Origin of the sequence: Streptomyces omiyaensis (assembly GCF_014650895.1) — a bacterium.
Taxonomy (GTDB): Bacteria; Actinomycetota; Actinomycetes; order Streptomycetales; family Streptomycetaceae; genus Streptomyces; species Streptomyces omiyaensis.
Genome location: NZ_BMVV01000004.1, coordinates 1 through 57,671 on the forward strand (window position 1 = coordinate 1; position 57,671 = coordinate 57,671).

29 protein-coding genes (1 of these 29 running past the window's edge) are annotated in these 57,671 nt (G+C 76.0%); 6 read left to right on the forward strand and 23 right to left on the reverse strand.

What is annotated here, in order from left to right; genetic code table 11:
* The coding region (locus IE287_RS08165; RefSeq protein WP_506004966.1) for a histidine kinase at window positions 1-984 on the forward strand (984 nt) is incomplete at its 5' end.
* 52 nt (window positions 985-1,036) lie between these two features.
* Here the strand turns inward: IE287_RS08165 and IE287_RS08170 are convergent.
* Complete coding sequence (locus IE287_RS08170) at window positions 1,037-2,071, reverse strand: hypothetical protein (protein WP_189848250.1); 1,035 nt, start codon at window positions 2,069-2,071, stop codon at window positions 1,037-1,039.
* Between the two features lie 343 nt (window positions 2,072-2,414).
* Here IE287_RS08170 and IE287_RS39070 point away from each other — a divergent pair, with 343 nt between their 5' ends.
* Window positions 2,415-5,516: an AfsR/SARP family transcriptional regulator gene (locus tag IE287_RS39070; protein WP_189848251.1), complete on the forward strand. Its 3,102-nt coding sequence runs from the start codon at window positions 2,415-2,417 to the stop codon at window positions 5,514-5,516.
* A 71-nt stretch (window positions 5,517-5,587) separates the two neighbouring features.
* On the opposite strand, the gene IE287_RS08180 is transcribed toward IE287_RS39070, so the two are convergent.
* From IE287_RS08180 to IE287_RS08255, 16 genes are all read right to left on the reverse strand, one after another.
* Window positions 5,588-5,797 carry a hypothetical protein gene (locus IE287_RS08180; RefSeq protein ID WP_189848252.1) on the reverse strand — a complete coding sequence of 70 codons (210 nt, stop codon included), beginning with the start codon at window positions 5,795-5,797 and terminating at the stop codon, window positions 5,588-5,590.
* Window positions 5,798-6,149: 352 nt separating this feature from the next.
* Entirely contained in the window at window positions 6,150-6,962 is an 813-nt protein-coding gene (gene ddaH, locus IE287_RS08185; RefSeq protein WP_189848253.1) for a dimethylargininase, read from the reverse strand.
* 156 nt (window positions 6,963-7,118) lie between these two features.
* Window positions 7,119-8,414, reverse strand: a complete 1,296-nt coding sequence (locus IE287_RS08190) for an MFS transporter (protein ID WP_189848254.1) — start codon at window positions 8,412-8,414, stop codon at window positions 7,119-7,121.
* Window positions 8,415-8,419: 5 nt separating this feature from the next.
* Window positions 8,420-21,922 (reverse strand): non-ribosomal peptide synthetase, encoded by a 13,503-nt coding sequence (locus IE287_RS08195; RefSeq protein WP_189848255.1) that lies wholly within the window; start codon window positions 21,920-21,922, stop codon window positions 8,420-8,422.
* Window positions 21,923-21,969: 47 nt separating this feature from the next.
* Window positions 21,970-22,968: a TauD/TfdA family dioxygenase gene (locus tag IE287_RS08200; RefSeq protein ID WP_189848256.1), complete on the reverse strand. Its 999-nt coding sequence runs from the start codon at window positions 22,966-22,968 to the stop codon at window positions 21,970-21,972.
* An 8-nt stretch (window positions 22,969-22,976) separates the two neighbouring features.
* Window positions 22,977-23,189 (reverse strand): MbtH family protein, encoded by a 213-nt coding sequence (locus IE287_RS08205; protein ID WP_189848257.1) that lies wholly within the window; start codon window positions 23,187-23,189, stop codon window positions 22,977-22,979.
* A gap of 399 nt (window positions 23,190-23,588) precedes the next feature.
* Complete coding sequence (locus tag IE287_RS08210; protein WP_189848258.1) at window positions 23,589-24,776, reverse strand: cytochrome P450; 1,188 nt, start codon at window positions 24,774-24,776, stop codon at window positions 23,589-23,591.
* A complete protein-coding gene (locus tag IE287_RS08215) occupies window positions 24,776-25,681 on the reverse strand; it encodes a thioesterase II family protein (RefSeq protein ID WP_229883347.1) in 906 nt (301 codons plus the stop codon). The genes IE287_RS08210 and IE287_RS08215 overlap by 1 nt, the downstream gene beginning before the upstream one ends.
* A complete protein-coding gene (locus IE287_RS08220; protein WP_189848259.1) occupies window positions 25,678-27,495 on the reverse strand; it encodes a non-ribosomal peptide synthetase in 1,818 nt (605 codons plus the stop codon). The genes IE287_RS08215 and IE287_RS08220 overlap by 4 nt, the downstream gene beginning before the upstream one ends.
* 258 nt (window positions 27,496-27,753) lie before the next feature.
* Window positions 27,754-32,262: a non-ribosomal peptide synthetase gene (locus tag IE287_RS08225; protein ID WP_189848260.1), complete on the reverse strand. Its 4,509-nt coding sequence runs from the start codon at window positions 32,260-32,262 to the stop codon at window positions 27,754-27,756.
* Between the two features lie 58 nt (window positions 32,263-32,320).
* Window positions 32,321-37,102, reverse strand: a complete 4,782-nt coding sequence (locus tag IE287_RS08230) for a non-ribosomal peptide synthetase (protein WP_189848626.1) — start codon at window positions 37,100-37,102, stop codon at window positions 32,321-32,323.
* Window positions 37,103-37,424: 322 nt separating this feature from the next.
* A complete protein-coding gene (locus tag IE287_RS08235) occupies window positions 37,425-38,702 on the reverse strand; it encodes a glutamate synthase-related protein (RefSeq protein WP_189848261.1) in 1,278 nt (425 codons plus the stop codon).
* On the reverse strand, window positions 38,699-39,724 hold the full coding sequence (locus IE287_RS08240) for an asparagine synthetase A (protein ID WP_189848262.1): 1,026 nt from the start codon (window positions 39,722-39,724) through the stop codon (window positions 38,699-38,701). The genes IE287_RS08235 and IE287_RS08240 overlap by 4 nt, the downstream gene beginning before the upstream one ends.
* On the reverse strand, window positions 39,721-41,085 hold the full coding sequence (locus IE287_RS08245) for a methylaspartate mutase (RefSeq protein WP_229883378.1): 1,365 nt from the start codon (window positions 41,083-41,085) through the stop codon (window positions 39,721-39,723). Before IE287_RS08245 ends, IE287_RS08240 begins: the two co-directional genes overlap by 4 nt.
* Before the next feature lie 233 nt (window positions 41,086-41,318).
* Window positions 41,319-41,912 carry a cobalamin B12-binding domain-containing protein gene (locus IE287_RS38370; protein WP_308436857.1) on the reverse strand — a complete coding sequence of 198 codons (594 nt, stop codon included), beginning with the start codon at window positions 41,910-41,912 and terminating at the stop codon, window positions 41,319-41,321.
* A gap of 338 nt (window positions 41,913-42,250) precedes the next feature.
* A complete protein-coding gene (locus IE287_RS08255; RefSeq protein ID WP_189848264.1) occupies window positions 42,251-43,513 on the reverse strand; it encodes a helix-turn-helix domain-containing protein in 1,263 nt (420 codons plus the stop codon).
* A gap of 572 nt (window positions 43,514-44,085) precedes the next feature.
* Here IE287_RS08255 and IE287_RS08260 point away from each other — a divergent pair.
* Window positions 44,086-45,381 carry a cellulase family glycosylhydrolase gene (locus IE287_RS08260; RefSeq protein WP_189848265.1) on the forward strand — a complete coding sequence of 432 codons (1,296 nt, stop codon included), beginning with the start codon at window positions 44,086-44,088 and terminating at the stop codon, window positions 45,379-45,381.
* Between the two features lie 58 nt (window positions 45,382-45,439).
* On the opposite strand, the gene IE287_RS08265 is transcribed toward IE287_RS08260, so the two are convergent.
* Window positions 45,440-47,200 (reverse strand): ABC transporter ATP-binding protein, encoded by a 1,761-nt coding sequence (locus tag IE287_RS08265; protein ID WP_189848266.1) that lies wholly within the window; start codon window positions 47,198-47,200, stop codon window positions 45,440-45,442.
* 381 nt (window positions 47,201-47,581) lie between these two features.
* Between IE287_RS08265 and IE287_RS08270 the strand changes: the two genes are divergently transcribed.
* Window positions 47,582-48,598, forward strand: coding sequence for a LacI family DNA-binding transcriptional regulator (locus IE287_RS08270; protein WP_189848628.1), 1,017 nt, complete (start codon window positions 47,582-47,584; stop codon window positions 48,596-48,598).
* A 29-nt stretch (window positions 48,599-48,627) separates the two neighbouring features.
* Here the strand turns inward: IE287_RS08270 and IE287_RS08275 are convergent, their stop codons facing one another.
* The 3 genes from IE287_RS08275 to IE287_RS08285 form a co-directional block, all read right to left on the reverse strand.
* Window positions 48,628-49,506: a carbohydrate ABC transporter permease gene (locus IE287_RS08275; RefSeq protein WP_189848267.1), complete on the reverse strand. Its 879-nt coding sequence runs from the start codon at window positions 49,504-49,506 to the stop codon at window positions 48,628-48,630.
* The gene (locus IE287_RS08280) at window positions 49,503-50,513 is read right to left on the reverse strand and encodes a carbohydrate ABC transporter permease (RefSeq protein ID WP_373307819.1); all 1,011 of its coding nucleotides are present in this window, start codon (window positions 50,511-50,513) and stop codon (window positions 49,503-49,505) included. Before IE287_RS08280 ends, IE287_RS08275 begins: the two co-directional genes overlap by 4 nt.
* 79 nt (window positions 50,514-50,592) lie before the next feature.
* Window positions 50,593-51,918: an ABC transporter substrate-binding protein gene (locus IE287_RS08285; RefSeq protein WP_189848268.1), complete on the reverse strand. Its 1,326-nt coding sequence runs from the start codon at window positions 51,916-51,918 to the stop codon at window positions 50,593-50,595.
* A 275-nt stretch (window positions 51,919-52,193) separates the two neighbouring features.
* On the opposite strand from IE287_RS08285, the gene IE287_RS08290 reads away from it, so the two are divergent.
* Window positions 52,194-54,593 carry a glycoside hydrolase family 2 protein gene (locus IE287_RS08290; protein WP_189848269.1) on the forward strand — a complete coding sequence of 800 codons (2,400 nt, stop codon included), beginning with the start codon at window positions 52,194-52,196 and terminating at the stop codon, window positions 54,591-54,593.
* Window positions 54,590-55,636 carry a LacI family DNA-binding transcriptional regulator gene (locus tag IE287_RS08295; protein ID WP_189848270.1) on the forward strand — a complete coding sequence of 349 codons (1,047 nt, stop codon included), beginning with the start codon at window positions 54,590-54,592 and terminating at the stop codon, window positions 55,634-55,636. The genes IE287_RS08290 and IE287_RS08295 overlap by 4 nt, the downstream gene beginning before the upstream one ends.
* Window positions 55,637-55,863: 227 nt before the next feature.
* On the opposite strand, the gene manA is transcribed toward IE287_RS08295, so the two are convergent.
* Both manA and IE287_RS08305 read right to left on the reverse strand, forming a co-directional pair.
* Entirely contained in the window at window positions 55,864-57,141 is a 1,278-nt protein-coding gene (gene manA / locus IE287_RS08300) for a mannose-6-phosphate isomerase, class I (RefSeq protein ID WP_189848271.1), read from the reverse strand.
* A gap of 426 nt (window positions 57,142-57,567) precedes the next feature.
* Window positions 57,568-57,671 carry the 3' end of an ROK family protein gene (locus IE287_RS08305; RefSeq protein WP_189848272.1) on the reverse strand. Its footprint extends 856 nt past the window's final position, so the window shows 104 of its 960 coding nt (coding positions 857-960); the start codon falls outside the window, past its right edge; its stop codon occupies window positions 57,568-57,570.

A 57,671-nucleotide genomic window follows, 5' to 3' on the forward strand; every position in this document is an offset into this window, starting at 1 on the left:
CGCCGCCCCCACGAAGAGCTCGTCGAGAAGCACGCCGCCGAACTCGCCGACCGGGCCGAGCGGCACGCCGCCGAGCGCGAGGAGCAGGCGGAGCGGTACGCGGCGCTCGCCGCCCGCCACGCCCGGCTGACCGCCGCGCTCGCCGCGTCACGGCACGAGGCCCCGGAGCCGGCCGCCGCGGGCGACCCGGGGCCCCGGCCTCCGGAGCCGCTGCCCGCCCTCGCCCGGCACCCCACCACGCTGGGCACGCTCGTCAACTCCGGCATCGACAAGTCCGCCGCCCTCACCGGTCCGCACCGGACCCGGTTCGCCGTCCACGCGCCGCCCGTCGTCGTCACCCTCGACCCCGTCCGCGCCTCGACCGCCCTCGCCCACCTGATCGCCGACGCCTCCGGGGTCACCTCCTCGGGCGCGGCCCGCCCACACGGTCCGGCCGTGTCCCCGGCGGACACCACCGTCGTCATCACGGCGGCCGTGCGCGGCGCCGACCTGCGCATCGAGATCTGCGGCCCCCGGGCCGTCGACGACCCGGCCCACCTGGCGGTCGCGCGCGGGATCGTCGAGGCGCACGGCGGGGTCCTCACCTCGCGGGCGCACGCCGAGGGCGTCGGCCTCACCCACGTCGTCCGCATCCCGCACACCCCCGCCCCGGCGCCCGTCCCCGCCGCGCGCCGCGCCCCGGTCCCCCGGGAGTTCCGGGCCCCGGTCGCCGGTTCCTGGATCATCGGCGCGGCCGTCGAGGCCCGCCGCGACCGGGTGGCCGCCGTGCCCTCCTCCCTCCCCACACCGTCGGCCGGCCGCTCCCGGCCGTACGTCGTCCCGCTCCCGCACCCGCCCCTGGAGCCTCCGGTCCCCCGCCGGGAGCCGCTGCCCCCCTACCCGCTCGGCGGCGTGCGGCGGACGCCGGAACCCGCCCCCTCCGACGACGCCGCGCAGGAGCGCATCGTCCGCCTGCTGGCCAGGATCCGGCGCCACTCCGCCTGAGACGGGCCGGGCGCCGCCCCCGCGGGAGGGCCGGCCGGTGACGCGTGCCGGGTCAACAGAGCGTGTCCCAGTGGTGCAGGGCCCGGAGGGCCGTCGCCCGGGTGCGGGAGGTGGCCGGGGTCGGGGCGAGGAGGTAGTCGGCGACGGGCGTGAGGAGCAGCGCGGTCTCCGGGGTGGGCGTGAGGAGCCGCGCCTCGTCCCAGCTGTGGCGGATGACCGTGCGGCGGAGCAGGACCCCCCGGCGGACCGGGGGGCGGTGTGCGTCGGCGGCCCGGGCGCGGCGGCGGTGCTCCGGGGCCAGTTCGGGCGCGAGGGCGGTGCGGACCTCGGCGAGCCGGCCCAGCGGGAGGTGGCGGTCGGCGTGGTCGAGGAGCTCGGCGGCCTCGGGTGCGAGGCGGTAGGCGGCGAGCACCGCGGCCGTCTCGGCCGGTTCGAAGGAGCGGCCGGCGAGACCGGCGAGGTCGAGGACGGTGACGGGGCACGGGGTGCCCCGGGAGCCGTGGAGCCGGGTCTCGGCCAGCGCGATGAGGCACTCGACGGGTTCCTCGGCGACGAGGAACGGCCGGACCGGCACGGTGGCGCCGTCCCCGGGGAGCGCCGCGGTGGTGAGGTGGACCCGGAACCACGGGTCGGCGAGCGGGTCCTCGGCCGGCCAGCGCAGGGTGACGGCGGTGTGGTGGGGGTGGGTGCCGAAGAGCGAGACGTCGATCCGCTCCACGGGGTGGTCGGTGACGATCCGGACCACCGCCTGCCAGAGCGCCGCCTCGTCCGGGGCGACGAGGTCGAGGGTGTCGAGCGGCCGGAGCAGTCCGGAGGGGTAGTAACCGGCCAGCGGGAGGCCGCGGATGGCGCGGACGCCGGTGGAGACGGCGAGCTCCTCGGCGAGCCGGGCGTAGTGGGCGGCGCGGTCGTGGGCCCGGCGGAGTTCGGCCCGGGCGGGCCCGCCCATCCGGACGCCGTCCCGGTCGAGGGAGGACAGCACCAGGTGGGGCAGGTGCCGGGCGCCGCGGGCGCGGTGCAGCAGTTCAGCGGGCCCGGCGGCCGGATCGGTGCCGAGCAGCCGGTAGAGAAGTGCGGTGGTGTTCACGGGCGTCCGCCTCCGGTTCGCGTGGTCAGGCCCGGCTCCGCCGGCGGGCGAGGGACGGGCCGCGGGCGACGGGGCCGCTCCCCCCTGTCCGCGGCACGGAAATTGTCACCGGCCGGGTTCAACGCCTGATCACCACAGGCTCAACACGCTCTCGACACCGGGTGCGGCGCTGTGGTTAAAAGGGGCCACAGATTCCGACATGTGCGCCGAACGGGGCGGCTGCACTGTTCCGGGCCGGTTGGGGGAGCAGAACGTGGGCGATCTCCGTTTTTCGTTACTCGGTCTGATGCGGGCCCACCGGGGCCCGACCGCACTGAGGATGGGAAGTCCGCAGCAACAGGCGATGCTGGCCGTGCTCCTGCTGCGGCCGGGCTACGCGGCCAGCGCGACCGACCTGATCGCCGCGCTGTGGGGCGAGGAGCCGCCGAACGCGGCGATGACCACCGTCCGCACCTACGCGTGGCGCTGGCGCAAGGTGCTGGACGCGCCGGAGGACGGGGCCGGGGCGAAGCCGGCCGGCCGGCCCGTCCCGAGCGTCCTCGTGTCGATGGGCGACGGCTACCGTCTGGCGCTGCCGAAGCTGGCCGTGGACGCGGCGCAGGCGGAGGCGCTGGCCGCGGAGGCGGAGCGGACCGCGCGGGCCGATCCGCTGCGCGCCCGCGACCTGCTCAACCAGGCGCTGGAGCTGTGGCAGGGCGAACCGCTCGCGGGGATCCCCGGTCCGTTCGCCGAGCGGCACCGGCAGCGGCTCGAAGAGCTGCGGCTGACCCTCCTGGAGGAGCGGATCGGCCTCGACCTGACGCTGGGCCGGTACTCGCGCTGCATCCCCGAGCTGACCGCCCTCACCACCGAGCACCCCCTGCACGAGCGGGCGTACGGGCTGCTGATGCGGGCGCTGTACCAGGCGGGCCGGCAGGCCGACGCGCTGGCGGTCTTCCGGGGCGTGCGGCAGCTGTTCCTCGCGGAGCTGGGGGTGGCGCCGGGCAGCGAGCTGGAGGGGCTGCACCGCAGGATCCTGGAGGGCGACCCGGCGCTGGCCGCGCCGGCGACGGCGGAGCCGCGCGGTGCGGAGGAGCCCGCGGGGCGGCCCGCCGAGCCCTCCCCACCGCGGCAGGAGAGGCCCGCGGACGGGCCGGAGGCGGTCCGGGAGGCCCCCGCCGGCGACGGCGGTCCGGTCGCGGCCGACGACGCCGAACCCCGGCCGGGGCCGGAGCGCCCGGACCGGGAGAGACCCGCGGCCGCTCCCCCGCGGCCTGCGCAACTCCCTCCCGACGCGGCCGACTTCACAGGGCGTACGGCTCCGATGCGGGTGCTCGGCGAGGCGCTCGGGACGCCGTCGGCGACGGCCCTGGTGATCGCCTCCGTGGTGGGCATGGGCGGCGTGGGCAAGACCGCGCTGGCCCTGCACGTGGCGCACCGCGTGCGGGAGGCCTACCCGGACGGGCAGCTCTACGTGGACCTGCGCGGGTCCGACCCGGTGCCGGCCGATCCGGAGGCCGTGCTGAGCGGCTTCCTGGTCGCCCTGGGCGTACCGGGCGACGCGGTGCCCGACGGCCTGGACTCGCGCTCGGCGCTCTTCCGGTCGGTGGTGGACGGGCGGCGCCTGCTCCTGGTGCTGGACAACGCCAAGGACGCGGCGCAGATCCGGCCGCTGCTGCCCGGCTCGGCCGGGTGCGCGGTCCTCACCACCGGACGCACCCGGCCGGCCGGGCTGCCGGCCGCCGTCCAGGTCGACCTCGACGTCTTCCAGCCGGCCGAGGCGCTGGACCTGCTGGGGCGGACGATCGGCGCGGAGCGGCTCGACGCCGAGCGGGACGCGGCGGTGGAGCTGGTCGTGGCCTGCGGTCACCTGCCGCTCGCGGTGCGGATCGTGGCCGCGCGGCTGGCCGCCCGGCCGGGCTGGAGCGTGGAGACGCTCAGCCGCCGCCTCCAGGTGGAGCGGCGGCGCATCGACGAACTGCGGATCGGCGACCTCGCGGTGGCGGCGGCCTTCGAGCTCAGCTACCGGCAGCTCACGCCCGACCAGGCGCGGGCGTTCCGGCTGGTGGCCTCGGTCGACGGGCCGGACATCGGCCTGCCGGCCGCCGCGGCCCTCCTCGACCTGGACGAGTACGACGCCGAGGAACTGCTGGAGGCCCTGGTCGACGTGGCGATGGTGGAGTCGCCGTTCCCGGGGCGGTACCGCTACCACGACCTGCTGCGGGCCTTCGCCCGGCGGCGGCCTGCGGCCGGCGGGACCGGCGCCCTCGACGGGGCGGACGCCGCGGAGACCCTGGCGGCCCGGGACCGGCTCCTGGACCATCTGCTCGCCACGGCCTGCACCGCCTTCCAGTACGCGGTGCCGGGGGACCCGGCGGCGGGCGCGCTCGGTCCGGCGCGCTCCCCCGGGGTGCCCCTGACCGGGCGGGACGCGGCCCGGGAGTGGACGGCGGCGGAGCGCGCCGGAGCGGTGGCGCTGGCGGCCCAGGTCGCCGCGGAGGCGGGCACGGCGGTGGTGCCGGCGGGCGGCGCGGGGCCGGCGGACGGGCCGCACGCCGCGGCGCTGCGGGCCTCGATCGACCTGCTGATCGCGCTCACCCCGTTCGTCCTCACCCCGCCGAGCCGTCAGCTGGCCGCGACCGCGACGGCGCTGGCCGAGGCGGCGACGGGCCACGGGGACGTGCGGGCCGCCGGGCGGGCGCACTTCCTGCGGGGGAACGTCGCCCTGGCGGCGACGCGGCTGGAGGCCGCGGAGGACGCGTCGCGGCGGGCGGTGGACGCGGCACGGGCCGCCGGGGACACGGTGATCCTGCGCCAGGCGCTCAACGACCTCGGTCTGATCTGCCAGTTCCTCAGCCGGTACGACGAGGCGGTGGACCACTACGACGAGGCGCTGCTCCTCGCCCACGCGCTGGGGCACCGCTCGGGGGCGCTGGTGACGACGGTGAACGCGGCGCTGGCGCGGGTGCGCAGCGGGCGGGCGGAGGAGGCGGTGGAGATCTGCCACGAGGTGCTCGCCGAACTGCGGACCCGTCAGGACGACGCGGGGCGGGCCTACGCGCTGTACGTGCTGGGCCTCGCGCTGCACGGTCTGGGGCGGCACGAGGAGGCGGTGACCTGGTTCCGGGAGTGCCTCGCGGTGGCGACGGGGGCGGGGCTGCGGGACCGGACGGCGCACGCGCGCTACCGGCTGGCGGACAGTCTGCGCTCGCTCGGCAGGGCGGACGAGGCGCTCGCCCACGCCGGGGAGGCGCTGGCGCTCTGCGAGGAGCTGGGGGCGGAGCGGGACCAGGCGCACGCCCTGGTGGTGCTGGGCCGTTCCCTGGCGGAGCTCGGCCGCGGGGCCGAGGCGGAGGAGCGGCTGTGCGAGGCGCGCGGGATCTTCGTCCGGCTCGGGCTGCCGGAGGCGGCCGATGTGGCCGCTCTGCTGGCGGGGCCGGCGGCGCCGGCGCTCGTGGATCCGTGAGGCCCTCGCCGGGGACCACACCTCGGAGAAACGATTCCGCGCGGGGTGTTCACCGCCCGGTGGCACCCGGTTCAGGAACCGGTGCTGTTCCAGTCCTTGCTGGCGGTCGGGGTGGGGGTGGGCTCGGCCTGGCTGGTGCCCACGCCCCCGGCCGGGCCCGCCTCGGCGCCGTCCGCCATCGCCGTCCCCGCCACGCCCAGGGCGAGCACCGCGCCGAGCCCGAGGCTCGCGACGGCCAGGCGGATCCGGGTGGCACCGAGGAGGTCGGAACGCTTCGCCATGTCTGCTCCCTAGGACGTCTTCCCTGGTGGGAAGGGGTTCTGTGCGGATCTCCCGGTGCTTCCCGGGCTGACAGGAGGAGCATCGCAAGGCACGTTCAACACCCGATCGACGTGAGAGCACCGTCCGTCGACCGACGCCGTTGATCGGGGCGTCGACCGGGTGTCGACCGGGGAGCCGACCGGATGCCGCCTGCGGCCTCGACCGACGAAACGCCTGGTCGACGCGGGCGTCGGCCGACGGGGACCCCGGGGCGACACGGGCGTCGATCGACGGGGACCCGGGGCGACGCGGGCGTCGATCGACGGCCCGGCACCGGCCCGGGGCGGGGAGCCGGCGTCGCCCGGGGCGGGATCAGGCCGGCTCGCGGATCTCCAGCGTGCAGCACTTCACGCTGCCGCCGCCCTTGAACAGCTCCGACAGGTCCACCCCGACGGGGCGGAAACCCCGCGCGCGCAGCTTCGCCGCCACCCCGGTCGCCGCCTCCGGCAGGACCACGTGGAGCCCGTCGCTCATCGCGTTGAGCCCGAACACCTCGGCGTCGGCCTCCTCCACGAGGAGCGCGTCCGGGAAGAGCCGGCGCAGCACCTCCCGGCTGCCCTCCGAGAAGGCGCCGGGGTAGTACATGACCTCGTCGGTGTCGAGCACGCTCAGCGCGGTGTCGAGGTGGTAGAAGCGCGGGTCGACGAGGTCCAGGCCGATCACCGGCCGGCGGAGGAACTCCTGCGCCTCCGCGTGCCCGGCGGAGACGCTGCGGAAGCCGCGGCCCGCCAGCAGGTGACGGCCGGTCAGCAGCAGGTCGCCCTCGCCCTCGTTGACGTGCAGCGGGTCGTGCACGGCGAAGCCGCGGGCCCGGAACCACTCCAGATAGGCGGGGCCCTCGGCGGCCCGCTCCGCGTTGCGGAACCGCGCGCCCAGGACCCGCCCGCCGACGACCGTCGCGCCGTTCGCCGCGTAGACCATGTCCGGCAGGCCGGGCACCGGGTCGATCAGGTCGACCCGGTGCCCGAGCCCGAGGTAGAGCTCGTACAGCCGCTCCCACTGGGCCACCGCGAGGCCGGTGTCGACCGGCTTCGCCGGGTCCATCCAGGGGTTGATCGCGTAGCTGACGTCGAAGTGGGTCGGACGGCACATCAGGAAGCGGCGCGGGCGGGCGACGCGGGTCATGGCGGACTCCGGTGGAGGCGGGGTGAGGGTGGACCGTGCGGAGGTGCGGAAGGGACCTGCGGAGGTACGGAGGGGAGGCGCGGCGGGGCGCGGGCGGGAGGGGCGCCGGCCCGGCCGCACCGGGCCCGCCGGGCGGCGGGGGGGGCGGCGGGCGCGTCAGGCGGACCCGGGGCGCTCCGGGAAGCTGCGCATGCGGCGCAGGGGGCTCGCCAGGAGGACCGCGCCCGCCGAGAGGAGGACGCTCGCCATGATCCACAGGGTGGTGCGGGCGCCGAGGGCCTCGCCGAGCCAGCCGCCGAGGAGGGCGCCCACCGGGATGGCGCTGAAGTTCACCGTGGAGGCGCTGGCCCGGATCCGGCCGATCATCTCGGGCGGGCAGTAGGCCTGGTAGAAGCTGCCGGCGATGACGTTCCCGGCGATGACGCCGCACACGGCGACCGACCAGGCGACCGCGCTCACGGCCAGCGGCAGCCGCTCCCCCGCCATCGGCAGCAGGAGGATGAAGGGCGCGCCCACCAGCTCGCACAGGAGCAGTCCGCGGGCCGTCCCGAAGCGGCGGGCGATCCTTCCGGCGAGGGCGGCGCCCGCGAGCCCGCCGATCGACACGACCGCGAAGACCGCCCCGACGCCGCCGGGCGAGACGCCCACGCTGCGGATGAGGAAGATCGTCTGCACGGCCTGGATGCCGTTGAGGCCGAGGTTGCCGACGGCCGCGAAGCTCGCGAGGGTGCGCAGGTACGGATCGCCGACCAGGAACCGCACGCCCTCGCCGATCTCCTTGAGGATGCCGCGGCGTCCGGCGACCGGCGGGGGCTTCTCCTCGGCCTTGATGGAGCCCACGCAGACGGCCGCGACCAGATAGGTCACCGCGTCCGCGACGAGGCCGCTGACGGCGCCGAACGCCTGGGAGAGGAGACCGGCGAGGCCGGGGCCCGCGATCTCCGCCGCCGCGTCGCCGGACCGCAGCTTGACGTTCGCCTCCAGGAGGTCGTCCTTGGCGACGAGGGTGGGCAGGACGGCGCCGTTCGCGGTGGAGAGGAAGACCTTCACCGCGCCGGCGAGCAGCGCCACCACCACCAGCTGCGCCATGGTGAGCAGGCCCAGCCAGGCGGCGGCCGGGACGCTGCCGAAGAGCAGCAGCAGGAGCAGGTCGCAGACGAGCATCACCTTGAGCCGGGGCCAGCGGTCCACCCAGGCTCCGGCGAGGAGCCCGAGGAAGAGCCAGGGCACCCAGGCGGAGGCCGTGAGCAGGCCCACCATGAAGGGCGACGCCTCCAGGGTGACGACGGCGACCAGGGCGAGGGCGACGTTCCCGACGGCGGTGCCGAGACCGCTGGTGGTCTCGCCGATCCACAGCTTGCGGAAGTTCGCCTGGGCCCACAGGCCCCAGCGGCCGCGGGGCGGGGCGGACTCGGCCGGCGGTGACGGCGGGCTGACGGAGGTGGTGGTCATGGCGGTCACGCTCCAAGCTGTTCGGCCAGCACGGCGGCGATCCGGGCGAGGGGCTCCGGTCGCGTCATGGCGCCGTGCGCGCAGGGGACGAGGTGCTGGGCGACGTGCCCGTCGACGTACGGCGCCCAGGCCGCCGCATGGGGCCAGCCGGCCGGTTTGTCGAGGGTGGCGCCGAAGTAGACGGCGTCGCCGCGGTAGCGGTCCGGCACGTGCTCGGCCATCAGCTTGCGGTGCTGGTCGAAGACGGCCGGCAGGGCGTCGGCGGCCGGGCCGAGGAGGGCGGTCAGACGGGCCCGGCCGCGCCCGTCGGCGGGGTCGTGGCCGAGCGAGACGAGCAGCTCGGCGAGGGTGTCGGCGGGTTCGTCCGAGGGCGGGGCGCCGGCGTGGCGGGCCGGGTCGGCCGGCAGGCCGTCGAGGAGGGCCAGCAGGGCGACCTCCTGGCCCTCCGCCTGGAGGGCGACGGCCATCGCCTGGGCGACGACGGCGCCGAAGGACCAGCCGAGCAGGTGGTAGGGGCCCTCCGGCTGGACGGCCCGGATCTCGCGGACGTAGTCCTCGGCGATCTCGGTGACGGAGGCCGGGGACCCGCCGCGCAGGCCGCGGGCCTGGAGGCCGTGGACCGGGCGGTCCGGATCGAGGTGGCGGAGCAGTCCGGAGTACACCCAGCTGATGCCGGCGGCCGGGTGGACGCAGAACAGCGGGGGCAGGGTGCCGCCGGGGCGCAGCGGGAGCACCACGTCCAGGGCGTCGCGGGCGTCGCGGGCGCCGGGGCCCGCCGGGTCCGGGACGGCGTGGCCGAGGCGCGGGGCGAGGGCCGCGGGGGTGGGCGCCTCGAAGAGGTCCCGCATCCCGAGCTCGGTGCCGGTGGCGGTCCGGATCCGGCCGAGGAGCTTCATCGCGAGGAGCGAGTGGCCCCCGAGGTCGAAGAAGCCGTCGTCGGCGGTGAGGGGCCGCGTCAGGCCGAGGACCTCGGCGAAGAGGCGGCAGAGCAGCTCCTCGTCCGGCGTCCGCGGGGCGCGGCCGGAGGCCGTCGGGGCGGGGTCGGGGACGGGCAGGGCGCGCCGGTCGACCTTGCCGCTGGGGGTGAGGGGCAGCGCGTCGAGGGGGACGACGGCGGACGGGAGCATGTGGCCGGGGAGGGACGCGGCGGCGAAGGAGCGGAGCGCGGCCGGGTCGAGGGGGCCGTCGGTCACGACGTGGGCGATGAGCCGGGCGCCGGCGACGGGGTGGTCGTGGACGGTGACGGTGGCGGCGCGGACCCGGGGGTGGCGGGTGAGGACGTGCGCGATCTCGCCGGGTTCGACGCGGAAGCCGCGGATCTTGACCTGTTCGTCGGTGCGGCCGAGGTAGTCGAGGCCGCCGTCGCGGGTGCGGCGGACGAGGTCGCCGGTGCGGTACATCCGCTCGCCGGGGGCGTAGGGGTCGGCGACGAACCGCTCGGCGGTCAGACCCGGCCGGCCCAGGTAGCCGCGGGCCAGGCCGGCGCCGGAGAGGTACAGCTCGCCGGGGACGCCGGCGGGCACGGGGTTGAGGTGGGCGTCGAGGACGCGGGCGCCGGTGCCGGGGACGGCGCGGCCGAGGGACGGGCGGACGGAGTCCGCGAGGGGCTGGACGAGGGCGTCGACGGTGGACTCGGTGGGGCCGTACAGGTTGTGGCCGGTGGTGGCGGGGGCGGCGCGGACCCGGTCCCAGAGGTCCTGGCCGACGGCCTCGCCGCCGAGCAGCAGCACCTTGGGCGCGGGCTCCTCCAGGAGCCCCTCGGCGAGGAGCTGTTCGGCGTAGGAGGGGGTGACCTCCAGGACGTCGACGGCTTCCCGGCGCAGGTGCCGGACGAGGGCGGCGGCGTCGCGGCGGACGTCGTCGCCGATCAGGTGGAGTTCGTGCCCGGCGAGGAGCCAGAGCACGCCGTCCCAGGAGGCGTCGAAGCAGAGCGAGGCGGTCAGGGCGACGCGCAGGCGGCCGTGGGCGCGTTCGGCGAGGCCGATCGGGCCGGTGGCGGAGCGGTGCGCGGCGAGGAGCGCGGCGAGGGAGCCGTGGCTCACGACGACGCCCTTGGGGCGGCCGGTGGAGCCGGAGGTGTGGATCACGTAGGCGGCGGTGGCGGCGGTCGCGCGGTGCGGGGGGTCGCCGGCCGGGCCGGAGTCGTGGGCGGGGGTCAGGGCGGGCAGGCCGGCGAGGAGCTCGGGCCGGGGCCAGCCGGGGCCGGTGACGGCCAGCGCGGGGGCGGCGTCGGCGAGCGTGGCCGCGGTGCGGTCGGCGGGGTGCTCGGCGTCCAGGGGGAGCGCGGTCGCGCCGGCCTTGAGGACGGCGAGCAGGGCGACGACGGAGTCGGCGGAGCGGGGCAGGGCGAGGGCGACGACCGACTCCGGGCCGGCCCCGGCGGCCGTGAGGCGGTGGGCCAGACGGTTGGCGCGGGTGTTCAGTTCGGCCCAGGTCAGGCGGGTGTCGCCGGCGACCAGGGCGGTGGCGCCGGGGGTGCGGGCGGCCCGCTCCTCCAGGACGGCGGGCAGCAGCGGCACGTCCGCGGGGAGCGGGGCCGCGTCCCCGTCCGCGAGGAGGGCGGCGCGCTCCGGTGCGTCGAGGAGGCCCAGGCGGCCGATCGGGGTGTCCGGGTGCGCGGCGGCGGCCGTGAGGAGGCGGCCGAGGCGGACGGCGATCGTCCCGACGGTCGCGCGGTCGAAGAGGTCGGTGGCGAAGTCGATCGCGCACTCCAGCCCGGCGGGTGCGCCGTCGGCGTCGAAGGACTCGCCGAAGGCGACGGAGAGGTCGAACTTGGCGGCGTGCCCGCCGACGGGTTCGACGGCGGCGGGGAGGCCCGCGAGGTCGAGCGGGGCGTCGCCGGGCGCGGTCCGGCCGCCGCCCTGGAGCAGCAGCATGACCTGGAAGAGGGGGTGGCGGGCGAGGGAGCGGACCGGGTTCAGCTCCTCCACGATCCGCTCGAAGGGCACGTCCTGGTGGGCGTGGGCGTCGAGCTGGGTCTCGCGGACGCGGCCGAGGAGTTCGGCGAAGGTGGGGTCGCCCGAGGTGTCGGTGCGCAGCACCAGGGTGTTGACGAAGAACCCGACCAGGTCGTCGAGGGCCTCGTCGGTGCGGCCGGCGACGACCGAGCCGATCGGCACGTCCGTCCCCGCCCCCAGCCGGGTCAGCAGGGCGGCGAGACCGGCCTGGAGGGTCATGAACATCGTGACCCGGTGCTCGCGGCCCAGGGCGGCGAGGGAGCGGTGGAGGCCGGGACCGAGGGGGAGGACGACCCGGTCGCCGCGGTGGCCGCTGTCGGCGCGCCGGGGGCGGTCGACGGGGAGCGCCAGCTCCTCGGGGAGGCCCGCGAGGGCCTCACGCCAGTGGGCGAGCTGACGGGCGGCGAGGCTGTCGGGGTCGGTCTCGTCGCCGAGCAGCGCGCGCTGCCACAGGGCGTGGTCGGCGTACTGGACGGGCAGCGGCCGCCAGGAGGGTTCGGTGCCGTCGCGGCGGGCGGCGTAGGCGGTGGAGAGGTCGCGCAGGAGGGGGTCCATGGACCAGCCGTCGCCGGCGATGTGGTGGAGGACGAGGAGGAGCAGGTGCTCCTCCTCGGCGAGGGGGAGGAGGTGGGCGCGGACGGGGAGTTCGCGGGCGAGGTCGAAGGGGACGGCGGCGTGGGCGGCGAGCGCGGCGGCCGGGTCGGCGGGGGCCGGGTGGCGTACGAGGGCGGGGCGGGCGTCGGCGGCCGGGAGGATCAGCTGCCGGGGCTCGCCGTCCTCGTCGGTGACGAGGGTCCGCAGGACCTCGTGGCGGGCGGTCAGGTCGCCGAGGGCCCGCTCCAGGGCGTCGGGGTCGAGGGGGCCGGTGAGGCGCAGGGCGAGCGGGAGGTTGTAGAGGGCGCTCGGGCCCTCCATGCGGTCGATGAGCCACAGGCGGCGCTGGGCGGAGGAGAGCGGCAGGTGCGCGGGGCGTTCCCCGGCGGTGAGGGCGGGCCGGGTGGCGGAGCCGGCGAGGCGGAGGGCGAGTCCGGCGGGGGTGGGGGCCTCGAAGACGTCGCGGACGTCGATCTCGGCGCCGAGGACGGCGCGGACGCGGCTGACGGTCTTCATGGCGAGGAGGGAGTGGCCGCCGAGGGCGAAGAAGTCGTCGTCGGCGGAGACCGGTCCGGTGACGCCGAGGATCTCGGCGAAGAGACCGCACAGGATCTCCTCCTGGGCGGTGCGGGCGGCCCGGCCGCCGGCGAAGAGCCGCAGGTCGGGGGCGGGCAGGGCGCGCCGGTCGACCTTGCCGCTGCCGGTGAGCGGGAGGGCGTCGAGGGTGACGACGGCCGCGGGGACCATGTGGGAGGGCAGCGCCTCCGCCGCGAACCGGCGCAGTTCCAGGGCGAGTTCGGTACCCGGGTCGGTGACCGCGCAGTGCGCGACGAGGCGGCGGTCGCCGTCGGCGCCCTCGTGCGGGGTGACGACGGCCTGCCGGACGGCGGGGTGGCGGGCCAGGACCTCCTCGACCTCGCCGGGTTCGATGCGGAAGCCGCGGATCTTGACCTGGTGGTCGGTGCGGCCGAGGTAGTCGATCCGGCCGTCCTCGCGGCGGCGGACGAGGTCGCCGGTGCGGTACATCCGCTCGCCGGGGGCGTAGGGGTCGGCGACGAACCGCCCGGCGGTCAGACCGGGCCGGCCCAGGTAGCCGCGGGCCAGGCTCGCGCCGGAGAGGTACAGCTCGCCGGGGACGCCGGCGGGCACGGGGTTGAGGTGGGCGTCGAGGACGCGGGCCCGGGTGCCGAGGACGGCCCGGCCCATGGTGGGGCGCTCCGTCTCGTCGTACGCCTGGAGGAGGGTGTCGACGGTGCACTCGGTGGGGCCGTACAGGTTGTGGCCGGTGGTGGCGGGGGCGGCGCGCAGCCGGTCCCACAGGGCGGGTCCGACGGCCTCGCCGCCGAGCAGGACGACCTTGGGCGCGGGCTCGTCGAGGAGGCCCTCGGCGACGAGCTGCTCGGCGTAGGTGGGGGTGAACTGGACGGCGTCGACGCCGGTGTCGCGGAAGTGGCGGACGAGGGCGGCGGGGTCGCGGCGCAGGTCGTCGCCGATCAGGTGGAGTTCGTGCCCGGCGACCATCCAGAGGAGGCCGTTCCAGGAGGCGTCGAAGCAGAGCGAGGCGGTGAGCGCGGCGCGCAGCCGCCCGTGGTCCCGCTCGGCTCCGGCGAAGGTCTCGGCCCGGTGCGCGGCGAGGAGCGCGGCGAGGGAGCCGTGGCTCACGACGACGCCCTTGGGGCGGCCGGTGGAGCCGGAGGTGTAGAGGACGTACGCGGCGTGGCCGGGGTGGTGGACGACGGGCGGCGCGGCCGGGGTGTCGTCGTCCTCCGCGGCGGGACCGTCCGCCGCGTCCAGGACGGTGTGGCCGTCGAGGAGGCCGGGGTGCGGCCAGCCGGGGCCGGTGAGGACGGCGGCGGGACGGGCGTCGGCCAGCATGTGGGCCGTGCGCTCCCGGGGGTACTCGGCGTCCAGCGGCAGGGAGGCGGCGCCGGCCTTGAGGACGGCCAGCTGGCAGACGACGGTCTCGGCGGAGCGGGGCAGGGCGAGGGCGACGACCGACTCCGGGCCGATCCCCGCGGCGGCGAGCCGGCGGGCGAGGCGCCCGGCGCGGGCGTCGAGCTCGGCGTAGCCGAGCCGGGTGTCCCCGAAGACGAGGGCGGTGAGGTCCGGGGTGGCGGCGACCCGCTCGGCGAACGCGTCGGGGACGAGCACCGGTGCCGCGGGCAGCGGCCGGTCGCCGGCGAGGAGGGCGGCGCGCTCCCCGTCGGCCAGCAGGTCGGCACGGCCGATGCGCTCGTCGGGGCGGGCGGTCACGGCGGCGAGCAGCCGGCCGAAGCGGGCGGCGATCGTCTCGACGGTCCGGCGGTCGAAGAGGTCGGTGGCGAAGTCGATCGCGCAGTCCACCCCGGCGGGGGCGCCGTCGGCGTCGAAGAACTCCTCCAGCGTCACGTTGAGGTCGAACTTGGCGACCCCGGTGTCGGCGGGGAGCGCCTCGGCGCGCAGCCCGGCCGGGGCGGTGCCGTCGTCGGCGTTCGACTGGAGGACCATCGCCACCTGGAAGAGGGGGTGGCGGGCGAGGGAGCGGACCGGGTTCAGCTCCTCCACGACCCGCTCGAAGGGCACGTCCTGGTGGGCGTAGGCGCCCAGTCCGGTCTCGCGGACGCGGCCGAGGAGTTCGGCGAAGGTGGGGTCGCCCGAGGTGTCGGTGCGCAGCACCAGGGTGTTGACGAAGAACCCGACCAGGTCGTCGAGGGCCTCGTCGGTGCGGCCGGCGACGACCGAGCCGATCGGCACGTCCGTCCCCGCCCCCAGCCGGGTCAGCAGGGCGGCCAGGGCGGCCTGGAAGGTCATGAAGAGGGTGACCCGGTGCTCGCGGCTGAGGGCGACGAGGGAGCGGTGGAGGCCGGCGTCGAGGGCGAGGGCGGTGCGGTCGCCCCGGTGGCCGGCGCGGGCGCCGCGCGGCCGGTCGACGGGGAGCGCCAGCTCCTCGGGGAGGCCCGCGAGGGCCTCCCGCCAGTGGGCGAGCTGACGGGCGGCGAGGCTGTCGGGGTCGGTCTCGTCGCCGAGCAGCGCGCGCTGCCACAGGGCGTAGTCGGCGTACTGGACGGGCAGCGGCTCCCAGGCCGGCGCCGCCCCGTCGCGGCGGGCCGCGTAGGCGCCGTACAGGTCGCGCAGGAAGGGGCCCATGGACCAGCCGTCGCCGGCGATGTGGTGGAGGGCGACGACGAGGACGTGCTCCTCCTCGGCGACCCGCAGCAGGGTGGCCCGGACCGGCGGTTCGGCGGCGAGGTCGAAGGGGCGGCGGGCGGCCGCGTCGACCTCGGCGTCCACCGACTCCGGTGCGCACGGGCGCCGTTCGAAGGGGGGCGGGGCGTCGGCGGGGTCGAGGACGCGCTGGTACGGCTCGCCGTCGTGCTCGGTGACGACCGTGCGCAGGACCTCGTGGCGGGCGGCCAGGTCGCGGAGCGCGTGCTCCAGGGCGTCGGGGTCGAGGGGGCCGGTGAGGCGCAGCGCCAGGGGCATGTTGTACAGGGCGCTCGGGCCCTCCATGCGGTCGATGAGCCACAGGCGGCGCTGGGCGGAGGAGAGCGGCAGGCGCGCGGGACGGTCGCCCGCGGTGAGCGCGGGACGGGTCACGGAGCCGTCGAGGCGGCGGGCGAGCCCGGCGACCGTCGGCGCCTCGAAGACGTCGCGGATGCCGAGTTCGGCGCCGAGGGCGGCCCGGACGCGGCTGAGGAGCCGGGTGGCGAGGAGGGAGTGGCCGCCGAGGGCGAAGAAGTCGTCGTCGACGGAGACCGGTCCGGTGGCGCCGAGGACCTCGGCGAAGAGACCGCACAGGATCTCCTCGCGGGCGGTGCGGGCGGCCCGGCCGCCGCCGGCGGCGGCGAAGTCGGGGGCGGGCAGCGCGTTCCGGTCGAGCTTGCCGTTGCCGGTGAGCGGCAGGGCGTCGAGGAGGACGAAGGCCGCCGGGACCATGTAGTCGGGCAGGGCGGCGGCCGCGTGGGCGCGCAGGTCGGCGGGGTCGAGCGGGGCGCTCGTCACCGCGTAGGCGGCGAGCCGGGTGCCGGCGGCGGCGTCCTCGTGCGGCAGCACGGCCGCCTGGAGGACGTCGGGGTGGGCGGTGAGGACGGTCTCGATCTCGCCGGGCTCGATGCGGAAGCCCCGCACCTTGACCTGGTGGTCGGTGCGCCCGAGGTAGTCGATCCGGCCGTCGGCGCGGCGGCGGGCGAGGTCGCCGGTGCGGTACATCCGCTCGCCGGGGGCGTGGGGGTCGGCGACGAACCGCTCGGCGGTCAGACCCGGCCGGCCCAGGTAGCCGCGGGCCAGGCCGGCGCCGGAGAGGTACAGCTCGCCGGGGACGCCGGGCGGCACCGGGGCGAGGCGGGCGTCGAGGACGTGGGCGCGCAGGCGGGGCAGCGGGCGGCCGATGAGCGGGCGCGGGTCGTCGGCGAGCGGGTGGTGCAGGGCGTCGACGGTGCACTCGGTGGGGCCGTACATGTTGAGGACGACGGTGTCGGGGGCGGCGGACAGGGCGGTCCACAGGGACTGGCCGAGGGCTTCGCCGCCGACCATGAGGAGCGCGGGCGGGCAGCGGTCGAGCAGGCCCTCCTCGACGAGCCGCTCGGCCTGGCCGGGGGTGACGTCGAGGACGTCGATGCCGGTGCTCCCGGCGTGCCGGACGAGGGCGTGCGCGTCGCGCCGCACGTCGTCGTCGAGGAGGTGCAGCTCCTCGCCGGCGACCATCCACAGCAGCCCTTCGAGGGCGGTGTCGAAGGAGAGCGAGGCGGTGAGGCCGAAGCGGAAGCGGCGGCCGGGGTGGGCGCGCCGGGCGGCGGCGATGGTGTCGTCGCGGTGGAAGGCGAGCAGGTTGGCGAGCCCGCCGTGGCGGACGACGACGCCCTTGGGGCGGCCGGTGGAGCCGGAGGTGTAGAGGACGTACGCGGCGTGCTCGGGGTCGTGGGCGACGGCGGGGACGGCGGCCGGACGGTCGGCCCGGGATCCGCGGGCGCCCGACGCGTCGGTGGCGGACTCGGCGGCGGCGGACGGGTCGGTGGCGGACGGGTGGCCGGCCGCCGGGTGGTCGGTCGCGGACTCCTTCGCGGTGTCCAGGACGGTGTGGCCGTCGAGGAGGTCGGGGTGCGGCCAGCCGGGGCCGGTGAGGACGGCGGCGGGACGGGCGTCGGCGAGGGTCCCGGCGATCCGCTCGCGGGGGTGGCCCGCGTCGAGCGGCAGGAAGGCGGCACCCGCCTTGAGGACGGCGAGCAGGGCGACGACGGAGTCGGCGGAGCGGGGCAGGGCGAGGGCGACGACCGACTCCGGGCCGATCCCGGCGGCCGTGAGGCCGCGGGCGAGGCGCCCGGCGCGGGCGTCGAGCCCGGCATAGCTGAGCCGGGTGTCCCCGGCGACGAGGGCGGTGAGCTCCGGGGTGGCCGCGACCCGCTCGGCGAAGGCGTCCGGGACGAGCGGGAGGCTGCCGGGCCGGGCGGTGTCGTTCCAGGCGGCGAGCGCCGCGCGGCCGGTCCCGCCGAGCACGTCGAGGGCGGAGACCCGGCGGCCGGCGTCGGCGGCGATCTGGGCGAGGAGCCCCGTGAGGGCGGCGGCCAGGCGGGCGGCGGTGGCGCGGTCGAAGAGGTCGGTGGCGTATTCGAGTCCGCCCTCCAGGCCGGCGGGGGTGCCGTCGGGGTGGTGGCGCTCGGAGAGGTTGAGGGTGAGGTCGAAGGCGGTGGTGGGCAGGCCGAGCGGTTCGTGGGCCGCGCGGGTGCCGGGGAAGTCGGGGTCGCCGCCCGCGGTGTTGTCGAAGGCGATCATCACCTGGAAGAGCGGGTGGCGGGCCAGGGTGCGGGCCGGGTTGAGCTCCTCCACGAGGCGCTCGAAGGGCACGTCCTGGTGGGCGTAGGCGGCGAGGTCGGCCTCCCGGACCCGGTCCAGCAGCTCGGCGAAGGTGGGGTCGCCCGACAGGTCGGTGCGCAGGACCAGGGTGTTGGCGAAGAAGCCGACGAGTTCGTCGAGGGCCGGGTCGAGCCGGCCGGCCAGCGGGGTGCCGAGGGGGAGGTCGTCGCCGGCGCCGAAGCGGTGCAGCAGCGTGGCGTAGGCGGCCTGGAGCACCATGAAGAGGGTGGCGCCGTGCCGGGCGGCGAGGTCGGCCAGGCGGGCGTGGAGGGCGGCGTCCAGCTCCAGCGGCACGACGTCGCCGCGGTGGCTCGCGACCGCCGGACGGGGCCGGTCCAGCGGCAGCGGCAGCTCGTCCGGGAGGTCGGCGAGCGCCTCGCGCCAGTGGGCCAGCTGCCGGGAGAGCGGGGAGCCGGGGTCGGCGTCCGCGCCGAGCAGGCGGTGCTGCCAGAGGGTGTAGTCGGCGTACTGGACGGGCAGCGGATCGCGGACCGGCGCCTCGCCGCCGAGGCGGGCGGTGTAGGCCTCGGCGAGGTCGCGGAAGAGCGGCCGCAGCGACCAGCCGTCGCTGGCGATGTGGTGCATCACCAGGAGCAGGACGTGCTCGCCGGGGGTCTCGGACCGGAGGTAGGCGTGCAGGGGGATGTCGGCGGCCAGGTCGAAGGTGTGGCCGACGAGGTCCTGGGCGGGGCGGTCCGTGCGGGTGAGCAGCGGCGCCGGGGGCGCGGGCAGCACCCGCTGGTACGGCACTCCGTCGTGCTCGCCGAAGACCGTGCGGAGCGTCTCGTGGCGGGCGACGACGTCGCCGAGGGCGGCCTCCAGGGCGGTGGCGTCGAGGGGGCCGGTGAGCCGCAGGGCGAGGGTGACGTTGTAGGTGGCGGCGGGGCCCTCGGCCTGGCCGAGGAACCACAGCCGGCGCTGGGCGAAGGAGAGCGGCAGGCGGTCGGGGCGGGGCTCGGGGCGGAGCGGGGGCCGGGCGGGCTCCGTGGCGATCCGGGCGGCGAGCGCGGCGACGGTGGGGGCCTGGAAGAGGTCGCCGATGGCGAGTTCGGCACCGAGTTCGGTGCGGGCCCGGCCGATCAGGCGGGTGGCGAGGAGGGAGTGGCCGCCGAGGGCGAAGAAGTCGTCGTCGATGGTGATGTCGTCGATGCCGAGGAGCTCGCCGAAGAGCGCGCACAGGGCCTCTTCGCGGGCGTCCCGGGGGGCGCGTCCCTCGGTGTCGGGGCCCAGGTCGGGGGCGGGCAGCGCCCGCCGGTCGACCTTTCCGTTGGCGTTGAGGGGCAGGGCGGGCAGCACGACGACGGTCGAGGGGACCATGTAGCCGGGGAGGGTCGCGGCGGCGAACTCCCTTAGTTCCGCGCCGAGTCCGGGGACCCCGGCGTCGGCGGCCGCGCAGTAGCCGACGAGCCGGACGTCGCCCGGACGGTCCTCGCGGGGCACCACGATGACCTGGCGGACGGCGGGGTGGCGGGAGAGGACGGCCTCGATCTCGCCGGGCTCGATGCGGAAGCCGCGGAGCTTGACCTGGCCGTCGACGCGGCCGAGGAACTCGACGGCGCCGTCGGCGCGGCGGCGCACCAGGTCGCCGGTGCGGTACATCCGCTCCCCCGGCACGTACGGGTCGGCGACGAAGCGTTCGGCGGTGAGCGCCGCGCGGCGCCAGTAGCCGCGGGCGAGCCCGGCACCGGCCACGTACAGCTCGCCGGGGACGCCGGGCGGGACCGGGGCGAGGCGGGCGTCCAGGACGTGGGCGCGCATGTTGTCGAGGGGGCCGCCGATGGGCGGCCGGGGACCGTCGAGGTCGGCGGGGACGAGCGGGTGGTGGGTGGCGAAGGTGGTGGCCTCGGTGGGGCCGTACACGTGGGCGAGGAGCAGGTCGGGGCAGTGGTCGAGGACCCGCCGCATGAGGGTGCCGGAGGCGGCCTCGCCGCCGGTGAGGACGGTCGCCAGGGCGCGGAAGGTCTCCGGCGCCTGCTCGGCGACGAGGTCGAAGAGGGCCTTGGTGAGGAAGACGGCGGTGACCCCGTGGCGGGTGACGACGGCGTGCAGGGCGTCGGCGTCGAGGGTGCCGGGCGGGGCGACGACGACGGTGCCGCCGGACAGGAGCGGCGCCCACAGCTCGTAGGTGGCGGCGTCGAAGGCGTGCGGCGAGTGGAAGAGGACCCGGTGGTGCCGGCCGTCCCGCCAGCGGCGGTCGGCGGCGAGGCCGATGACGTCCCGGTGGCGGACGGCGACGCCCTTGGGGGTGCCGGTGGAGCCGGAGGTGAACATCACGTAGGCGAGCCGGTCGGGGTGGACCGGCGGGTCCGGGGCGTGGCCGGGGGCTCCTTCGGCGTCGCCGGGGCGGACCACGGCGGCGGTGTGCGGGAAGCCGGGGTCGGCCCGGTCGGTGAGGAGGACGGGGGCGCCGGTGTCGGCGAGCAGGGCGGCCATCCGCTCCGGGGGGAGGCTCGCGTGCAGGGGGACGTAGCAGCCGCCGGCCTTGAGGACGGCGAGGGTGGCGACGACGAGGTCGACGGAGCGCTCCATCAGGAGGGCGACCGGGGACTCCGGGCCGACGCCGGCGGCGACCAGGCGGTGCGCCAGCCGGTTGGCGCGGGTGTCGAGTTCGGCGTAGCTGACGGTCCCGGTGGCGTGGGCGAGGGCGGTGGCGTCCGGGGTGCGGGCCGCCTGGGCCGCGAAGAGGGCGGGCAGGGAGCCGTCCGGGAGGGGTGCGGCGGTGGCGTTCCACTCCCGGTCGAGGCGGGCGTGCTCCTCGGGGGTGAGGATGTCGAGGGTGCCGATCGGCGCGTCCGGGTCGGCCGCCGCGGCTCCGAGGAGCCGGCCGAGGCGGTCGAGGAGGGCGGTGACGGTGGCGCGGTCGTAGAGGTCGGCCGCGTACTCGGCCGAGGCGTCGAGCCCGGCGGGCGCGCCGTCGGGGGCGTGGCGCTCGGTGACGCCGATGTTGAGGTCGAACTTGGCGACGCGCAGGCCGAGTTCCTCGGGTTCGGCGGTCAGTCCGGGCAGGCCGAGGGTGCCTTCCTCGTGGTTCTGGAGGACGAGGAGGGTCTGGAAGAGCGGGTGGCGGCCGAGGGCGCGCGGCGGGTTGACCTCCTCGACCAGCCGCTCGAAGGGCACGTCCTGGTGGGCGAAGGCGTCGAGCTGGCTGCCGCGGACGCGGCGCAGGAGTTCGGCGAAGGACGGGTCGCCGGAGGTGTCGGCGCGCAGCACCAGGGTGTTGACGAAGAAGCCGACCAGATCGTGGAGGGCCTCGTCGGACCGGCCGGCGACCCCGGTGCCCAGGGGGATGTCGGTGCCCGCGCCGAGCCGGGTGAAGAGGGCGGCGAGACCGGCCTGGAGGACGGAGAAGAGGGTGGTGCGGTGGCCGCGGGCCAGGTCGGCGAGGGCCGCGTGCAGCTCGGGCCCGTAGGCGAAGGGGACGGCGCCGGCGGCACCCGTCGGCGCGGGCGGCCGAGGGCGGTCCGCCGGAAGCTCCAGCTCCTCCGGAAGTCCGGCGAGGTTCTCGCGCCAGTAGGCGAGTTGACGGCTCATCAGGCTGTCGGGGTCGGACTCCTCGCCGAGGAGCTCGCGCTGCCAGAGGGTGTAGTCGGCGTACTGGACGGGCAGCGGCTCCCAGTCGGGGGCGGCGCCGTCGAGGCGGGCGGCGTAGGCGGTGGCGAGGTCCCTCAGGAAGGGGCCGAGCGACCAGCCGTCGCCGGCGATGTGGTGGAGCACGACGAGGAGCACGTGTTCGGGAAGCGGATCGGGACCCGGCTCGGGGGCCGGGGCCGGGGGCGTGAGCGAGAAGACCGTGACCCGGAGCGGCGGTTCGGCGGCGAGGTCGAAGACCCGGGCCGCGGCCCGGTCCCGCAGCGCCGGGTAGTCGCCCGGTGCGCAGTCCACCGTCTCGAAGGCGGGTTCCGCCTCCCGCGACGACAGGATCCGCTGCACCGGGACTCCCCCGGCCACCGGGAACACCGTCCGCAGCACCTCGTGCCGGGCGACCACGTCCGCCGTCGCGGCGCGCAGCGCGGCCGTGTCGAGCGGACCTCGCAGGCGGACCGCGAAAGGCAGGTTGTAGAGCGCGGTCGGCCCTTCGATCTGGTCGATCAGCCAGAGACGCTGTTGTGCGTACGAAACCGGGATCACGGTGCTTCCTCTGCTCACGTCACGGCGCGGACGGTGGTCGGATGGCCTCAGGCGGGTACTGCGGTGGTGGGGCGCACGGTGGGCCGGCAGTCGTCCAGCTCCACCGGGCGGCCCATGGCGACGGCGATCTTCCGGTCGCCCCGGAAGGGGTCGCGGCCGTGCGAGCAGAGCACGTTGTCGACCAGCATCACGTCGCCGGCCCGCCAGGTCTCGCGGACCGTGGCGGCGTCGTAGGCGGCGTTCAGCGCGTCGACGTCCTCGCGGGTCAGCGGCTCCCCGTCCCCGAAGCCGGTCCGGAAGGGCAGGCCCTCGACGCCGAACTCGTCGACCATCGCCTCCCGGATGTCCGGGTCGAGCGACCACTCGCTCCAGAAGGCCAGGTGGTTGAACCAGACCTCCTCCCCCGTCACCGGGTGGTGGACGGTGGCCGAACGCAGCTGGCTGGTGCGGAGGTTGCCGTCCGGCTGCCACTCCCAGGAGATGCCGTTCTCCCGGCAGTACGCCTCGACGTCGGCGCGGTCCTCGGTGGCGAAGGCGGTGCGCCAGCCGAGCGAGAGGTAGTCCGAGTAGGAGCGGGTCAGGGTCCAGCCGGAGGTGCGTCCGCGCTCCGCCAGGTGGGCGGGGAGACCGGCGAGGACCTTGCGGACGTCGGCGGTCGGGGTGGCGCCGCCGGCCTCCGGGGCCGTCAGGCAGGCGAAGAGCAGCCGGCCGGGGAAGGTGAGCGTGTAGCTGTTCTCGTTGTGCATCCGGATCGACTGCGCGGGCGGCAGGTCCGTGGAGGAGAAGACGCCGTCGCCGAGTTCGCTGCGCGGGGTCGCCTTCTCGCGGTACGGGGTCGGCTCGGGGATCAGCACGTCGCGGACGGCCGCGACGTCCGCGCTGGTCGCCACCGGCAGGCCGCGCAGGAAGATCGTGCCGTGCTCGTGCAGGGCGGCGGTCAGCTCGGCCTCGTGCTCGCGCAGCCACGCGCACGCCTCGGCGATGCCGGCCGCGGGCGGCACGTGGGTGAGGGCCGGGCGGCCGGGGTTCAGTTCCCAGGTCGGCATGGCGGCGCTCACCGCGCGTCGAGGGAGGCGAGCAGGCTCGCGGGGCGGATGTCGGTCCAGTTGGCCTCGATCCAGTCCAGGCACTCCTGGCGGCCGGCCTCGCCGTGGACGGTGGTCCAGCCCTCCGGCACGTCGATCCAGACCGGCCAGAGCGAGTGCTGGTTCTCGTCGTTGACGAGGACCAGGTAGGTGGCGCTGTCGTCCTCGAACGGGTTGCTCATGGTGGTCTCTCCTTGGTGTGGGTGGTGCCCCTGGCGGTGATTCGAAGGTAGGGGCGCGGGACCGGCCCGAGCGGCACAAGCTCCGGCAGGTGAGCGGCAGTTACGGCACTTCCGGCGGCCCGCCCCGGCCGCACGCGAACGGTCCCCCGCCCCCGGCGCGTGCCGGGGGCGGGGGACCGCGGGAGAGGGGGGACGGGACGGACGGGTCGGACGGGTCGGGCAGGTCGGGCAGGTCGGGCGGGTCGGGCAGGTCGGGCGGGTCGGGCGGAGAGGACGGGACGGACGGGTCGGGCGGAGAGGACGGGACGGACGGGGAGAACGGGTCGGGCAGGTCGGGAGGAGAAGGCGGGGCGGGAGGAGAAGGCGGGGCGGGGCGAGGCGGGGCGGGGCGGGCGCCGGTCACCTGGGGGTGATGCGGACCGGGAAGTGGTCCAGGCCGAAGTTGATGATCGAGCGGTTGTACGTGACCGGGCCGGCCGGCTCGATCCGGGCCGCCCTCTCCAGCGCGGCCGTGTACAGCGCGCTCAGCTCCGCCTTCGCCAGCGGCGCGCCGATGCAGTAGTGGGCGCCGAGTCCGAGGGCCAGGTGCTTGTTGGGCGAGCGGTCGAGCAGGATCTCCTCCGGCCGGTCGAAGGCCTCGGGGTCGCGGTTGGCGGACCACACCCACACGGCCACCCGGTCGCCCCGGCGGATCCGCCGGCCGCCCAGCTCGATGTCGCGGGAGGCGGTGCGCAGGGTGTGCAGGCCCACCGAGGTCCAGCGGAGCAGCTCGTCCACGGCGGTGTCCATCGAGACCTCGCCGCGCTGGAGGCCCTGCCACAGGTCGGGGCGGTGGACGAGGGTGTGCAGGCCCATCGCGGCCGTGTGACGGACCGTCTGGACGCCGCCGACGACGATGTTGTCGAGGTTGAGCACGACGTCCTCGACCGGCAGCAGCCGCCCCTTGACCCGGTACGTCGCCATCATCGAGATCAGGTCGTCGCGCGGGTCGGAGCGGCGGAGCATCACCTGGTGCAGCAGGTACGGGATGAGCTGCTGGTGGCCCGCCCTGCGCTCCTCGGGGGTGCGGCCGAGGAAGGCCACGTCGCAGACCCGGACGACCATGTCGCGGTCCTCCTCGGGGACGTCGAGCAGGTCGCACATGACGGCGAGCGGCAGCGCGGAGACGACGTCGACGAGGTCCGTCTCGCCCTGCTCGACCGCCCGGTCGAAGAGTTCGCCGGCGCGTTCGGCGATGGAGCGGGCGGCCCCCTTCACCCCGCTCTTGGAGAAGAAGGGATTGGCGGGGGCGCGGAGTTCGCGGTGGCGGGGCGGGTCGGTGAGGGCCATCATGCGGCCCGAGCCGACCGGCACGTTCCCCTCTCCGGCGCCCAGGAGGGAGCCGGACTCGGAGCTGAAGGCGGCCGCGTTGCGCAGCACTTCGGCGGACTCCCGGTAGGTGAGCACCGACCAGACGGGACCGTCGTCGGCGGTGTCGGTGAGGTGGACGGGCGCCTCCCGGCGCAGCGCGTCGACGAGTTCCGGGGTGTCGGGCCGGGCCCACAGGGCGGGGTCGGTGAGGTCGACGGCGGTGGTGGTGGTCAGCATCACTGCTCCCTGGGGGTGGCGGGGGACGCGACGGGCGCGGGGCGGCCGGTCACGAGAGAGACGAGGAGGTCGACCGGGCCGGGGAGGTCGACGGTGGCGAGCAGGTGCCCGCCGGGGACGACGCGCTGGGTGAAGGCGCCGCGGGTGTGGGCCGCCCAGCCGCCGAGGCCGCCGGTGGCGAGCATCGGGTCGTCGGCGCCGGCCACGGCGTGCAGCGCGGACCCGATCGGGGCGTGCGGGCGGTGGCGGTAGGTGCCGCTGACGGCGAGGTCGGCGCGGAGCGTGGCGAGGGCGAGGTCGGCCAGGACCGGATCGGCGCGGACGAGGTCCTCCAGGCCGGTCATGCGGAGGAGTTCGGCGGCGTCCGGGTCCTTGCCGCGGCGCCCGCTCCACTCGGCGGGCGGCGGGGCGCCGACGGCGACGACCAGCTCCGGGCGGCGGTCGGCGGGCAGCGCCCTGGCCACCTCGTACGCGAGGAGGGCGCCGAGGCTCTGCCCGTAGAAGCCGACGCGGCTCCCCGCGCCGCCGGTGAGGTGCGGGGTCAGCGCCTCGGCGACGGCGGCCACCAGGGCGTCGAAGTCGGACGGCATCGGATGCCTGCTGCGGCCGCCGCGGGCCGGCGGGCGCAGCGCCCAGACCTCGGCGACGGGGGCGAGGGCGTGGGCCAGCGGCGTGTAGGCGGTGGCGTCGCCGCCGGCGTGCGGGAAGCAGAACAGCCGGAAGGGGCGGTGCCGCTGCGGTGCGGGGACGAGGAACCAGTCGCCCTCGATGCGGGGGCGCGGGACCCGCGCGGCCGGGGCGTACGGGGCCGCCGGGCGGTCGGGGAGGGCCGGGCGGGCCACCGGGTGCGGGGGCGCGGAGGCGGGGCGGACGGCGGGCGGGACGGCGGGCGGCGGCAGGGTCATCGGACGACGTCCCGGCGGGCGGTGAGCGCCGGGCGCGCGGCGGCCGGTCCGGCGGCGGCGGCCCGGCGGACGGCCTCGGTGAAGTCCGCCAGGTCGGCGGCGTCGAGGAGCTGGCGGAGCTGGATCTCCACGGAGAGCCGGCGGCGCAGCAGGTGGACGACGCGGAGGGCGGCGAGCGAGTGCCCGCCGAGGGAGAGGAAGTCGTCGGTGGGCTCGACCTCGGTCAGCCCGAGGACGGTCCGCCACACCTCGGCGACCTGCTCCGCCACTCCCCCGCCCGCGGCGGCCTCCTCGGCCGGTGCGGCGGCGGGAGCGGGCAGGGCGCGGTGGTCGGTCTTGCCGTTCGGGGTGAGCGGCAGGGCGTCGAGGACGGTCACGGTGGCGGGCACCAGGTGGGCGGGCAGGGTGCGGCGCAGCTCGGCGAGGAGGTCGGCGGGGCGGAGGCCGGCGCCGGTGACGTACCCGGCGAGGCGGTGGTCGCCGGGGGCCGGCTCGTGGACGGTGACGGCGGCGGCGCCCACCCCGGGCAGGGCGGCGAGCGCGTGCTCGACCTCGCCGAGCTCGACGCGGAAGCCGCGCAGCTTGACCTGGCGGTCGACCCGGCCGACGTACTCCAGGAGGCCGTCGGCGGACCTGCGGGCCTGGTCCCCGGTGCGGTACATCCGGGCGCCGGGCTCCGCGGCGAACGGGTCGGCGACGAAGCGGCCCGCGGTCAGGCCCGGGTGCCCCGGGTAGCCGTGGGCCAGGCCGGGCCCGGAGAGGTACAGCTCGCCGACCGTGCCGGCGGCGACCGGGGCGAGCCGGGCGTCGAGGAGGTGGGCCCGGACCCCGGGCAGCGGCTCGCCGAGGTGCGGCACCGGTCCGGCGACGGGGGCGGTGATCGCGTCGACGGTGCACTCGGTGGGCCCGTACAGGTTGATCGCGTCGACGCCGGTGTCGGCCAGTTCGCGCCAGGTCCGCGCGGGGACGGGCTCGCCGCCCATGAAGAGGCGCGGCACGCGGGCGCCGGCGAAGGGTTCGCGGAGCAGCTGCCAGTGGGAGGGGGTCAGGTCGAGGTCGGTGACGGCGTGCTCGGCGAGGAGCCGGACGAGGGCGGCCGGGTCGGCGCGCCGCTCGTCGTCGATGACGACGAGGGTGTCGCCCCGGCAGATCCTGGCCCACTGCTGGACGGAGGCGTCGAAGGAGACGCTGGCGTTCCAGGCGACGACGCCGGGGCCGGTCCGGTAGGCGCCGCTCTCCTCCAGGGCGGCGACGAGGGCGGCGACGGAGCCGTGGGCCACCTCGACGCCCTTGGGCCGGCCGGTCGAGCCGGAGGTGAAGATGACGTACGCGGAGTCGAGCGGGTGCGGGACGAAGGCGTCGGCGGGCGCGTCGCCGGTGGCGTCCGGGCGGAGCACCGTGACCCCGGCGGGGACCGGCGGCGCGGCGTCGGCGCTGACGACCGCGGTCAGCCGGGCGTCGGCGGCGGTGGAGGCGGTCCGCCCGGCCGGGTAGGCCGGGTCGAGCGGGACGTAGGCGGCGCCGGCCCGCCAGACGGCGAGCAGGGCGACGGGCAGGTCGAGGGTGCGGGCGAGGTGGACGCCCACCCGGTCGCCGCGGCGGACCCCGGCGGCCCGCAGGGCGCCCGCGAGGGCGGCGGTGCGGCGGTCGAGGGCGGCGAAGTCCAGGCTGCCGTCGGCGGCGTGGACGGCGGTGCGCGAGGGGGCGGCGAGGACGGCGGCCCGGAACCGCGAGAGGAGGTCGGCGGGCGCGGCGGACGGGACGGCGGCGGCGGACGGGGCGGTGGCGGCGGACGGCTCGGCGAAGGTGGTCATGCGAGGGCGCTCCTGGGTGACGGGTCGGTGGTCGGGCGGGACGGGACGGCGCGGGGCAGGGAGTACGGATACGGCGGGGGTGCCGGTGCGGCAGGGGTGCGGGTGCGGCGGGGAATCCGGGTGCAGCAGGACTGCCGGGCACGACGGGAGGACCGGACGCGGCGGACCGCCGGGCGCGGCGGGGTGGCGACGGCGACGGCGACGGCGGGGCGGTGACGGGCAGGGCGGCGGTGGGGCGGGCGGCGGGCCCGCCCCGTGTCACCGGAGGTCGGCGGCGAGGCGGGCCAGGGCCTCCGCGTACGCCTCCGTGAACTCCTCCGCCGTCGCGTCGTCGACCAGCGCGCGCTGGTGGTCGACGGCGAGCAGGACGCGCTCGGAGACGGGGTCCTGGATCAGCGAGGCGCCGAAGGCGAAGCTGTTCGGTTCGTGGCGCAGGGTGGGTTCGGTGCCGATGCGGCCGTCCTCGATGCGGGTGGCGCTGAGCCGGCCGAGGGCGTGGAAGCGCAGGTAGCCGAACTGGCTGTCCAGCGCGGTGTCGGCCATCATCCGGGCCAGCCGGGCGAAGGGGACCCGGCGGTGCGGCATCATGTCCAGCTCCTCGCGGTGCACGTGCCGGACGAGGGCCGCCAGGTCGTCGCCGGGTTCGGCGACGAGGGGCACGGTGTTGAGGAAGAGGCCGTAGACCTCGGTGCCGCCGAGCCGTTCGAGCCGCCCGTTCATCGCGAGGCCGGTGGTGACCCGGCGGCGTCCGGTGATCCGGGCCAGGGCGTGGAGGTGCGCGGCGAGGGCGACGGACTTGACCGGGACGCCGAGGGCGTCGGCGGCGGCGCGGAGCTGTCCGGGGGCGTCGGGCAGCACCCGTTCGACCGTGCGGGGCAGCTCGTGGACGTGTTCGCTGCCGGGCCAGAGCTGTCCGGTGGCGCCGTCCAGCCGGCCGTGCCAGTAGGCGAGGGAGTCGGGGTCGGCGGCGGCGGCCCGTTCGACGGCGACGAAGTCCCGGAAGGCGGTGCGCGGCGGCGGGGCGGGCGCGGAGGCGGGGTCGGCGGCGAGCGCGCTGTGCCGTTCGAGGAGCTCGGTGAGGAGCGAGGTGAAGCTCCAGCCGTCGAGGATGGCGTGGTGCTCGGAGACCGTCAGCTGGAAGGCGTCCTCGGCGAGGCGCTGGGCGGTGATCCGGAAGAGCGGGGGCGCCGTCAGGTCGAAGGGCCGGTCGCGGTGGGCGTCGAAGACGGCCCGGATCTCCGCGTCCTGGTCGCCGGGGGTCCGGTCGCGCAGGTCGGCGACGTCGACGGGGGCGGGCAGGGCGCCGTGGACGAGCTGGAGCGGTTCGCCGTAGCCGGAGAGGTCGAGGCCGGTGCGCAGGACGGCGTGGCGGGCCATCGCCTCCTCGACGGAGCGGCGCAGGGCGGTCTCGTCGAAGGCGCCGGAGATCCGGTACGAGTTGACGTTGTGGTAGCTGTCGGTGCCGCCGGCGACCTCCATGTGGAAGACCATGGAGAGCTGCATGGAGACCATCGGGTAGGCGTCGACGACGCCGGGCGGGAGGTCGGCCCGGTCCTCGTCGTCGAGGAGGGCGAACGGCCGGTCGGCGGCCGGGTCGGCGGCCACGGGGCGGGCGAGGGGGAGGAGTCCGGCGACCGTGGGGGCGTCGAAGACGTCCTTCAGGGTGACCTCCCAGCCCCGGTCGCGCAGGACTCCGGCGAGCTGGACGGCCCGGATGGAGTCGCCGCCGAGGTGGAAGAAGTCGTCGTGGACGCCGATGCCGGCGACGCCGAGGACGTCGGTCCAGACGGCCGCGAAGAGCTCCTCCTCGGGGGTGCGGGGTTCGGCGTGCCGGCCGGCGGGGGCGGCCGCGACGCGGTCGGGGTCCGGCAGGGCGGCCCGGTCGACCTTGCCGTTGACGGTGAGCGGCAGCGCGTCGAGGACGGTGACGGTGGCCGGGACCATGTAGGCGGGCAGGGAGCGGGCGGCGAGGTCGCGCAGGTCCTGGGGGGCGGGGGCGTCGCCGGTGACGTAGGCGGCGAGGCGGTCGTCGTGGACGGTGACGACGCAGGCGTCGACCCCCGGGTGGGCGGCGATGACGTTCTCGATCTCGCCGAGCTCGATGCGGAAGCCGCGCAGCTTGACCTGGAAGTCGGCCCGGCCGACGTACTCCAGGCCGCCGTCGGGCAGGCGGCGGGCGACGTCGCCGGTGCGGTAGAGGCGGGCTCCCGGGGGGCCGTACGGGTCGGCGACGAAGCGTCCGGCGGTGAGGCCGGGGCGGCCCCAGTAGCCGTGGGCGAGGCTGCCGCCGCCGATGTACAGCTCGCCGGGGACGCCGGGCGGGGCGGGGCGGAGCCAGTCGTCGAGGACGAGGGCGGTGAGGTGCGCCATGGGTTCGCCGACGAGGCTGCGGGAGAAGCCGGTGCCGCCCTCGGCGACGTCGTGGATCGTGACGTGGACGGTGGTCTCGGTGATGCCGTAGAGGTTGCAGAGGCGGGCGGGCGGCAGCGGGTCGAGGTCGTGCCAGCGCTGGACGACGGCCGGGTCGAGGGCCTCGCCGCCGAGCATGATCCAGCGCAGCGCCGGGAGGGCGCGCGGCCGGCGGCGGAGGGCGGGTTCGAGCTGGCGGAGGGCGGAGGGGGTGAGGCAGAGGTGGGTGATGGACTCGTCGTCGAGGAGGCCGGCGAACTCGTCGGGCGAGCGGCTGGTGAGGTGGGGGACGACGACGAGGCGGGCGCCGTGCAGGAGGGGGCCCCAGAGTTCCCAGACGGTCCAGTCGAAGGCGTAGCTGTGGAAGAGGGTCCAGGCGGTGTCGGGGCCGAAGCCGAAGTGGTCGCGGCCCGAGTCGAGGAGGCGGCTGACGTGCTCGTGGGCGACGCCGACGCCCTTGGGACGGCCGGTGGAACCCGAGGTGAAGATGAGGTAGGCGAGGTCGCCGGGGCGTCCGGCGGCGGGGGGCCGGTGGTCGGGACGGGCGGCGATCCCGGCCGCGCCGGCGACGAGGTCGAGGGTGGTCCAGGGGCCGTCGGGGGCGCGGTCGGGCCGGTCGGTGAGGACGAGGGCGACGTCGGTGTCGCCGAAGACGAGGGCGGCGCGCTCGGCCGGGGCGGCGAGGTCGACGGGGACGTAGGCGGCGCCGGTCTTGAGGACGGCGAGGATGGCGACGGGGACGGCGGCGGTGCGTTCCATGAGGAGGCCGACCCGGTCGCCGGGGCGGACCCCGTGGTCGATCAGGGTGTGGGCCAGCCGGTTGGCGCGGCGGTCGAGTTCGGCGTAGTCGAGGGTGCCGTCGGCGTCGGTGAGGGCGGGGCGCGCGCCGTGGGCGTCGGCGGCCCGCTCGAAGAGGTGGTGGAGGCAGTGGCCGGGGTCGAGGCGGGCGGGCCGGTGGGCGGGCCCGGTGGTGGTGAGCCGGCGGACGGTGGCGTCGGGGTCGGCGAGGGCGGTGTCGAGGAGGGCCGCGTAGCCGGCGGCGAGCCGGCGGACGGTGCCGGGGTCGAAGAGGTCGCCGCTGTACTCGGCCTCGCCGCGCAGTTCGCCGTCCGGACCGTCGCCGGTGCCCTCGAAGACCGACCACGTGAGGTCGAACTTGCTGGTGCCGGTGGAGCGGACGGCGCGGGTGGCGGTGGCGGTGCCGAGGGCGAGCGGGGCGCGGTCCTCGGCGTGGGCGCCGAAGACCACCTGGACGAGCGGCGGGTGCTGGGGGGTGCGGGCGGTGCCGAGGAGGTCGACGAGCTGGTCGAAGGGGACGTCGAGGTAGCCGAAGGCGTCGAGGGCGGCGTCCTGGACCTGGGCGACCAGCTCGCGGAAGGTGGCGCGGGGGGCGAGGCGGACGCGGATCGGCAGCAGGTTGACGAAGTAGCCGAGGAGGTGCTCGACCTCGGGGCGGTCGCGGGTGGTGACGGGGGTTCCGACGAGGAGGTCGTCGGCGCCGGTCCAGCCGCCCATCAGCAGGGCGAAGGCGGCGAGCTGGACGGTGAAGGGGGTGACGCCCTCCTCCTCGGCCAGGGCCCGGACGCGGGCGGCGGTGCCGGGGACGAGGCCGAAGTGCTCGGTGGCGCCGCGGTGGCCGCGCTCGGCGGGCCGGGGCCGGTCGCCGGGCAGGTCCAGCAGGGTGGGGGCGCCGTCGAGGACGGCCTTCCAGTGCGTCAAGTGGTCCTCGTACGAGGCGTGCCGCTGCTCCTCGGACCAGTCGGCGTACTGGGTGGTGAGCACCGGCAGGTCCGGCTCCCGGCCCTCCGTCAGGGCACCGTAGGCGGAGGTGAGTTCGCGGTCGAAGAGGTCGGCCGACCAGCCGTCCCAGACGATGTGGTGGACGACGAACAGGAGGGTGGTGCGGTCGTCGGCGATCCTGAGGGCGGCGGCGCGCAGCAGCGGCCCGGCGGTCAGGTCGAAGGGTTCGGCGGCGCGTGCGGCGAGGAGCTCCCCGGCCCGCGCGTCGCGCCGCTCCCGCGGCAGGTCGCGCAGGTCGGTGACGTCGAGCGGGACGGCGAGGGCGGGGTGCACCTGCTGGCGGGGGCCGTCGGGGTGCAGGGCGAAGGTGGTGCGCAGGGCCTCGTGGCGGTCGACCACGTGGTCCAGGGCCCGCTGGAGGAGGGCGAGGTCGAGCGGTCCGGTGACGTCGTACGTCCAGGGGGTGGTGTAGGTGGTGGCCCCGGGGTTCCACCGGTCGAGGAACCACAGGCCGCGCTGGAGTCCGGAGACGGGCGCGGTGCGGACCGGGGCCCCGGCGGCGGTGCCGGTCGGGCCGGGGGCCGGCGGTACGGCGGTCGGGTCGGCGGACGGGCTCACGGCCTCGTTCCCTTCGGTCGGTGCGGACGGCGGGCGGACGGGCGGTGCGGCGGCCGGGTCATCGGGCGGCCAGCCGGGCGGCGATGGCGCCGACGGTCCGGCCGCGGAAGACGGTCTGCGGCGGCACGCGGGTGCCGAGGTGCCGGGAGAGGCGCATGGCGACGCGGACGGCGTGCAGGGAGTTGCCGCCGAGGCGGAAGAAGTCGGCGTCGGGGCCGGGGTCGTCGGCCAGTCCGAGGACGGCGCGGACGGCGTCGGCGACGACGCGCTGGTCCGGGTCGAGGGGGTCGGCGGAGGCCTCGGGGCGGCGCTCCGCGGGGGCCGGCAGGGCGCGGCGGTCGGTCTTGCCGTTGGCGTTGAGCGGCAGGGCGTCCAGGACGTCGACGGTGGCGGGCACCATGTGCTCGGGGAGCAGTCCGGCGAGGTGGTCGAGGAGCGCGCCGGGGTCGGGGGCGGGGGCGCCGGCGGCGGCGGTGACGTAGGCGGCGAGCCGACGGTCGCCGGGGGCGGGCTCGTACACGGTGACGGCGGCGCCGGTCACGGACGGGTGGCGGGTGAGGGCGTCCTCGATCTCGCCGGGCTCGACCCGGAAGCCGCGGATCTTCACCTGCTCGTCGCCGCGTCCGGTGATCTCCAGGATCCCCTCGGGGGTGCGGTGGCCGAGGTCGCCGGTGCGGTAGAGGCGTGCGCCGGGCGGGCCGAAGGGGGCGGCGACGAAGCGTTCGGCGGTGAGCGCGGACCGGCCGAGGTAGCCGAGGGCGAGGCCGTCGCCGGCCGCGTACAGCTCTCCGGTGGTGCCGTCGGGGACGGGGCGCAGCAGCTCGTCCAGGACGTGGACGTCCTTGCCGTGCAGCGGGAGGCCGATCGGGACGGAGGCGCCGGTGGTGTCCTCGGGGCGGGCGCGGTGGCAGGTGGTGAGGCCGAGGCTCTCGACGGGGCCGTAGCCGTTGGCGACGACGAGGTCCGGGTACTGGTCGAGCGCCTTGGCGACGTGGGTGACGGAGGCCCGTTCGCCGGCGGTGAAGGCGACCTTGAGGTCGTCGTAGGTGTCGGGGAACTCCTCCAGCAGGAAGTTGAAGAGGCTGGCGGAGAGCTGGAGCTGGGTGACGCCGTGGCGGCGGGTCAGCTCGGCCACGGTCTGCGGGTCGGGGCGCTGGCCGGGCTGGAGCACGCACGTGCCGCCGAAGGCGAGGGCGCCGTACAGCTCCAGGGCGAAGGCGTCCCACGAGACGGGGGAGCACTGGAGCCAGACCTCGTCGGGGCCGAAGCGGGCGTAGTCCTGGCCGAGGTAGGTGGTGGTGAGGGCGCGGTGCGGGACGGCGACGCCCTTGGGGCGGCCGGTGGAGCCGGAGGTGAACATGACGCAGGCGAGGTCGTCGCCGGTGACCGGGACGCCGGGGGCGTGCGCGGGGCGGGCGGCGACGGCGGCGGCGTCGGTGTCCAGGTCGAGGTGGCGGGCGACGGGGAAGGGCGGGGTGGCGCCCCGGTGGGTGACGAGGAGGGCGGCGCCGGCGTCGGAGGCGGCTCCGGCCAGCCGCTCGGCCGGGAAGTCCGGGTCGAGGAGGGTGTAGGCGGCGCCCGCCTTGAGGGCGGCGAGGAGGGCGACGACCAGGTCGGGGCCGCGGGGGACGAGGACGGCGACCGTGTCGCCGCGGCCGATGCCGAGGCCGGCGAGGTGGTGGGCGAGCCGGTTGGCCCGGGTGTCGAGGGTGCCGTAGTCGAGGCGCTCCTCGCCGAGGACGAGGGCGGGGGCGTGCGGCCGGCGGGCGGCGCGGTCCTCGAAGAGGCGGTGGACGGGCGTGCCGACGGCGGCGGCGAGGGTGCCGAGCCAGGCGTCGCACAGCGCGGCCATGGTGGCGGGGTCGAAGAGGTCGGAGTCGTACTCGAACCGGCCGGTGAAGTCGGTGCCGCGGTCGTCGACGGAGACGGAGAGGTCGAAGCGGGAGACCGGGTTGGAGTGCAGGGCGCGGGTGACGCGGGTGCCGCCGACGGTCAGCGGGCGGTCGTCGAGCGGGTGGAGCTCCAGCAGGACCTGGCAGAGCGGGTTGCGGTCCTCGGCACGGTCGTCGGGGCGCTCCTCCATGACGGCGGCGGCGATGGCGTCGAAGGGGGTCTCCTGGTGGCGGTAGCCGTCGATGGCGACCTCGCGGACGTGCCGGACGAGGTCCCGGAAGTCCGTGCCGGGGTCGAGGCGGAGGCGCAGCGGGAGCAGGTTGACGAAGTAGCCGATCAGGGCGTCGGTCTCGGCGCGGCCCCGGACGTTGACCGGGGAGCCGAGGACGAGGTCGTCGCGGCCGGTGCGGCGGTACAGGGTGAGGGCGAGTCCGGCGAGCAGGACCATGAAGGGGGTGGCGTCCTCCTCGCGGGCCAGGGCGCGGACGGCCTCGGCCACCGGGCGGGGCATCGCGAAGCGGTGGAACGCCCCCCGGAAGGACTGGAGTTCGGGCCGGGGGCGGTCGGTGGCGAGCGGGGACTCGGTGGGGGCGTCGCGCAGCAGCTCGCGCCAGTGGTCGAGGTGGCGCCCGGCGGTGTCGTCCCGCTCCTGCCAGAGGCTGTAGTCGGCGTACTGGACGGGCGGTTCGGGCAGGGCGGCGGTGCGGCCGGCGGCCGCCGCGTCGTACAGGGCGGCGAGTTCGCGCTCCAGGACGGGCAGGGAGCCCTCGTCCCAGACGATGTGGTGGAGGAGCAGGAGCAGGGTGGACGTGTCGCCGGTGCGGTAGAGGTGGGCGCGGACGAGGGGGCCGGTCTCCAGGTCGAAGGGGACGAGCGCGTCCTCGGCGATCCGCCCGTCGAGGGCTTCGGCGGTGGTGTCGTGGACGGTGAACGGCGGTTCCAGGGAGGGGTGGACGAGCTGCCGGGGGCCGTCCTCGCCGAGGGTGAAGGTGGTGCGCAGCGCCTCGTGCCGCTCGACGACGCCGGCCAGGGCGCGCCGCAGCAGGGCGGGGTCGACGGGGCCGTCGAAGCGGAAGACCCACGGCACGATGTAGGTGGGCGCGCCGGGGTTCCACTGGTCGAGGAACCACAGTCCGCGCTGGAAGGGGGAGAGCGGGGCGTCGGTGGCGCCGGTGCGGACGAGCGGGGAGCGGTCCCCGGTGTCGGAGGCGGCGGTGACGGCGGCGGCGAACTCCGCCAGCGTCGGGGCGTCGAAGATCGTGTACGGGGAGATCATGCCGAAGACGTCGAAGACGCGGCCGACGACGCGGACGGCGGTCAGCGAATCGCCCCCGAGGTGGAAGAAGTTGTCGTCGGCGCCGACCTCGGGGACGCCGAGGACGTCCGCCCAGACGGCGGCGATCAGCTGTTCGGCGGGGGTGCGGGGCGGGCGGCGGCCGGCCGGGGAGGCGGGCTCGGGCCGCGGCGCGGGCAGGGCCGCCCGGTCGACCTTGCCGCCCGGGGTCAGCGGGAAGGCGTCGAGCGGGGTGACGGTCGCGGGGACCATGTGCTCGGGGAGACGGTCGGCCAGGTGGGCGCGGAGGGCGGCCGGGTCGGGGGCGGCGCCGGTCACGTAGGCGGCGAGGCGGTCCTCGTGGGCGACGACGACGGCGGCGGAGACGGCCGGGTGGCCGGCGAGGACCTCCTCGATCTCGCCGGGTTCGACGCGGAAGCCGCGGATCTTCACCTGGTGGTCGGCGCGGCCGACGAACTCCAGGGGCGCGTCGTCGGCGGACCGCCGGACGACGTCGCCGGTCCGGTACATCCGGGCGCCGGGGCCGCCGGCGAAGGGGTCGGCGACGAACCGGCCCGCGGTGGGACCGGGGCGGCCGTGGTACCCGGAGGCGAGCAGCGGCCCGCCGAGGTACAGCTCGCCCGCGGTGCCGGGCGCGACGGGCCGCAGCCGCTCGTCGAGGACGTACGCGGTCCGGTCGCCGAGCGGGCGGCCGACGGGGACGGTGGTGCCCGCCCCGGCCCCGGGCTCCTCCGTCGCGTGGACGGTGGCGGTGACGACGGTCTCGGTCGGCCCGTAGGCGTTGAGGAGCGGCACGCCGGTGGCGGTCCGCCAGCCGGTGGCGTCGGCCGGGTGGAGGCGGTCGCTGCCGGAGATCATCAGGCGCAGCGAGCGGGGCGCGGGGCCGCCCCCGGGGAGCGCGGCGACCACTTCCCGGAAGTAGCCGGCGGGCAGGTTGGCCACGGTCACGCCCTCGGCGTCGAGGAGGGCGAGGAGGGCGGCGGGGGCGAGCAGCGACTGCTCGGGGACGAGCAGGCAGGCGCCGGCGCCGAGGGTGGTGAGGACCTGCTCGACGGCGACGTCCACGGTGGGCCGGGCGAGGTGCAGCACGACGTCGTCCTCGGTGAGGCCGAAGCGGTCGGCGGCGGCGGCCAGATGGCCGGCGAGCGTCGCGAAAGGCACGTGCACGCCCTTGGGGCGGCCGGTGGTGCCGGAGGTGTAGACGAGGTAGCCGGCGGTGGCGGTGCGGTCGTGTCCGTCCCGGGCCGCGGCGGGGGCGTCACCGGTGGTCCGCTGCTCGGCGGGGAGGCCCTCCGCGGGCCGGTCCTCCGCGAGGGGACCCCCGGTGGGGAGGCCTTCGGTGAGGACGCCTTCGGTGAGGAGGAGGGAGGCTCCGGCGTCCTCGCGGATCCAGCGGTTGCGCTCCTCGGGCGCCTCCCGGTCCAGCGGCAGGTAGGTGGCGCCGGCCCGGAGGGCGGCGAGCAGGCCGACCACGTGGTCGGTCCGGTCGCGGCCGGTGACGGCGACGGTCCGCCCGGGGGCGATCCGGGCGGCGAGGGCGCCGCTCAGCTCGTCCAGCTCCCGGTAGGACAGGGTCCGGCCGCCGGACCTGAGGGCCGGACGGTCCGGGAACCGGCGTGCGACGGATACGAAGGGAAAACCGCGAGATTCCATCATCCAACCCCGATGAATTAGCGACGCTGCGGGTGGTCGTCTCGACGATAGGACGCCCCTCCGGCGCCGATCGGCAGTATTCCGGGAAGTCCATCGGCAGTTTCAACTGCCGCTCGGCGGGCGAAGCTGCCGGACAACGCGGCAGCCCGACGCGGTGCGCGAGGCACCGCGTCGGGCTGCGGGGGAAGGGCCGGGGGACGGCGCGAAGGGGGCCGGCGAAAGGGCCGGCGAAGGGCCGGAAAGACGAGGGGGAAATGCGGGGAGGGGGTCCGCAGGAAAATTCCCGAGGGGAAGGGGAGAAGAGTTCGGGTGTTTCTCTCCGCTATCCCCCGGCGGTGATTCCGGAGAATTCCGGGGACCACACGTCGTCCCGGTCCAGAGCGGCGGGCGCGTATTTCCCGAGCGCGCTGATCAGCATGCGGAGTTCGAGCGCGAGGCACTCGGCGAACCGGGTCAGTCCGGCCTCCGGGTCCTCGGCCGCGGCGAGCAGCGCGGCCCGGCCCAGACCGACGGCGCGGGCGCCGAGCGCCAGGCTCTTCACCGCCCGGCCGCCCTCCCACATCCGCCCGGAGACGAGCAGGCAGGGCGGCGGTCCGGCGGCCGCGAGCCGGCGGAGGCACTCGGCCAGCGGCAGGCCGACCTCGGCGGGGAAGGCGTCGGGCGCCCACCCGGTGCCGCCCTCGGCGCCGTCCACGGTGACGGCGTCGGCACCGGCCCCGGCGGCCACCCGGGCGGCTTCGGCGACGTCCCGGCCGGGGTGCAGCTTCACCCACACACGGGCGCGCGGGAAGTTGTTCCGCATCAGCCGGATCTGCTGGCGCAGGATCTCCGCGGTGAAGGTGCCGGGGGTGCTGGAGCGCAGCACCCGGCCGCCGTCGAGGACGTCGTCGAGGCCGTAGCGGTCGCCGAGCCGGGCGGCGGACGCGGCGTCCAGGACGGTCATCCCGCCCAGCCCCGGCTTGGCGCCCTGGCCGGTCTTGAGCTCGAAGGCGAGCCGGCCGCTCTCCAGCAGCGGCAGCGCGGCCGGATCGCTGTAGACGAGGTTCCACACCTCGGCGTCGGCGTCCTCGGTGGACTGCTGGACGGCGATCCCGCCCCGGCCTTCGGGCAGTTCGCCGGCGTAGGCCCGCAGCCGGCCGAGGAGGGCCCGGTCGACGGCCTCGCCGAGGCGTCCGTAGCCGTCGACCGGGACGACGTTCTCCCCGATCACCAGGGGCAGTCCGAGCGCTCCCGCCTGCCGGGCGAGCGCCAGGCCCAGGTCGCCGCCGGCGGCCCGGGTGGAGCCGAGGGCGGAGACGTACACCGGCAGCGGGGAGACGAACCCGCCGATCGGCGTGGTGAGTTCGACGTCGCGGTAGTCGGGCTCCCGGCCGAGGTCGATCAGGCGGGCGAGCCGCTGCGGCATGAAGACGGGCGGGACGATGCGCAGGGCGTCGAGCGGGTCGCGGCCGCCCGCGCCGTACCGGCCGCCGGCGCCCCCGCCCGCGCCGAAGAGGACGGTGCCGTAGGCGTCGGGCGGCGGGAAGGCCGCGGCGGCTCCGGCGCGGGCCCGCCGCCGGACCTGCTCCTCGGGGAAGCCGGGGGCCGAGAGGTCGCTCACGGGGAGACCACTCCCGCCACCTTCGGGAAGGCGCTGGCCTGCCAGACGGCGTCGAGCCCGGTGACGTAGCGGGTGAGCCGCTCGACGCCGATGCCGAAGCCGGCGCTGCCGGGCACCCCCTCGCGCACCAGGTCGAGGTACCAGCGGTACTTCTGCGGGTTCTCCCCCGTCTCCCGCATCCGGGTGACGATCTCGGCGTAGTCGTTGGTCCGCTGGCTGCCGCTGCACAGCTCCCCGTACCCCTCGGCGGCGAGCAGGTCGAAGTTCTTCAGGAAGCCCGGCCGCGCGGGGTCCTCCAGGTCGTAGAAGCCGCGCGAGCCCTTGGGGTAGTCGGTGACGAAGAAGGGCCGGTCGCGGCGGGCGGAGAGCAGCGCCTCGCCGGTCCAGTCGAGTTCCGCGTCGGGGCTCTGCGGGTGGCCGGCGTCCCGGAGCTCGGCGACCGCCTCCGCGTGCCGCATCCGCCCGAAGGAACCCTTCAGGAGCTCGGCGAACGCGTCGGTGTCCCGGCCGAGTTCGGCGAAGTCCTTGGGCATCGTCCGCACCGCCGAGTCGACCATGTGCACCACGAGCCGTTCGGCCAGCGCGACGGCGTCGTCCCGGCTCGCCCCCGCCACCTCGACGTCCAGCTGGTGGAACTCGGCGAGGTGGCGGTTGGTCCCGGCGGTCTCCAGCGGCTCCAGACGGACGTTGGGCGCGACGCAGAAGATCCTGTCGAAGGCGAGGAGGGACGCCTGCTTGTAGAGGATGGCGCTCGTCATCAGCTTGTAGCGGTGGCCGTAGAAGTCGATGTCGACCTGCTTGGAGCCGCGCGACCCGGGGTCGGTGACCGGCCCGATGACCGGCGGCAGCAGCTCGGTGAATCCCTCGCCCCGCAGGAACTCGCGCGCGGAGAAGAGCAGTTGCTGCTGGATCCGGAGGGCGCTGCGGGTGGCCGGGGCGGTGAGGTGGCGGCCGGGGTCCGGGATCGGCGCGGAGGGCGCGGCGCCGTCGGCGGCGGGGGGCGTGAGCCGGTCGGTGGTCATGGCGTGCTGGTCCCTACTCTCGTCGTGGCGTGGACGTCGTGCGGGACGGCAGGAAGGGTACGGGCCTGCCGGCCGGGAGGGGCGGACGGGTGGCGGTGGGGCGCGGGGGCGGCGGCGCGGCCGTCGTACTCCCGCTGGACGTGGGAGAGGGCGGAGAGGAGACCCGCCGAGCCGAGGATCGGCGGGCGGGGGCCGTCGCCGCCGGGGCCGGCGATCGGCAGGGACCCGGTGTCCGACCAGTACAGCCGGCCGTCCGGGGTGAGCCCGGTGCGGCTGCGCCCCGCGTTGTCGGGGTGCAGGCAGTACGGCACGTCCAGGTAGCCGGCGGCGAAGGCCCGGACGAGCGCGCGGCCGATGTCCGGATCGAGCTCCAGGACGGCGCCGACGAGGGCCCGCGCCTCGGCCTCGATCCCGGTGTCCTCGACCCCGGCGCCCCCGTCACCGGGGTCGCCGGCGGCCGTCCGGCGGGCCCGTTCGTCCGCGGCCGCGGCGGAGGCGGCCTCCAGGGCGCGGACGTTCTCGGCCACGGTCGGGATGCGGTGCGCCTCCGCGGTCGTCTTCACGATGAGCCGGGCCGCGCCCGCCCGTACGGCGAGGCGGGCCGCGTCCTCCAGGAGCAGCTCGGCACCGGCGGGGGTGCGCGGGAACACCCCCATGTAGGCGTAGAGGACGATGTGGTGCTCGACGTCCGGCAGCAGTTCGGCGGCGAGCCGCCCGAGGGCGGTGAGCGCCTCCGCGTCCTGCCCCGGGTGGGCCTGCTGGGCGTAGCTGAGCGAGACGCTCCGCAGTCCGTGCTGCCGGAAGAACAGCGCCTCCAGCAGGCTCGTGGCGATGAGCAGACTGGGCGGGCACAGCTGGCCCATGAGGCAGCCGCCGAAGGTCTCCAGGTGCGGGGTGGCGCCGAACTCCTCCGCCGATGCCAGGAGTTCGCAGCTGCGCCGCCACGCGTCGACGGCCTCGCGCAGGGGCGTACGGCTGTAGGGCAGGCAGTACGAGACGGGGCCGCCCTCGGTGGCGTCCAGGCCGACCGCGAGCAGTGCCCGGACGATGTGCTCCGGCATCGCCGAGCCGTGGCGCACCTGCACGGGGAAGCCGGCGCCCGCGACGCCGCGCAGCACCTCGCGGGTCGTGCGGGCGGGGTGGCCGGCGATCGGGTAGCCGTTCAGCTCGGCGCCGTCGGCGAGCGCGCGCCGGACGGCGGCGAGGTCGCCGGTGCGGGTGTAGCTGTCGAGGGTGAGGGTGCCGACGGTGACCCCGCGCGCGCCCCGGGTGGCGAGCAGCCCGGCGCGCATCCGCCCCGGGTCGGCCATGCCCATCCGGGGCTGCACCACGAGCGCGCCGGCGGCCCGGGCGCGCGCCACGAAGCCCCCGAACCCGACGGTGGCGGGACCGGCCCCGGGACGGACGGGGAGGCCCGGGGCGCCGGCGGGACCGCCGGGGGCCCGCGGGGAGTCCGCGGAGGCGTACGGAGGCGCTCCGGCGGAGCCGCCGGAGGCCCGCGCGCCGCCGGCGGACGCGTACGGGGGCGCGGCAGCCGGGTCGGCGAGGGACGACGGGCCGGCGGCCGGCCGCCGCGGGGCGGAGCGGCGGGCGGTCACCGCCGGGCTCCCGTGCCGACGCGGAGGACGTCGGGTCCGGCCGCCGCCAGCCCGGCGCCCCGCACGATCAGCGGACCCGCGCCGACGGCCCGGGCCCCGGTCGCGGCGACGGCCTCCGGCAGGGCCGGGGAGCCCTTGGCGCCCGCCGGGAGGGACCGCAGCAGCTCGCCGAACTCCCGTGCCGAGGAGCCCTCTTCGAAGACCTCGTCGAAGCCCGCCGCGAGGAGGGCCTCCCGCCGCGCGGGGGCGCCGTCGGCCTCGATGGCGAGCTTGCCCCCGATGACGGTCGGGGTGCGGGCCAGTTCGGGGCAGGCGCGCAGGGCGGCGACGACCCGGCGCCCGTCCTGGAAGCCGTGTCCGTTGACGCTGCTCAGCACGATGAGGTCCGGCCGGATCCGGCGGCACTCGGCGACCAGCAGCTCGTCGGGCACACAGGCTCCGAGGTTGGTGACCCGGTGGCCGAGCTCCTGCAGCAGCAGCTGGAGGAAGACGAGGTTCCAGGTGTGCGAGTCGGAGGCCATGGTCGTCACGACGACGTCCAGACCGGCCGGCTCGGCCTTTCCGTGCTGCTCCACGGCTTGCTGCTCCACGGCGCGAACCCTCTGTGTCGGTGGGTGGTGGGTGGGCGGCCCGCTGCGCGGCCGGGGGCCTCCGGGTGGCGTCCGGGGCTCCGGCCCGTCCGGCCGTGGGAAGAACGCTAGGGACGTCCCGCACGCCGGACCGGCAGCTCGTCCGGCAGGATGCGGGCAGTATCGCGACGGTCCCGCCACGGGTCGGACCGGCGCGGATCGGACCGGCGCGGATCGGACCGGCGCGGATCGGACCGGCGCGGATCGGCGCACGGCGGATCGGACCACCACGGGGCGACGCGTCACGGCACCGCGCCGATCGGGGCGAGGGGGAGTGGTGGCACGGGGCCGGGCGGGGGTCACGCGACCGGAACGAGTTCCCGGTAGGCGCCGGAGCCGGCACCGCACAAGCGGCGGCAGAGGTTGAGCACGGTGAAGCGCACCCCGTCCCGGGCCGGCACGCTGCGGATCAGCCCGCTGGCCAGCAGTTCGTGGACGGCCGCCAGTCCTTCCTGGGGCGGGCGGCCGCTGATCTCGACGGCGTCCTCGCCGGACCAGTCCCCCGGCTCGGCGGCGAGCCGTTCCAGCAGGTCCCGCTGGCCGAGGGTCAGCCGGTCGAGGGCCGCGCCGAGTGCGGCGCCGACGTCGGCCCGGCCCGCGTACGAGGCGGGCGGCGGGGTCAGGTGGAAGGGCCCGTCGGCGAGCCGGGCGAGCAGCTGGCGCGGGGACAGCACGGTGGACCAGCCGGCGATCAGCTCCAGGGCCGCGGGCAGGCCGTCGAGCTGGCGGCAGAGCGCGGCGACGGCGGGCGCCTCCTCGGGGCCCAGCCGGTAGCCGGGGCGCAGCCGGCGCAGGTGCGTCAGGAGCAGGCGCACGGCGCCCACCTCCGCGAGGGCGGCGGGGTCGTGGTCGAGCTCCGGGTCGGGAGTGGGCAGCGGGGCGAGGGGGATGACCTGGCCGCCGGGGAGGGGCTGCGGGACGCGGGCGGTGATGAGGACGCGCAGCCCCGGGCAGCGCTGGAAGAGCTCGTCCAGCAGGACCGTGTCGACGCCCGCGTCGGCGCCGTCCAGGACGAGCAGGGTGGGCCGGCCGCCGATGGCCCGGGCGAGCGCGGCCCGCTGCTCGGGGGTGGTGACGGTCCGGCGGGAGGCGTCGGCCCAGCGGACGGACCACCGCGAGGAGGCGTGCAGCCGTCCGGCGACCTCCAGGACCAGCCGGGTCTTGCCGACGCCGCCGAGTCCGGCGACGGTGACCAGGCGGTCGCCGTGCACGGCGAAGGCGTCGGTCAGCACGTCGGCCTCCAGCTCGCGGCCGACGATCGCGCCCCGGGCGGCCGGCGGGGCGGTCGGCTCGTCGCGCGGTTCCTCGAAGGGCGAGGGTCTGCGGGCGGCCGCCTCGAAGTCCGTGCGACCGGCCCCCTCCAGCCGCAGCGCGTCGGCGAGCAGCCGGACGGTCTCCTGCCGGGGCCGCTGCACCCGACCGCTCTCCATGTCGCGGATCGCCCGGACGCTGAGGGTCGCGTGATCGGCGAGGACCTGCTGGGTCAGGCCGATCCGCTCGCGCCTGATCCTCAGCAGCTCTCCGAAGCCCGCCGTCGACTGCGGCGACTGCACACCGTCCATGCCTCGTCCACCTTCCGTGGGATGGCCAACTACGGGGACCGGGGGCGGGCGGACCCCGGCCCGCCGGCGGCGGCGTCCGGTGGTGACCGTCGGTCCGTCCTCCCCCACGGCGCCGATGCTCCACGGCCCGGCTCTACGGCCGATCAACAGGCGATCACCACTCGTTCACGCACTCTCCACGCCGTCCGTCGAACCCCGCCCGCGCGTGGTCCGTGCGGCGCCCGGCGCGGCCTTCGGCGCCGGTGGCACGGGGCGGCCCCCGGCCCGCGTCGCCCGGGGGCCGTTCGGTTCGCCCCGCCGCGGTTCAGTGGACGGGCGCCCCGCGTCCGGTGAAGGAACGGGGGGAACGGCCGCGTGTTCAGGGCGGGTTCACTGAACCGGTCGTGCGGTTCCGTTCCCCGGCCGCGAAAGCGTCCTTCGCGCTTGACACGGATCCGGCCCCGGGTGCCTCATGGGGGCACCCCCCGACGCGCGGACCAGCGGCTCGGTCACCGGATTCTGACAACGTTGTCACATCGTCGGAATCCTCGCGCGGACGGGTTCCTTCCCCCCGTCTTCCTCCAAGGAGAGGCATGACCAAGTCATCGCGCAGAACGTGGTGCACGGCCGCGGGCAGCGCCCTCGCCGGCGCCGCCGGGCTGCTGCTGCCCGTCCTCGGCCCCACCGGATCCGCCCAGGCCGCCGACGGCGGCATCCACGTCTCCGACGGCCGCGTGTACGAGGCCGACGGCAGCGAGTTCGTGATGCGCGGGGTCAACCACGCGCACGCCTGGTACCCGGGCGAGACCGACGCCATCGCCGACATCTCCGCCAAGGGCGCCAACACCGTCCGCGTCGTCCTGTCCAGCGGCGACCGCTGGACGGAGACCAGCGCCTCCCAGGTGACGTCGATCATCGACGACTGCAAGGCCCACAAGGTCATCTGCGTCCTGGAGGTGCACGACACCACCGGCTACGGCGAGGACGCCGCCGCCGCCACCCTCGACCAGGCCGCCGACTACTGGGTGGGCGTCAAGAGCGCCCTCCGGGGCCAGGAGGACCACGTCGTCGTCAACATCGGCAACGAGCCCTTCGGCAACAGCGGTCACACCGCCTGGACCGCCGCCACCAAGAGCGCCATCGGCAAGCTCCGGAACGCCGGCATCGAGAACGCGCTCATGGTCGACGCCCCCAACTGGGGCCAGGACTGGTCGCACACCATGCGCGACAACGCCGCCTCGGTCTTCGCCTCCGACCCTCGCCGCAACACGATCTTCTCGATCCACATGTACGGCGTGTACGACACCGCCGCCGAGGTCCAGGGCTACCTGAACCACTTCGTGAACAACCGGCTGCCCCTCGTGGTCGGCGAGTTCGGCGACCGCCACAGCGACGGGAACCCCGACGAGAACGCCATCATGGCCACCGCCCGCTCGCTGCGCGTCGGTTACCTCGGCTGGTCCTGGAGCGGCAACGGCAGCGGCGTCGAGTACCTCGACATGGTCACCGGCTTCGACCCGAACGCCCTCACCCCCTGGGGCGACCGCTTCTTCAACGGCGCGGACGGCATCGCCGCCACCTCGAAGCGCGCCGCGGTCTACGGCGGAGGCGGCGGTGGCGACACCGGCGGCACCGCCCCCAACGGCTACCCGTACTGCGTGAGCGGCGCCGCCTCCGACCCCGACGGCGACGGCTGGGGCTGGGAGAACAGCCGCTCCTGCGTCGTCCGCGGCAGCGCCGCCGACACCGGGTCCGGCGGCACCGGCGGTACGGCTCCGAACGGCTACCCGTACTGCGCCGCCGGCGCCGCCTCCGACCCCGACGGCGACGGCTGGGGCTGGGAGAACAGCCGCTCCTGCGTCGTCCGCGGCAGCGCCGCCGACCGCTGAGCACCCGGGTGCCCTCCCGTCCCCCGCGCCGGGAGGGCACCCCGCGCCGCACCACGGGTCAGGCCAACTGGGTGGCCTGCAGCCGCGCGTAGGCCGAGTCGCGGGCGAGCAGCTCCCGGTGGCTGCCGGACTCCACCACCCGGCCCCGCTCCAGCACCACGATCCGGTCCGCCCGCCTGATCGTGGAGAGGCGGTGGGCCACGACGAAGACCGTCCGGCCGGCGACGAGACGGGCGAGCGCCTCCTGGACCTGCGCCTCGGAGCGGGCGTCCAGCGCCGACGTGGCCTCGTCGAGGACCAGGACCCGGGGGTCGCGGATGAGGGCCCGGGCGATCGCGAGCCGCTGGCGCTGCCCGCCCGAGAGCCGGGCGCCGCGCTCCCCCACGACCGTGTCGAGGCCGTCCGGCAGCGCGTCGACGAACTCGGCGGCGTTCGCGTCGCGCAGGGCGCGCCGCAGCGTCGCCTCGTCGACGCCCTCCATGCCGTACGTGACGTTCTCCCTGACGGTCCCCTCGAAGAGGACGGACTCCTGCGGGACGACGGAGACGAACCTGCGGTAGCTGCGCAGGTCGAGCCCGGCCATGTCCGCGCCGTCGAGGAGCACCCGGCCGGCCGTCGGGCGGTGGAAGCCGAGGACCAGGTTGAGCAGCGTGGACTTCCCCGCCCCGGAGCCGCCGACGATCGCGAGGGTGGTGCCGACCGGCACGTCGAGGTCCACCTCGCTCAGCGCGGGCCGGTCCGCGTCGCCGTGCGTCAGCCCCGCCCCCTCGAACCGGAAGGCCCCGGACACCGAGTCCACCCGCTCCTTGCCGTCGTTGACCTCCAGGTCGGGCGCCTGGAGGACCTCGCCGACGGACTTCAGGGACTCCACCGCCCTGCCCACGACGGGTGCGAGCGCGAGCAGGCTGGTGACGGCGCCGGTGAGGGTGGAGAAGTAGGCGCTGAGCATGACGACCTCGCCCGGGGTGACCGACGTCCAGCCGTAGTAGGCGACGAGCGCCGCGCCCGCGAGGCAGGCGGTGCCGAGCCCGTTGAAGACGACCCAGGACAGGGATCCGAAGCGGGCGTTGAGGAGGTCGAGCCGCGTCCCCTCCCGCTGCACCCGGTCGAGCTCGCGCCCGACGCGGCCCAGGGCCGTGCGCTCCAGGGCGTGGGCGCGGGTGATGGGGATGAGGGTGGTCATGTCGCTGACGGAGGCGGACATGCGCTCCACCGAGCGGCGGTACGAGGTGTTGCCCTCGCCGAGCCGCGCGCGCAGCGCGCCGATGAGCAGCACGGCGACGGGGACGAGCACGAGGAAGACCGGCAGGAAGACCGGGGTGACCACGGCGATGACGGCGAGGCCGCCGGCCAGGGTCGCGACGGCGGTGAGGCCGTTGTCCGCCGTCTGCTGGACTCCCGTCTCCAGCGTCTCGACGTCCCTGACCACCTTGGCGTGCAGCACGGACGAGCTGGTGCGGCTGTGGAAGCCGATGGAGAGCTGCTGCATCCGGGTCACGAGGGCGGACCGCAGGTCGCGGCCGAGCCGGCGGATCGCCCCGTGCATCCAGCGGACGTACAGCAGGTGCAGCGGCGGGTTCAGGAGGAGGACCGTGAGCATCACGGCGCAGTTCCACCACAGTTCGGAGACGGGCCGGTGCTCGACGACGACGTCGATGATGTTCGCCGTCACCGGCGGGAGCAGCCAGACGGGCGCGTGCTTGGCGAAGAAGACCGCGACGGCCCCGGCGAGCCGCGCGCGGTCGGGCCGGAAGAGGTAGTGGACGGTGCGGATCGGGTGTTCCCCGCGATAGCGGTGGTCGAGGGTGCTGCGGTTCATGGCTCCTGGGGTTCCTTCGTCGGGGCCGGCGGCGGGCCGTGCCGCGGCACGCGTCCGACGGCGGCATCGGGGCCAGGGCGGGGGTCCGCCGCGTACGGGGCAGCCCGGTTCCGCGGCCGGGGACGGCCGGGATCTCCCTGGGGCGAGGACGGCGGCGTGCTCTCGGAGAAGCATGCGCCGCGCGGGCCGCGGATTCCAGTGCCCGCGGGCCCGCTTCGAGGTGGTGCGCGCGCCCGGCGGGACCGGGGGCGGAGGTGCCGCTCCGGGGCGCGGCGGGCCGGGGCGGTGGCCGCCCCGGCCGGGTCTCCGCGGCGCCCGTCCGCCCCGCGCCGTGGCGGTAAGGTCGGAGCGTCGAGGGTTCAGGATGGAGCTGGGGTGGCAGTGAAGCGGCCGACGATGGCGGACATCGCGCGTCGGGCGGGTGTGTCGAAGGTGGCGGTCTCGTACGCGCTCAACGACCGGCCCGGCGTGTCGGAGGCCACCCGCGCCTCGATCAGGAGCATCGCCGAGGAGCTGGGCTGGCGGCCCAACAGCGCCGCCCGGGCGCTCACCGGCGGGCGGGCCCAGGCGGTCGGACTCGTCGTCCGGCGGCCGGCCAGGACGCTCGGGGTGGAGCCGTTCTTCATGGAGTTCATCAGCGGCGTCGAGTCGGTGCTCGCCGAGCGTTCGTACGCGCTGATGCTCCAGATGGTCACGGACGAGGTCCAGGAGATCGAGGTCTGCCGCCGCTGGTGGGGCGAGCGGCGGGTCGACGGCGTCTTCCTCATGGACCTGCGCTCCGAGGACGCCCGGGTCGGCGCCGTACGGGACATCGACCTGCCGGCGGTGGCGATCGGTCCACCGGAGGTGGCGGGCGGCCTGCCGGCCGTCTGGTCGGACGACGGCGCCAGCGTCCACGAGATCGTGCGGTACCTGGCGACGCTGGGGCACCGGCGGATCGCGCGGGTGGCGGGCCCCGCCGAGCTCGCGCACACGGCGGTGCGCGACGCCGCCCTCGCGGAGGCCTGCCGGGAGGCCGGCGTCCCCGAGGCGCTCCTGACGCACACCGACTACACCGGCGAGGAGGGCGCGCGGGCCGCGCGGGCCCTGCTCATCGCACCGCGGCGCCCGACGGCGATCGTCTTCGACAACGACATCATGGCGGTGGCCGCGATGGCGGTGGCGCAGGAGCTGGGCCTGTCGATCCCCGCCGACCTGTCGGTCGTCGCCTGGGACGAGTCGCCGCTGACGCAGGTGGTGCGCCCGATGCTGTCGGCCGTCACCCGTGACATCCCTGCGTACGGCGCCCGTTCCGCCGCCGCCCTGCTCGCCCTGATCGACGGGGAGGCGGTCGAGGACATCCGCGAGGGATACGCGCACTTCGTTCCCCGGGGCAGCACCTCCCCGCCGCCGCGCTGACCCCCCGTGCCCGGGGCGGCGGTGCCGGGCTACTTGGTGGCTCCCCGCGCGAAGCCGTTGTAGATCCACCGCTGGAGCAGCAGGAAGACGACCAGCGTCGGGACGATGACGAGGATCGCGCCGGCGGAGATGGCCTCCCAGTGGGCTCCGAAGGGGCCCTTGAAGCGGAAGAGCGCGGTGGAGATGGTCCCGAGGTCCTCGGAGTGCAGGTAGAGGAAGGGGAGGTAGAAGTCGTTGTAGGTGGTGATCCCCTTGATGATGACGACGGTGGCGATCGCCGGCTTGAGCAGCGGGAAGATGATCTTCCGGTAGATCGTGAAGGCGTTGGCTCCGTCGAGCCGGGCCGCCTCGTCGAGCGAGACGGGGATGCCCCGGATGAACTGCAGGAAGATGGAGACCGAGACGATGTCGGTGCCCATGTAGAGCAGGATCGGCGCCCAGCGGGTGTCGACGAGGCCGAAGCCGTTGATCACCTGGAAGGTGGCGACCTGGGTGGTCACGCCGGGCACGAGGGTGGCGATGAGGAAGCCGGCCATGACGAGCTTCTTGCCCCGGAAGTCGAAGCGGTCGACGGCGTACGCGGTCATGGAGCCGATGATCACCGTGCCGCCGATCGAGAAGACCAGGATGAAGGCGGTGTTCCCGAACGCCATCAGCATCTTGCCGTCATTGAAGGCGGTGACGTAGTTGTCGAAGTGGAGCCAGTTCCCGGGGAGCGACAGCGCGCTGCCGTCGCCGACCTCCTCCGAGGTCTTGAGCGAGGTGAGGAAGACGACGGCCAGCGGGATCAGGACGGCAGCGGACGCCACGAGGAGCGACAGGTAGGTCAGCGCGCTGCCGACGGGCAGACGGCGCCGGGGGGTGCGACTCGCCTTCACGGTGGCGGTGGTGAGGTCGGGGGAGGTCATACGAGGTCCACCTTGTCGTCGGGCACGAGCCGGCGCTGGATCCAGGTGATCAGCAGGATGATCAGGAGCAGCACCACGGCCGCGGCCGAGGCCAGGCCGGTCTTGTTGAACTGGAACGCGAGCTTGATCGTCTGGATGACGAAGGTCTGGGTGCCGGTCGCGCCGCCGGTCATGATGTAGGGGATCTCGAAGACGGACAGCGAGCCGGAGATCGCCAGGATGGCGCTGAGGCTGATGACGGGCTTGATGCTGGGCGCGATGATGTGGCGGAACTGCTTCCACTTGCCGGCCCCGTCCAACTCCGCCGCCTCGTACAGCTCGCCCGGGACGGACTGGATCGCGCCGAGGAAGAGGACGAAGTTCAGCCCGGTGAAGCGCCAGACGGAGACCCCGGCCAGCGAGACGTTCGCGGACGTCGGATCGCCGAGCCAGGCGTGGTCGGTGCTCACGCCGAGCAGGGACAGGACCGAGTCGAGGGTGCCGCCGTCCTGGAAGAAGTACAGGAAGACGAAGCCGATGGCGACGCCGTTGATCAGGTAGGGGAAGAAGAGGATCCCCTTGAAGAAGTTCCGGAACCGCAGGTTGAAGCTGAGGATCACCGCGAAGTACAGCGCGACGACGATCTGCACCACGGACGCCGCGAGGTAGTAGCCGCTGACGAAGAAGACGCGGAAGAGCTCGGGCCGGGTGAAGATCCGGACGTAGTTGTCGAAGCCCACGTTCTCCCGGTCCGGGCTCACGCCGTCCCAGTCGGTGAAGCTGTACGAGATCATGCTCGCGACCGGGACGCAGGTGAACGTGATCAGCAGGGCGAGCGGGGCCGCCAGGAAGAGCCAGGGCGTGATCCGCCGCAGGGGTGAATCCCGCCAGGATCTCGTCCGTCCGGCGGCGGGGCCGTGCCGGCGGCCCGCCGCCCGCCGCCCGCCGCTCCCCTCGTCTGTCGCGTCCGTGCCGGATCGCCCTGTCATGGTGGCGCCCTCCGGTGCGGTGTCGGTTGTCTGGGTCATGTCGGCCTTTCGTGTCCGCGTCCGCGGAGGGTCCGGGGCCCCGGCCGGTGTCGTCCGGCCGGGGCCCGCTCCGCCGGTGTCAGCTGCCGGCGGTCTTCGCCGCCTCGTCCCACCTCTTGTCCAGGTCGGCGAAGAAGTCCTGGAGGCTGCCCTTCGCGGCGCCGCGGGCCGTGTCGATCAGCTTCTGGCGGTAGTCCTGCTTGTTGAGGCCGATCTCGGCCGCCTCGTCGATGTCGTTGACGGCCGCGGTCTTCGCCTCGGAGCGGTCGAAGAACGTGACATCGTTGTCAACGAAGTCCTGGAGCGTGGCGGGCATCGGGGCGGACTTGACCGCGGAGACCACGCCCTCCTTCTCGGCGAAGCCGGACTTCTCCGTGAACCAGTCGACCCAGGCGCGCGCGGCGGGCTTGTTGTGCGAGTGGATGCTCACGGCCTGCTGGTAGTCGGAGACGAGCGCCGCGCAGTGCTTGCCGTCCTTCTGGACCGGGAAGGGCATGAAGCCGATGTCGGACGCCTCGCCGCCGGCCTTCTTCGCCGCGTCCCGCATCTGCGTGATCGACCAGGAGCCCAGCATCATCGTGGCGATCTCGCCCTCGCCGAGGAGCGCCTTGGAGGTCTCCCAGTTCGTGGTCGTCGGGTCCTTCTCCGACAGGCCCTGCTTCACGATGTCGTACAGGAGGCCGTCGGTGGTGTTCAGTTCACCGCCGGCCTTCCAGGGCGAGACCGGGCCCGCGAGGGCGTTGCCCGCCTGGGCGTCACAGCCGACGACCCCGAGGTTGTTGGTCCACTGGACCAGCGGCCAGCCGTCCTTGAAGTTGGTGTAGTACGGCGTGGCGCCGGTCTTCTCCTCGATCGCCTTCAGGCCCGCCAGGAACGCGTCCGGGGTCTTCGGCCACTCGGTGACGCCCGCCCGCCGCCAGAGCTTCTTGTTGTAGACGAAGCCGTTGGCGGTGCCGAACTGGGCGACGCCGTAGACCTTGCCGTCCACCTCGGCCTTGTCGGAGAAGCGGTACTTCGACAGCTCCTCGGCCGTGCCGAGGGGGGCGAAGAACTTCGGGTAGTCGTTCTTGGCCACCGCTCCGGGGATGAGGAGCACGTCACCGTAGTTGCTGGTGTTCATGCGGATCTTCACCTCGCCCTCGTAGTCGGTGATGCCGTCGAACGTGACCTTGACGTTCGGGTAGACCTTGTTGAACTCGGCCGCGTACTCCTGCAGCGCCCCGCTCTGCACCAGGTCCGTCCGCTGGGTCAGGACCTTGATCTCGCCGGAGACCTCCTTCGGGTCCGACGGAGGAGCGGCCACCTCGCCGGTGGCACCGCCGCCCCCGCCGCCGCACGCCGGCAGCGTCAGCATCACGGCGGCCAGCACGGCGCCCGAGAATGCGGTCGTCTTCTTGTTCCCCATGGCCCAACTCCTTCAAAGTCACGGCTCAGGTCATCGGTGGGATGACGGCACTATGTCAGCCAGCCGTGAACCGGTAAAGTGCCGATTTCCAGCGTGATGCCCAATCGTTACCAGGGGCATCGCCCAACAGCCCCCACAGGCCAAGGGAAAAGGGACGGGCTCACCCCTCGACCCTGTTCACTTCACCGGTTCATGGACAGTTAAGTAAAGAGGGGGCTAACTTGTCGGCCCGTACACGCATCCCGCCCACCGTCAGGCGATTGGAGCCGCACACCATGAAGGACGTCACCCAGCTGCACGAGGGGTGGAGCCTGCGCCACGAAGGCGCACTGCTCCCCGCGCGGGTGCCCGGCTGTGTCCACACCGACCTGCTCGCCGCCGGGGTGATACCGGACCCGTTCCTCGGCACGAACGAGACCGCGATCGCCTGGGTCGGCCGCCGCGCGTGGTCGTACGTCACGGAGCTCCCCGCCCGCACCGGCGGGCACGAGCGGTCCGAGCTGGTCTTCGAGGGCCTGGACACCGCCGCCGAGGTCCTCCTCGACGGCGAGTCCCTCGGCTCGACGCGGAACATGCACCGCGTCCACCGCTTCGACGTGACGGGCCGCGGCGGCCCCCTGGAGGTGCGCTTCGACTCGGCGTACGACGAGGCCGAGAGGGTCCGCGCGCTCACCGGCGACCGGCCCAACGTCTACCCCGAACCCTTCCAGTACCTCCGCAAGATGGCCTGCTCCTTCGGCTGGGACTGGGGCCCCACCGTGGTCACCGCCGGCATGTGGCGGCCGGTGCGGATCGAGCACTGGTCCACCGCCCGGCTCGCCGAGGTCCGGCCGCTGGTCACCGTGGACGGCACGACCGGCCGCGTCGAGCTGCGGGTCGCGACCGCGCGCACCGGGACGGGTGAGGGCCGCCCGCTCACCCTGCGCGCGAGGGTGGCCGGCGTCGCCGCCGAGACCGTCTTCGAGGGCGCGGAGACGGTGCTGCGCCTGGAGGTGCCCGAGCCGGAGCCGTGGTGGCCGCGCGGATACGGCTCCCAGCCGCTGTACGGCCTCGACGTCGAGCTCCTGGACGCGGACGGCGCCCCGCTCGACTCCTGGTCGCGCCGGATCGGCTTCCGCACGGTGACCGTCGACCGCTCCGCCGACGAGCACGGCACCGGCTTCACCTTCGTCGTCAACGGCGTGCGGATCTTCGCGCGCGGGGTCAACTGGATCCCCGACGACGTGCTCCCCTCCCGGGTCACCCCCGAGCGCTACCGCACCCGCCTGACCCAGGCCGCCGAGGCCAACGTCGACCTCGTGCGGATCTGGGGCGGCGGCATCTACGAGGACGACGCCTTCTACGACGCCTGCGACGAGCTGGGCCTCATGGTCTGGCAGGACTTCCCCTTCGCCTGCGCCGCCTACCCCGAGGAGCAGCCGCTGCGCGGGGAGGTGGAGGCGGAGGCGCGCGACAACGTTGTCCGCCTGATGCCGCACGCCAGCCTCGTCCTGTGGAACGGCAACAACGAGAACCTCTGGGGCTTCCGCGACTGGGGATGGGAGGAGCCGCTCGCCGGCGACTCCTGGGGCGAGGGCTACTACCTCGGGATCCTGCCCCGGATCGTCGCCGAACTCGACCCGACCCGCCCCTACGCCGCCGGCAGCCCCTGGTCCGGCTCCTGGGACCACCACCCCAACGACCCCCGGCACGGCACCCACCACTCGTGGGAGGTCTGGAACCGGCGGGACTACGCCGCCTACCGGGCCGACGTCCCCCGTTTCTGCGCCGAGTTCGGCTGGCAGGCGCCCCCCGCGATCAGCACCCTGCGGCGCGCGCTGCCCGGCGAGGAGCTCGCCCCCGACTCCCCCGGCGTGCTCCACCACCAGAAGGCCGAGGACGGCAACGGCAAGCTGAACCGCGGCATCGAGCGCCACTTCGGCCTCCCCGACGGCGACTTCGACCGCTGGCACTACCTCGCCCAGGTCGTCCAGGCCCGCGCCGTGGCCGCCGGCATCGAGCACTGGCGCTCCCACTGGCCGGTCTGCGCGGGCACGGTCGTCTGGCAGCTCAACGACTGCTGGCCGGTGAGCAGTTGGTCCGCCATCGACGGCGACGGACGCCTCAAGCCGCTCCACCACGAACTGCGCCGCGTCTACGCCGACCGCCTGCTCAGCCTGGTCCCCGCCGAGGACGGCCCGGTCCTGGCCCTCGACAACCAGTCCGGCACCACCTGGCGCACCACCGTCGTCCTGCGCCGCGTCCACGCGGACGGGACCGTGCTGCGGGAGACCGCCCTCGACCTGGAGGCGGCGGCCCGGACCGTGGTGCGGCGGGCCGTCCCGGCCCCGCTGCTGCCGGAGGCCGGCTCCGGCAAGGAACTCCTCGTCGCCGACGCCGACGGCCTGCGGGCGGTCCACCTCCCGGTGTACGAGAGGGAGTTCGCCCATCCGGCGCCCGCCTACGACGTCCGGGTCGAGCCGGCCGGCGACGGCTCCTCGGTCGTGACGGTCACCGCCCGCACCCTCGTCCGGGACCTCCTGCTCCAGGCCGACCGGCTGGACCCGGCCGCGAGCGCCGACCGCGGCCTGGTCACCCTGCTGCCGGGCGAGGAGGTCCGGATCGCGGTGAGCGGCTGGGCGGGCGGCGCCCCGGAGGCCGTACGGAGCGCCCTGTTCAGCGTGGGAGCGGTGTGAGCGTCCCCGCCCCGCGCGCCCCCGGCCGGCGCGTCACGATCACCGAGGTCGCCGCGCTGGCCGGGGTCTCCAAGGGCGCCGTCTCCCTCGCCTTCAACAACCGTCCCGGAGTGTCCGCGGCGACCCGCGAGCGGATCTTCGCGGCGGCCCGGGAGCTCGGCTGGAGCCCGAACCAGACGGCGCGGAACCTCTCCGGGCGGCGGGCCGGCATCGTCGGCCTGGCGATCTGCCGGCCGGCCCGGCTGCTCGGGCTCGAACCCTTCTACATGGAGTTCGTCTCCGGCATCGAGGACGTCCTCGCCGAGCACTCCTGCTCCCTGCTCCTGCGGCTCGTCCGCGACCTGGCGGAGGAGTCCGCCCTGTACCAGGAGTGGTGGCGCGGCCGGACGGTCGGCGGGGCGATCCTCGTCGACTTCCACCGGGACGACCCCCGGATCCCTCCCCTGCGGGCCCTCGGGATGCCGGCCGTCGCCGTCGGCCACCCCTCCCTGACGGGAGGGTTCCCGTCCGTCTGGACGGACGACGCCTCGGCGGCGGCCGAGGCGGTGCGCTACCTGGCGGCGCTCGGTCACCGCAGGATCGCCCGCGTCGGCGGTCCGTCCGGGCTCGGCCACAGCGGCATCCGCGCCGCCGCGTTCGAGGCCACGATGGCCGAACTGGGCCTGGACGGCGGGCGGCAGGTGGCGACCGGTTTCGTGGGCGAGGAGGGGGCGCGCGCCACCCGCAGCCTCCTGATGTCGCCGGACCGGCCGACCGCGATCGTGTACGACAACGACATCATGGCCGTGGCCGGGGCGGCGGTGGCGGCGGAGATGGGCCTCTCGGTCCCCGACGACGTCTCCCTGCTGGCCTGGGACGACTCCCAGCTGTGCCGCCTGACCCATCCGCCGCTGTCGGCGATGAGCCACGACGTGCACCGGTTCGGCGCCGAGGTGGCCCGGACCCTGTTCGGGGTCATCGAGGGCACCCACCGGGGTTCCCGCCAGGTCCCGACGCCGTCACTGACGCCGCGGGGTTCGACGGGTCCGCCGCGGCGGGCGTAGGCGGGCGGGGAAGCCGCCGGGGTGCACCCCGGCCGCGCAGGCGTGCGGGAACGGGCCCCACTGCCCGGACGGTGCTGCGGCTCTTTCCGGGCAGTGGGGGGACGAGGGGCCGCCGATACGGTTCGGAAAGCGCGTCCGCCGATCGGCGGACGCGCTTTCCGGGCCCTGGCGGCCGATTCGAGGCTAGGGCTCCGGACGACCGGAAACAACAGCCGTGACATAACCGGTTAAGCTCCGTGGTGCCCGCTCTCCTCCCCCGCTTCTCCGCCCACCCGCGCGAAGTGCGGCGCCCGGCTTCCCCCTTCCCTCCGCACCCCCTCGCCCCCCGTGCGCGCCGTACCGGTCGTGGCGCGGAAAACCGTTCCGGCGCCCTCCAGTTCGACCCCGGCGCCCGCGGGCACGTACACGGCCCTCCCGGGGCCGAGGGCGAGGCGCGCACCGGCCGAGGAGACCGTCACGGTCCCGGCGGTGCACAGGAGGATCTGCGGCGCGTCCGGCGTCGCGCGCCGGCGCGGCCCGCCGGCCCGGAGGACGTACCGCGAGAGCCGGAAGTCGTCGACGGGGGCCGGGTAGGCCTCCTCGCCGTCCACCTCCCCGGGCGTCAGCACGCGGGGCGGCGGCGCGTCGAACCGGACGACCCGGGCGAGCTCCTCCGCGTCGACGTGCTTGGAGGTGAGCCCGCACCTCAGGACGTTGTCGGAGCTCGCCATGACCTCCACGCCGAGCCCGGAGAGGTACGCGTGGGGCACCCCGGCCCCGAGGAACAGCGCCTCTCCGGGCGCCAGTTCGACGTACCGGAGCATGAGCGCGGAGAGCAGCCCGGGGTCGCCCGGACGGGCCCGCGCGATGCGGCGGTACGCGTCGAGCCGGTCCTCCCCCGGTCCGGGGGCGGCCGCGAGCGCGCGGGCGACGGCACCCGGCAGACCGGCCGGGGCCCCGAGGAAGGCGCGGAAGACCTCCGCGAGCGCCCGCGCCCCCGGGGCGCCGCGCAGGGTCTCGGCGTACGGCCGCAGCGCGGGCACCCCCAGGGAGTCGAAGAGCGCGGCGCAGTCCGCCGGGTCCCGGAAACCGCACAGCCCCCGGAACGGGGTGAGGGCCACGATCATCTCCGGCTTGTGCCGGTCGTCCCGGTAGTTCCGGTGGGGCGCGTCCAGGGGAACACCGAGCGCCTCCTCCCGCGCGAACCCCGCCCGCGCCTGGGCGGGATCGGGGTGCACCTGGAGGGAGAGCGGCGCGTCGGCGGCCAGCAGCTTGAGCAGGAACGGCAGCCGCGGCCCGAACCGCCGCACCGTCCCCGCCCCGAGCTCGCCCTCCGGGTCCTCGGCGACGACCCGGTCCAGCGGCACCAGCCCCCCTCCCCTGGAGACGCGGGAGGGGGCCGCCCGGTGCGCGCCCATCCAGAGCTCGGCCTGGGGCACACCGGTGGGCGGCTCCCCCATGAGCTCCGGAAGGAGCGTCAGGGAGCCCCAGTCGTAGGGCCGGAGGGTGTTGTGGAGGAGGTCCATGAGGTTCTTCCCTGGGGTGAACGGACAGGGCGGGGGGGACGCCGACGGAGCGCGGAAGCGCGTCAGCGCGGGGACGCGGACGGCGCGGGGACGCGGACGGCGCGACCGCCTCGGCGGAGGGGGGAGCCCGCGGGCGTCCGGGGTGCGTACCGCTCCGCCCCGGCCACCCGAAGTCCCGCGCGGGCCTCGCGGTGCGGAGTGCGCGGCGGCCCCGCGCGGTCGATGGGGGCCTCCGGAAGGCAGCACGGGCGCGCGCCGGCACGGACGTGCAGGCCGACGGGGCGTGGTGGCGTGCGCCGGCGGGCGGACTTCGGCGACCGGACGCCGAGGCCGCACGCGCGGGGCCGACGTGCGGGCGGCGCGCGGGCCCGACGCGCAGGCCCGACGCGGAGACCGGGCGCGCAGGCCGGACGCGGTCACCGGGCGTCAGAGGGTCGCGCGGCTCCCGGCCCCCGCTCCCGCGCGGGAGAGGCCCGCCGCCGCCGCGCCGATCAGTCCGGCGTCGAGGGCCAGCGCCGCGGGCACGACCG

What these genes read in the sequence shown, in the direction of transcription:
- IE287_RS08240 (WP_189848262.1), bottom strand. Translation starts at nt 39,724, where the DNA reads ATGACCACCGACCGGCTCACGCCCCCCGCCGCCGACGGCGCCGCGCCC.
- IE287_RS08210 (WP_189848258.1), bottom strand. Translation starts at nt 24,776, where the DNA reads ATGCTGACCACCACCACCGCCGTCGACCTCACCGACCCCGCCCTGTGG.
- IE287_RS08260 (WP_189848265.1), top strand. Translation starts at nt 44,086, where the DNA reads ATGACCAAGTCATCGCGCAGAACGTGGTGCACGGCCGCGGGCAGCGCC.
- IE287_RS08275 (WP_189848267.1), bottom strand. Translation starts at nt 49,506, where the DNA reads ATGACCTCCCCCGACCTCACCACCGCCACCGTGAAGGCGAGTCGCACC.
- IE287_RS08190 (WP_189848254.1), bottom strand. Translation starts at nt 8,414, where the DNA reads ATGACCACCACCTCCGTCAGCCCGCCGTCACCGCCGGCCGAGTCCGCC.
- IE287_RS08220 (WP_189848259.1), bottom strand. Translation starts at nt 27,495, where the DNA reads ATGACCACCTTCGCCGAGCCGTCCGCCGCCACCGCCCCGTCCGCCGCC.
- IE287_RS08255 (WP_189848264.1), bottom strand. Translation starts at nt 43,513, where the DNA reads ATGGACGGTGTGCAGTCGCCGCAGTCGACGGCGGGCTTCGGAGAGCTG.
- IE287_RS08230 (WP_189848626.1), bottom strand. Translation starts at nt 37,102, where the DNA reads ATGGAATCTCGCGGTTTTCCCTTCGTATCCGTCGCACGCCGGTTCCCG.
- IE287_RS08285 (WP_189848268.1), bottom strand. Translation starts at nt 51,918, where the DNA reads ATGGGGAACAAGAAGACGACCGCATTCTCGGGCGCCGTGCTGGCCGCC.
- IE287_RS08265 (WP_189848266.1), bottom strand. Translation starts at nt 47,200, where the DNA reads ATGAACCGCAGCACCCTCGACCACCGCTATCGCGGGGAACACCCGATC.
- IE287_RS08180 (WP_189848252.1), bottom strand. Translation starts at nt 5,797, where the DNA reads ATGGCGAAGCGTTCCGACCTCCTCGGTGCCACCCGGATCCGCCTGGCC.
- IE287_RS39070 (WP_189848251.1), top strand. Translation starts at nt 2,415, where the DNA reads ATGCTGGCCGTGCTCCTGCTGCGGCCGGGCTACGCGGCCAGCGCGACC.
- ddaH (WP_189848253.1), bottom strand. Translation starts at nt 6,962, where the DNA reads ATGACCCGCGTCGCCCGCCCGCGCCGCTTCCTGATGTGCCGTCCGACC.
- IE287_RS08290 (WP_189848269.1), top strand. Translation starts at nt 52,194, where the DNA reads ATGAAGGACGTCACCCAGCTGCACGAGGGGTGGAGCCTGCGCCACGAA.
- IE287_RS08215 (WP_229883347.1), bottom strand. Translation starts at nt 25,681, where the DNA reads ATGACCCTGCCGCCGCCCGCCGTCCCGCCCGCCGTCCGCCCCGCCTCC.
- IE287_RS08200 (WP_189848256.1), bottom strand. Translation starts at nt 22,968, where the DNA reads ATGCCGACCTGGGAACTGAACCCCGGCCGCCCGGCCCTCACCCACGTG.
- manA (WP_189848271.1), bottom strand. Translation starts at nt 57,141, where the DNA reads ATGGACCTCCTCCACAACACCCTCCGGCCCTACGACTGGGGCTCCCTG.
- IE287_RS08205 (WP_189848257.1), bottom strand. Translation starts at nt 23,189, where the DNA reads ATGAGCAACCCGTTCGAGGACGACAGCGCCACCTACCTGGTCCTCGTC.
- IE287_RS08280 (WP_373307819.1), bottom strand. Translation starts at nt 50,513, where the DNA reads ATGACCCAGACAACCGACACCGCACCGGAGGGCGCCACCATGACAGGG.